Here is a 56,197-nt window from a genome sequence, read left to right as displayed (position 1 = left end):
GAAGTCTCTTGCGCGTCTCGACAAGTTGCGCTCGCTTTGATGCCAAGGCTCTGAGAAGGCGCAATTTCCCATGTGGCAGTTCGCGCCCCGCGTCTGGTCGAAATGCCATGAAGCGCGCAATGAGTTCCGCGTCGATCCGATCCGTCTTGGCGCGTGTGCCACGGCTGGCAGCGAAGGCTTTAATCTGAGCTGGCGGCAATTGCCGAGTCGATATGCCGGCTGCATCCAGCGCGGTCCACAGACGCCATTCCTGCCCTCCAGTCGCCTCAAAACAAACAAGCGCGTGCGTTGATTGTGCCAGATCAACAAGCTGCGCGTGACCCTCATCGCTGTTTGGGAGCCGCAACCTACGAGTCTCCGGCAGACAATGAACGTCAAGCCAATCGCGGCTGACGTCTATGCCGATGATCTGCTCGTGTGATACTTTGTTCATACCCTCTTCCTTCTGCTCCGCGGTCCAGACCGGCCGCATTCAACTGTTCGAGACGATGAAGAGAGACGGTGCTGGCTCGCTAGAAAACGTGGTCTTGCCACAAGGCTCAGACGCCATACACCGCCCCGTCAGCAACCTCGGCAAAGGTGGCTGACGGGGGTTAAGTTAGCAAACTCGAGATACAGAAGGGTCAGGATGCATAACCAATAGATAACGGTCGCGGCCAGAGCGATGGCTGAGAGGAAGACCTTGGGGCAGCGATCATATCGTGTCGCCACGCGCCGCCAGTCCTTGAGCCTGCCGAACATGATCTCGATGCGGTTGCGTCGTTTGTATCGGCGCTTGTCGTATTTGACCGGCGTCTTGCGCTGCTTTCTGCCGGGGATGCAGGGTTTTATCCCTTTGTCTTTCAACGCGTTCCTGAACCAATCGGCGTCATAGCCACGATCCCCGAGCAACCAGTCGACCTTTGGCAAGCTGCTGAGCAGCGCCCGCGCGCCGATGTAATCGCTGACTTGGCCGGCGGTGACGAACAGGTTGAGCGGCCGCCCTTGGCTATCGCAGATGGCGTGCAGCTTGGTGTTCATGCCCCCTTTGGTTCGACCGATCAGACGACCACGCCCCCCTTTTTGACGCCCATGCTGGTCGCTGTTCGGTGCGCCTTCAGATACGTCGCGTCGATCATGACGGTCTTCTGTTCGCCGTGCTTGGCAGCCAGACCGGCCATGATCTGCGCGAAGATGCCCTTGTCGCTCCACCGCTTCCAGCGGTTGTAGAGCGTCTTGTGCGGGCCGTATTCAACAGGCGCGTCACGCCAACGCAACCCATTGCGATTGATGAAGATAATCCCACTCAACACCCGTCTGTCATCGACCCGTGGCTTGCCGTGGGACTTCGGGAAGAAAGGGGGTAAGTTTGGCCATCTGCTCGTCGGCCAGCCAGTAAAGGTTGCTCATGTCACTGCTCCATTTTCCGAGCCGTGAATCACGCAGCGCGTTGAAAATCAATGCATCCTGACCCTAAGGCTGACGCCATCATTCTACCCGCTTCAGCCACAGCCTGGGCCGGAGGAACCGGATCTGCAATACCCAAAGAAGCTACAGGCACCCCCATACCGTGCGTGAAATCTTTTTTTGGAGTCATAGGTCTTTTTCCCACCACTTATCCTCCGTAGAATTTATGAATTTTTAGGGAGAAGATCAGCCTCAGATACCGCCCTTACGGCGTTATGAAACTTCCATTCGCTTAAGGAATACAATCTGCAAAAGCGCGACTTTCAAGAACCTTCCGTACAGGTATCAAGAATGCATCCGTTCTTAGCAAGCAATATAAAACAATATCAGACCTGACCATATCAAGATCACTAAACTTTTCTCCCACTATTTTTTTAATGGAGGAAGCAACTTGAATATCATTACAGAGCTCTTCAGAACACATCGCTTGCACTGACAAACGCTGCATTTCAGACAATAAATGAGAGTACAGTGCGGCTCGTTCTAGGTCACCTGAAGACGCCATTTTTATTGCTATAAAGCGGCCAGCCAGAACCGACGCTGTATACATTTCCGAAGCATTGCCCTGAATAGTTGCCAGCATCGCTCCCGCCAATGCACCCAAGGCGGATTTTTCAGCCGATTGCAACACTAGCAGCACCAGATAACGTCTTAGATTTTCGTTACGATTCGATATTTGAAAGTGCGCAATCTCGTGGCACCCGTCGGGCGTTACGGTATCCTCGCCCTCCAAAAAGTTCAAATATCCCTCACAAGCATCAATAGTAAAAATGGCCGAGCTGGAATTTACTACTTCCGCTCTAACCTTCTCAATGGCGCTAAATGCACCAAGGAAAACAATTACAACCAGTGCACCAAAAAAGTACTTAGATACTTTCATCATTACTTCCCAGCCCTCTTGGAAAATTTCAACCTAATGCGGTACACGAAATTCTCAGAGGTTATAATCTTAACGCTTACATAGATTAATAGTGCGGCCATCGCCAACGTCGAATCATCTTCCGTTATAAATACCGCCCGCTACCCTAAACACCGCTGCCACCACAAAGCTCAATTCACTAGCATTGGTAAATCCTTCACTGCTTTCCGCAGAATTCTAGAAAGAATTATGCAGGTTGATTGAGAACAATCAACTCTTTTTTTGGTTGCGAAAATGAGCTGAGTCATGTTGATGGCGTGGATGCACCCACCAGTTGGCATCGCATTGTGCGAATGTGATGAGTGTTGAAGCCATCACAGCAGGAGGAAGCATCCATGTCCGAGGTTACAATCATCGGGATTGATCTGGCAAAGCGGGTATTTCAGTTGCATGGCGCAAATGACGACGGGTCTGTCTTGTTCCGCAAGAAGCTTTCTCGTGGTCAGCTCCTGGGTTTCATTTCCCAATTTCCGCAGTGCGTTGTTGCCATGGAAGCGTGCGCCACAGCGCATGGTTGGGGCCGGGGGATTGAGAACCTGGGGCATGATGTGCGCTTGATCCCTCCCATTTACGTGAAGCCTTATGTCAAGCGCCAGAAGAACGATGCTGCTGACGCCGAAGCGATCGTTGAGGCGGCGTTGCGCCCGACAATGCGTTTTGTCGCAGTGAAGACAGAAGGTCAGCAAAGCCGCGCTATGCTGTTCCGGACAAGACAAATGTTTGTTGGTCAGCGAACTCAGTTGATCAACGCGCTACGCGGGCATCTCGCCGAACATGGCTTGGTCGCGCCCAGAGGGGTGGTTCATTTGAGAAATGATCGCCGCCTCAGTCGAGGCCGATGATACATCCTTGCCCGCCGAAGTTCGAGATCTGGCTAAACTGTATCTGAAACAGATCACCGGGCTGGCAGATCGGATTGCAGAGCTTGACCGTAAAATGGTCCGGGCGGCAAGGGAAGCAGCTTTGACATGCCGGGCACAAACCATGCCAGGTGTAGGACCGATCACAGCGCTGGCGATCGAAACATTTGCGCCCGACCTCTCCGGTTTTCGACGAGGCCGAGACTTTGCAGCTTGGCTGGGTCTTGTACCACGCCAGCACTCGACCGGCGGAAGACCGCGGTTAGGAAAGACCTCGAAGATGGGACAGCGTGACATTCGGAGGCTCCTGATCTCTGGCGCTATGGCCGTTCTTCAGGCAGTCGAACGGTTTAACCGTCCGCACAATGAATGGCTTGCGCGTTTGCGCGCCCGAAAGCCTCGCATGGTTGTGGCTATTGCAATCAGCTTCGACGCGTTGGCCGCCCCCTGTGGCGCGATCTGCCCGAACTCGCTCAAATGCCCTCGCAGTGCATTGATGGCCTGGGTCCGCTGCCGGATCAAAAGCTCGCGCACGCGAAACACCATAGCCGCGCCCTGCGTCTCTTCGCTCTTCACAGGCACGAACCGCATCGTCGGACGCAGCGCGGCCTCGCAGATCGCTTCGGCATCGGCGGAATCATTTTTCTGGCGTTTGACGAATGGTTTCACGTAGGCGGGTGGAATGAGCCGCACCTCATGACCCAGCTTGCCGATCTCGCGACCCCAGAAATGAGCGCCGCCACAGGCTTCCATCGCGACAACACAAGGCTGCAACTCGCTGAAGAAGGTCAGCACCTGAACTCTACGCAGTTTCCTGCGCAGAATAGGCTGCCCCGCTGCATCTGCCCCGTGGGCCTGAAACACATTCTTCGCCAGATCGAGCCCGACCGTGATAATCTCTGACATGACCGCTCTCCTTTGTGGATCGTTGCAGACCCACCTTGGCACAATGATGCCGTCGGGGGGCGGTCACATCATCAGAGCCAGGAAACCTACATCTTATTATGAAAGATAAAACCGATGAAATTCAGCAGCAGCTGCGCCGCCAGGATTTGCGTGCTTTCGGCTGGATCGTAGGCCGGAGCGACTTCGACCAAATCAATGCCGACAACGTCTCCGCGTTTAGAAAGTCCCTGTAAAATCTCCAAGACATCATAGTATTGGAAACCACCATGGCTGGGAGTGCCGGTGCCCGGTGCAATAGAAGGGCAGAAGGCGTCGATGTCGATGGTGACGTAGTAGCGGACACCCTCTGGGATACGGTCCAGAACGCCTTGGGTGCCCAGCTTGCGCACCTGTCGGACTGACAGAATGTCCGAACCGCGCGCGCGCGCATCGTCATAGCCCTCTTTTGCGGTCGAAGATACATTGCGGATGCCCAGCTGGGTCATGCCCGAGACATAGTCTTTTTCGATCGCGCGACGCATTGGGTTGCCATGGCCGACGGTGACGCCGTGGCGTTCATCGACAAAGTCCAGGTGCGCGTCGATCTGGATCACGTGGATCGGGCCGTGTTTTTCGCAATCCTCGGCATAGGCGTTGATGCAGGGGATGTTAACCGAATGGTCGCCGCCGATTGTGACTGGGATCGCGCCCGCGTCGAGGATTTTCTTGACGCCGTATTCGATGTTGGCGTGGCTTTCCTCGGTCTTGGTGTGGATGATGTCGGCATCGCCCAGATCGACGATGCGCACGTCACTGCCCAGATAGGTGGCGTCATCCTCGTGGTCATAGGCACCTGCGTGTCCAAAACTGAACAGGGTCGATGCCTCTCGCACCGAGCGCGGACCAAAGCGTGCGCCCGAGCGGAATTGGCAGCCGAAATCGAAAGGCGCACCAAGGATCGCCACATCCGCGTCGATCTCGTCCCAGTTTTGGACATAGGGTTTCTTGCCAAATGTCGAGATGCCGACAAAAGGTAAATTCAGACGACCAGATTCATAACCATGTTCAGACATGATTTCTCCGTTTCTTAGTGCATTAACGATAGGCCAGTTCCGGAAGGAACAGGGCGATTTGAGGGAAGGCGATCAGCAGGCCGCTCACGATCAGCAGGATAATCAGGAATGGGGGTACACCGCGCACCACTTCGACGAAAGGCCGCCGGAAGACTGCAATAGCGGTGAACAGGTTGCAGCCGAAGGGTGGCGTCGCTGCGCCGATTGCAACCTGAAGCGTGATCAGTACCCCGACCAGAACAGGGTCCAGACCGCTAGCTTTGATCATGGGAGCGAAGATCGGAACCAGGATCAGGATCACTACAATCGAGTCCACAAACATGCAGCCGACGAAGAACGCTATGTTGATCGCTAGCAGCACCATCAGCGGACTGGCGCTTTCCAGACCCAGCGCGGCGATGATGGTTTGCGGCACCTGAGCGAAACTGAGTGTCCAGCTAAACGCAGCCCCTGCCGCAATCAAAATGAATACGACCGAGGTGATGGCTCCGGTGGACAGCGCGATGTCGAACAGGTCTTTCACCTTGATTGAGCGGAAAATCACTACTTCGAGGATGACCGCATAAAGCACACAGATTGCTGCAGCTTCGGTGGGCGAGAAGACACCACCATAGATGCCGCCGACGATGATGGCGGGGAAGCCCATCGGCCAAAGCGATCTGCGCAGTGCGGCGAACCGCTGCCCCCAACCTTCACGCGGCAATACAGGGATATCATGGCGATAGGCGTAGTGCATGCAATAGGCCGAGAACAGGACCACGATCAGCAGCCCCGGCAGGATGCCGGCGATGAACAATTGTGAGATCGAGGTGCCCGAAACAACGCCATAGATGATCATGCCGATGGAGGGTGGGATCAGATAGGCGAGGTCGGCCGCATTCACGATCAAGCCGATCGAGAAACTGTCGCTGTAGCCTGATTTCAGCATCCGGGGCCGCATCGCTCCACCGATGGCCACCACGGTCGCCTGGGTCGAGCCACAGACCGCGCCAAACAGCGCACAGGCCGAGGTGACAGAAATCGCCAGACCGCCCTTGATATGGCCCATGAAACTCATCACAAGATCGATCAATCGGTTGGCGGAATGGCCGCGTGTGATGATATCGGCCGCCAGAATGAACATCGGCACCGCGATCAGCGCTGCGGGTTTGACCCCTCCGATCATTTGTTGGATCAGGATTTGCATGTTCATGGTGGGGAAATAGACAAGGAACCCCAGCACCGCCGCCGAGATCAGCGGCATTTTCATCGGAAACCCTGCCAGCAGCAGGACGATCATGACGGCCAGCATCAACTCGGTCATTTGTCTGCCTCCGTGGAGTCTTCGAATTTCTTGATCGCGGCTGCGGTTTCCGGGTCTTCGTAGCTGTCAACTTCCAGGTACGAGACATAGACCTCTTCTTCCGCGAAATTCAGGTTGCGGATCGCGGTCAGCAGATACTGGAACGCCGCCAGCGCCAGGCCGATGACGACCCAGACATAGGTCAGATACAGCGGAAGTTGCAGCGCCGGGGTGATCCGCCCGCGTGAGGCGACTTTCTGTACATATTCCAGCGCGTACCAGGCTAGAACGGCCATGACGACAGCGGTGGTGGCGGCAATCACAACCATCAGGCCCTTGCGCATCTTGATTGGCAGGGCGTCATAGATCGCCGACATGCGAATGTGGATGCCTTTGCGGGTGGCATAGCCCAGCCCCATGAAGGTGACGATCACGATCAGGAACTCGTTCAGTTCCTCCGAGAAATAGATGGACTGGTTGAACACGTAGCGGCCAAAGACATTGGCGATGGTGTTCACGGCCATCAGGATGATTCCCCAGCCCAGGATCCAGACTTCGATCCGTCCGATGACAGCGTCGATCTTTCCCAAAAAGCCGAAGGGAGTTGCAGTGCCGCTTTGCATGATATCCTCCCCTTTTTTTGAAGCCTCACGCGCAAGGCGCGTGAGGTAGTTTTGAGTGAGTGGATTGAGTAGGTATCAGTTGCCGGTCAGTTCGGCCTGCAGTGCATCCAGCAGTTCTTGACCGCGGGGACCGACGGCTTCGACGTAAGCCGCCGAAGTACCGGTGCTGCGCCCGCGGAAGACATCACGTTCTTCTTCGGTCAGAACGACCAGCCCGATATCAGGCTTGGCTTTCTTGATGATGTCCAGACGTTGCTGGTTGAAATCGGTGACAACGCCGTCGATGAAGCCGGTCATGTCGCCCATGGTGTCACGCACCAGTTGCTGACGGTCGGGACTGAGGGTCTCGAACCAGTCCGATCCGGCCACGACTGTGGTGACCAGCTCTTGCTCTCCGGCCCAGATCAGGTGGCTGGTGACTTCGTAGAACTTCATCTCTTCGATGGTCGGGATCGGATTGACCTGACCGTCGATAGCACCCAGTTGCAGCGCACCGAACACTTCGCCGAACGGTAGCGGAGTCGGGCTGGCGCCCATGTTGTTATAGGTTTCCACCAGAATAGGCGAAACCATCACACGCATTTTGAAGTTGTCGAAATCTTCGGGTGTGCGGATCTCACGGTTGGTGGTCCAGACCTGCGGACCCTCGGAATACATGGTCAAAACTTCCAGACCACGCTTGCGGAAATCGTCGTTCATCGGGCCATAGATGGTTTCCGAGCTGCTGAGGATTTTAGAGATCGCTGCCGGATCGGACGGCAGTAGATAGGGCAGCAGGAAGACTTGGCTTTCCGGCAACACGGTACCCAGGTTGCCGATTGAAACATTGGTGAACTGGATGACGCCATCGGCGGCCTGTTCGACCGTTTCGGTCGGTGTGCCAAGCGTGCCCATCGGATAGACGGTGACGGTCACTTCTCCATTGGTGGCCGCCTCAATGCGCGATTTGAACTCCTGCGCATAGGCGTCCATGATCGAGCCCGGAATTTCTTCGATCGCGAATTTCCAGTCTTCTGCCAGCGCACTGAGCGGTGCGAGGCTGAGCAGGGTTGCCGCTGCCGTCGTTCGCATTTTCCGTAGAGTAAAGGTCATGCTGGGTTCCTCCCTTGATCCCTTTTGGTGTTCAGGTTGGGTCCAGCACAGCACAGAAAATTACACAAAAAAATATCATGTTGCTTATGCTCACATGAAAAAAATTGATGTAATGATGAGCCTGAGAATCGCGGAAGTTGACGTCATTGAAACTGTTCAGAAATACTCTTCTCGAAACCTTTGTGACGGTCGTTGAATGCGATGGATTCACCGATGCACAATATGCATTGGGGATCACCCAATCGGCGATCAGCATCCGAATCCGTGATCTGGAAGATTCTCTTGGTTATCGGGTTTGCGAGCGGGGAAGGGGCGGGTTCCGACTGACCGAACGTGGCGAGATCGCCTATCACAAGGCACGTGAGATCTTACGCAGTGTCCGAGATTTCGATGCTGAGTTGCTGGAGTTGCGCGACGCTGTGACGGGCGATTTGCGGATTGGCATCGTCGATGCGGTTAACACGTTGACGGATTTGCATCTGACCAGATCGCTGAAACGATTTCTGAACCGTCCCAACGAAGTCAGGCTGGAAATAGTTGTCGCTTCACCGATCGAATTGACGCAAAGGTTGATCTCGGGCGATTTGCACGTAGCCATCGCTCCTTTTCGTAATCAGGTGCCGGAACTGCGCTACACCAAGCTGTGTGACGAAGAGCACCAATTGTATTGTGGGCGCGACCATCCGCTGTTTGCTGTGCCGGATACGAAAATTGGTCCGGAAGATATTGCAATGTATGAAATTTGCCAGCGATCTTACGACGTGTTCGTATCTCCCGAATTGAAACCAACCGATATGCGGGCGGTCGTTGCGAATATGGAGGCGATGGCAGTATTGATCGAAACCGGGCACTATCTGGGGGCTCTGCCGGTGCATTTCGCAACAAGTATGGAATATCACGACAAGCTTAGAGCCGTCGCACCCGACCGGCTGAACTGGACGTCGACATTCTATCTTGCGACCCGGTCTACTAGCGTACACAGGCGCTCAGTTGAACTTTTTGTCGAGGATGTGGCCACTTACTGCGGAGAAGGCAATCAGTATCACTAAACTGAAACTTATCTGGACTCTTCTGACGTCGTAATTTGATGTCTTCCTTGCTGTGGTAAGAGTACATTAGCAGAAAACGCAGCAATTGTACCAATGGGCTCACTGCCGACCTCGGAGGCAGAGCAGCATCCGCAGTGCCACAGTGGCGCACCACCTTCAGGAGCGGCCCTTTGCGAACTCTCAGCCCATTGCTCTAATGCTGCTCTGCAGCTTTTAATAGCGGATGTTCACGGCAGTAAAAGATCAGAGGACTTGCCATATGATTTCTTCCACCTCGGTGCTTGGTTCTTGCGAAACTAGCAACTGTATTTCTCAGGCGGTCTGAGCCGACCAGTTTCCAGTATAGAGCAACCCTTTGGAGAAGCTCGGATAAAACAATGCCCCCAACCCAATAGTTGGAGGCAATACAATAGCAAGAACAGGCTTTATGGGTATTATCCACGCCAGGTGCGAACGACGCCGCAATCCATGTGTACAAAATTGGAGCGGCTGTATTTTCCAACGCCGCCTGCCTGACACGCCGCGGCGGCACTAGCCATCTGGCTAACCGATCGTGAAGCTAGGCGCAAGTCGGCAGCCTGACCTTTCATGTGCAGAGAATTCTTGGCAACACCGCGGGAGCGGGAGCGGAGCATGGCATTGGTTTGAGGGCTACGATAACCTGAAAGCAACATATAGGGCTCGTTGACGTCCAGCAGATTGTGAGCAGCGGCCATGATGTCGATGGTTCGTAGATCCATCGGTTTTATCTGATCAGTTCGCCAGTCGCGCATAAAGTGATTTATCTCGGCAACAGCGTCTTTGACATAGTCACCATCCACCCAATAAATCATATCAAGGCGTTCGCCGGTGCGGCCGGAATACATGCGCACGCGCCGTATGTCGCCCCCACCACGAAGAAAGCCCGCTGCGTTGGAAAAAGTTGGTGCTGCTGATACTAATGTTGCTGCGAATGCACCTAGTAATGCGCGTCGCGACAAGCCCGTCGAGCTCAATTCTGTCATTTACTGCGTCGTCCCGTACTTATTCCTGCCCGCGCACGATGTTACGCGCGCTTTTGTCAGTTTTTGTTACCATCCCCAGGTGCCAGATGTATGCCACAGCCGGATTCGCGAGCCAAGAATTGATTGGTTTTGGGGCAAGTAAGGGGGAATTTTCGGCAAGATTTTGCGCAATTGACGCGTAACGCCTATTTTATTACTGAGATTTCGGACTAAGTGCAGGCCGGGCAGGGCGATGCAATCCAGCATCAACTGATATTTCATGACGTCGTTTTTCACATTTGTGAATGGACATTTGCCTTCAGTTTTTAAGAAACTCGATTGGCTAACCGCAGCAGAAACGTATTTCAATGACCAAGACGAGACACATGACCCATTCCATTCGGCAACGATCCGCCTATGTCATTGCAACCGTGATCGCCATATCTGGAGTGTCACTGCTAGGGGGAGTTCCTGCGCAGGCACAATCGTTTGCATTCAAGCAAGCAGTGGCCGAATCCGTCGGATCACAGGGTGGAGTTGGAGCGTTTTACCGCGAAAACGACTATCAACCGATCTGGACCGGCGAAGATGCCTCCTCCCAAGCTAGGCGCGTTGCGTTGATTCAGGCATTGAGCCGGGCAGAAACGCATGGGTTGCCAGTTGATCGATATCGGGTAGACGAGACTATCCGAAAAATGCGCGAGGCCAAATCGTCACGCGACATAGGATTGGTCGAAGCGGAATTGACGCGTACATTCGTTACTTACGCACGGGACGTTCAGTCCGGCCTTCTGAAACCATCTTCGATTGATCCCGGTATAGCCCGTTCAGTTCCGCGGCGACCGGCGACCGATTTTTTGAACGAAGTGCTGACTGCGAATCCGGAAACATATTTCACCACACTCGCGCCCCACTCGTTTCAGTATCTTACATTGCTGAAACACAAAATTTACCTCGAAGATCAGCTTTTGGCAGGCGGTTGGGGGGCAACCGTTCCCGTTCAGAAGGTGGAATTGGGTGATACAGGTACGACAGTCATCGCGTTGCGCAACCGTCTAGTCGCCATGGGATACATGAAGCCCAGCGCAAGCCCCAGCTATGACAACAGGCTTCGGTCAGCGGTGATGAAGTTCCAGGCTGCGCACGGGTTGGAACAGGATGGCGTTGCCGGGCCAGGCACTATTGCCGAGATAAACGTTTCCGTGGCGGATCGGTTGAAATCCGTGATAGTTGCGCTTGAACGCGAGCGATGGCTGCCGCGCGATCGGGGGGACCGGCACATTCTGGTGAACCAGACCGATTTTTCCGCCAAAATCGTGGATGATGGCCGAGTGACCTTTGAAACGCGGGCCGTTATAGGCAAAAACACTCATGATCGCCGCAGTCCCGAGTTTTCGGATCAGATGGAACATATGGTCATCAATCCAAGCTGGCATGTTCCCCGTTCCATCGCGACCAAAGAGTATCTACCACAACTGCGCGCTAATCCGAACGCAGCAGGGCACTTGGAAATCACCGATTCACGGGGGCGGCGGGTTGATCGAGAGGCCGTCGACTTCAGTCAGTTTTCCTCTGGGAGCTTTCCGTTTGCAATGCGCCAGCCACCCGGTAAAGGAAATGCACTGGGGTTGGTGAAGTTCATGTTCCCCAACAAGCACAACATCTATTTGCATGACACACCGCAGAAAAGCTTGTTTTCGCGGGAAATTCGGGCGTTTTCTCATGGGTGCATTCGGTTGGCGGACCCATTCGGATTCGCATATGCGCTGCTGTCTCTTCAGGAAAAAGACCCCAGGGACTATTTCCATAGGGTTCTTAGAACCGGCCGCGAGACCACTGTTCCACTGGACAAACCGGTTCCGGTCCACCTGATCTATCGTACGGCCTATGTTGGCACGAAGGGCGAGGTCCAATATCGCCGCGATGTTTATGATCGCGATAAAAAGGTCTGGGACGCATTAAGCAATGCGGGGGTGGTCCTGCCAGCGGTTCAGGGGTAAGGACGGGGGCGCACAGACCTTTTACCGGAGCCGCAAATGCAATTCACTGTCAAACAGATCGCAACGGCCCTCGGTGTCGAGGCTGAGGGGAATACTGACCTCACGATTTTGCGCGCTGCTGAGCCGGCTGAAGCGGGACCGACCGATCTGGCCTTGGCGATGTCGCCGAAATACGCTGATGCCCTGGGGCAGGGTGGTGCGCGAGTGGCGATCCTGTGGCCCGGGGCCGATTGGAAATCCCTGGGGCTTGATGCAGCCATTTTTGCGCCGCGACCGCGCATGGCAATGGCCGGTGTGACGGCGATGATGGATCGGGGACAGGGCGTTCAGCCTGGAATTCACCTGTCTGCCGTCGTCGATCCAACCGCTGAAATCGGTCATGATGTTTCGATCGGACCATTAAGTGTTATCGGACCCCGTGCGCGCATTGGCGCTGGATCGGTGATTGGCCCGCACTGTACGATCGGAATGGATGCTACATTGGGCAAAGATGCGTTGTTGCGGGAAATGGTCAGCATCGGTGCCCGAGCCGTGATCGGCGACCGGTTCATTGCGCAACCTGGTGCACGGATCGGTGGCGACGGGTTCAGTTTTGTCACTCCTGAAGTGTCAGGCGTCGAAAATGTCCGTAAAACCATGGGCGATCAGGGAGACGCAAAGGCGCAGGGTTGGCTGCGCATTCATTCTCTGGGCGCAGTTGAGATCGGAGATGATGTTGAGGTGGGGGCCAATAGTACGATCGACAACGGAACCATTCGGAATACGCGAATAGGAAACGGTTCCAAGTTGGACAATCTTGTTCACGTCGGGCACAATACGCGGGTCGGAAACGACTGCCTGTTGTGCGGGCAAACTGGTGTTTCCGGTTCGGTCGAGATTGGTAACAACGTCGTTCTTGGCGGTCAGACCGGTGTTGTCGACAACATTTTTATTGGAGACCGGGTGATCTCGGGTGGGGGGACTAAAATTCTGTCGAACGTTCCCGCAGGCCGCGTGATTATGGGTTATCCTGGCATCAAAATGGAAACACATACCGAGATTTATAAAGCGCAGCGCAGATTGCCTCGCATGGCCCGTGACGTTGAGGCACTGAAAAAGGCGGTTTTCAAACAGCCTGAGAGCGATTAAATCACCCGCAAAGCGACAATCAGGGGATTGATATGAGCATCAGCAACCGCGTCATCGCGATCATTGCAGAGCAGGCCGTGCTGGAGCCATCGGATGTGTCGCCCGAGAGCACCCTTGAAGATTTGGGCATCGACAGCCTTGGATTGGTCGAAAGCATCTTTGCCATCGAGGAAGAGTTCGACATTTCGATCCCGTTTAATGCAAACGAACCGACGGCCGGAGATTTTGATATCTCGAATGTCGCTGCAATCATTTCGGGCATCGAAAAACTGATCGCGGAAAAGGTTTGACGACGGTTATGAAGCGCGTCGTCATTACCGGGGCTGGCACTATCAATTCGTTGGGGCACTCGGTCTCTGAAACTCTCGAAGCCATGCGCGAAGGGCGCTGCGGCATTGGGGAATTGGATTTTCGCGACGTAGATCGTCTGGCGATCAAGATCGGTGGTCAGGTGCGCGGATTTGATACCGAGGGCCGGTTCAACCGACAGCAAATGACGCTATATGACCGTTTCACTCAATTTACTCTGACCGCGGCGAAAGAGGCCATCGAACAATCTGGGATCGAATTCCATGGCGACACCGCCCATCGGTCCGGTGTTGTATTGGGAACTGCAGGTGGTGGTGTGTCCACTTGGGACGACAACTACCGCTCAGTCTATGAAGACGGCAAGAATCGCGTACATCCGTTTGTTGTGCCAAAGCTTATGAACAATGCCGCTGCCAGCCATGTGTCCATGGAATACAACATCAAGGGGCCGAGTTTCACCGTGTCGACAGCCTGCGCATCGTCCAATCATGCAATGGCGTTGGCGTTTCAGATGGTACGCAGCGGTGCAGCACCGGCCATGGTGACGGGTGGATCTGAATCAATGCTGTGCTTTGGGGGGGTAAAGGCCTGGGAGGGCTTGCGCGTCATGTCCAAGGATGCCTGCCGTCCGTTCAGTGCGAACCGGAACGGAATGGTGCAAGGCGAAGGGGCCGGCATCTTTGTTTTCGAAGACTACGACCGCGCAAAAGCACGAGGGGCCGACGTTCTGGCAGAGGTAATTGGTTTTGCAATGTCGTCAGACGCCGCAGATATCGTCATGCCCAGCAAGCACGGGGCAGCGCGCGCTATGGCTGGGGCGCTGGCAGATGCCCGTATTAACGCAAGCGACGTTGGATATATCAACGCGCACGGTACCGGAACCGCCGCAAACGACAAAACCGAATGTGCCGCAGTGGCAGACGTTTTTGGTCGTCAGGCGGACAGTTTGATGATTTCGTCAACCAAATCCATGCATGGACACCTGATCGGGGGTACGGGGGCGGTGGAGCTTTTGGCCTGCATCATGGCGCTGCGCGACGGGATCATAGCGCCAACAATCGGGTACGAGGAACCTGATCCGGAATGCGCTTTGGATGTGGTTCCAAACGTGGCGCGCGAAGCAAAGGTCGACGTGGCCCTTTCCAACGCGTTTGCCTTTGGCGGGATGAACGCGGTACTGGCGCTACGCAAAGTCTGAAAAATGGCCACCGAAAACTTTGTTCGGTGACCATTCCAGAAACATATCCGATCTTAGTTCGGAACAACTTCGACGGCGTCAAAGCCCGCCGTGAAGCCGTTAAGCGACAAGTCCAGCGAAATAACTTGATCGGGTGCTGGGGCAGGGACCAATGAAATCGTAGCCTTGGATCCCTTTTTCATTGCGTCGATATCCGCTTGGGTCAAGCCAATCCTGGCGATGCACCCCACCGGGCTGCAAAAGGAGTATTCGTACCGCTTGCCCGGCGCCCCATCAATCGAGATAGTCACTTGGGCGGTCAAAAGGGTTTCAAGTGGAACCACCACGGTAGCGCCCGCAACGGCAACCTGGCCTTCGGGCAGGCGGAACAGGGACACCTCTGCCATCGGGCTGCCTTGGGGTCCATTTAGGATTTGCAGAAGCGAACAGGGGTCTTTTTCGGCTTGGGTCTTGATGCAGGCCATGTCCCAGTCGCCGAACTTTTCAGTCGGATATCGCTGACCCAACTGCGGCTCGGTATTAACCGGCTGGCCAAGATCAAGCGACTCATTTCCCGTTTGTTCACTAGTACTCTCTGAATCGGAGCTGGTGTCTTGCGCAGTGGCGATACCCGCCCACATGGCGATTGCGATAGCCGCCAGTGGCGTTAGCGTTTTGATCATGAATGCCTCACTCAATTTAGTTACGGTTTTGGCCATCCCTATCACGCCCATTGCGCGGTGTCAGTGGGAATTGGAGGATCTGAACGTATACTGGTCAGGAAACCGCCGGGAGCATGATCTGAATGCATTCGGGCCAAAAAAAGGGAGCCGATATTTGGGCTCCCTTTTCCAATTTGTCTCCCCGCCGGACTGGCCGACTTAGTTATGTCGCAGACGTTACGAGAGCGGGGGCCACGGGTCAACAGGTAACCCAACATTTTTTTGGACGCAAATAAGCGCGTGAAATCAGGGGAATACTTGTCATGTTCAAGAAAAGAGCCGTGCCCGAGGGCACGACCAGTCAACAGGGAGGAAAACCGCCGCCACATCCGACGTGGACCGGCGACGAAAAAACTATCGCAGTCAAAGGTTAACTTTGTATGCTGACGCTGTATTGGCACAGGATTGAGGCATAAGTCGAATGAGTGAAACGATTTTTCTGGGCGGAGCAGGAAAAAACTATGAGCTGCCGCAAGAATTGTCATTGAAATACGCCAATCGTCACGGCCTGATCGCCGGGGCGACAGGAACCGGAAAAACAGTGACGTTACAGATCCTTGCCGAGGGTTTTTCTGCAGCTGGCGTGCCTGTCTTTCTGACAGATGTGAAGGGTGATCTTTCGGGACTGGCAAAGGCAGGGTCACAGGATCACCAATTACATCACGCATTCACGGAACGGGCCGAGCGCATCGGTTACGGCGGCTTCGCCTATGAGGCTTGCCCCGTTACGTTCTGGGATCTTTTCGGCGAACAGGGACATCCAGTCCGAACCACTGTGACTGAAATGGGCCCTCTCCTGCTATCCAGATTAATGGAGCTGACCGAAGCGCAGGAAGGTATCCTGAACATCGCGTTTCGCTTGGCCGACGAAGAGGGCATGCCGTTGCTCGATCTGAAAGACCTGCAAGCTTTGCTTGTGTGGATCGGCGAAAACCGGTCGGAGCTTTCCTTGCGATACGGCAACATCTCTCCAGCTTCTGTTGGCGCCATTCAGCGTCGGATTCTGGTTCTCGACAATCAGGGCGGTACAAGGCTGTTTGGAGAGCCGGCACTTCAACTCGCCGACTTGATGAGAACCAATTCAACCGGAAAAGGTGTGGTCAACGTCCTCGCCTCGGACAAGCTGATGGCGGCGCCCCGGCTTTATACGACGTTCTTGTTATGGCTTTTGAGTGAACTGTTTGAAGAGTTGCCCGAGGTGGGTGACCCGGAAAAACCGAAACTTGTTTTTTTCTTCGACGAAGCACATCTGCTGTTTGACGATGCGCCAAAAGTTCTTGTGGACAAGGTCGAACAGGTCGCACGCCTGATCCGGTCCAAGGGCGTCGGTGTGTACTTCGTCAGCCAGAATCCGGCCGACATTCCCGAAGATATCCTTGGTCAGCTTGGAAACCGCGTCCAACACGCATTACGGGCATTTACGGCCAAAGACCGAAAAAACCTTCGCATGGCTGCAGAAACCTATCGAGAAAACCCCACCTTCGAAACGGAAACAGCCATTCGAGAAGTTGGTGTCGGCGAGGCGGTTACATCGATGCTTCAGAAAAGGGGCGTGCCGGGAATGGTCGAACGCACGCTGATCCGACCTCCTGGGTCTCAACTGGGGCCTATCAACGGCAAGGAGCGAGCCGAGATTATGGCGACCTCTGATATGGCGGGAAAATACGACACTTTGATCGACCGAAATTCTGCCTATGAAATGTTAGCCAAACGCTCGAAAATCGCCGCTAAAGAAGCTGAACAGGCAGAAACTGAAGCCGAGACAGAAAATGCCACCGCCCGTGAGTTTTCCGCAGCGCGACGTTATTCCGGAAAACGAGTCAGCCGGTCGTCGGCTCGGATTCAAACACCTCGGAGAAAGGACACCTTTACCTCGGCCCTGACCGAAGCGGTGATTAAAGAGATGAAAGGCACGACGGGCCGCCGGATAGTTCGTGGAATTTTGGGAAGTCTGTTCAAAGGGCGGTGATCGAAGGAAAAAGGCGGTGGTCGGGTCACACCGCCTTTTCATAATCAGCATATTGCGACTAACCTTTGAGACGGCGGTTGCCCTCGGCAATGCAATAGTTGTCGGCCTCTTGGATAGACATGCCAGCGGGTGCATCGATCGCACGGTCCCAGAGTACTTGGTTATGTTTGTAGAGTTGGCAGGTAACAACACCCTTGGATGTGGTGACCTTGACCGGGTCGGATTCGTGCGCACGCGGATCGATGGAACAGGCGGTCAAGATCAGTGAAATCGCTGAGATTGCGATTGTCGAGCGGACAGGTTTCATTTCGTTCCTTATCATTTGGACTTCAGATCCTCTCCGATAGGATCCAGGGTGGGTCTTTTGTGAGGCAATTTTGCGAACGGCTCGTGAAATCATGCCAAAGCCGTTCCCTAAAATTAGTGTTCCGGGATCAGCCCCCTTGGGCTGAACCTGAGAACCAGTAGCAGGATAACCCCCATTGTCAGCAGCCGCATATGTGCCGCGCTGTCGATAAGGTGTTCTCTCAGACCACTGCCTTCAGGCAGACCGGACGTGATAACCTGCATGACCCATAGGCCAATCGGTTCGACCTGCACCCAAAGGAACCAGATCAGCATGGCGCCAAGAACCGCGCCAAAATTGTTGCCCGATCCACCCACGATCACCATCACCCAGATCAGGAAAGTAAAGCGAAGCGGCTGATAGGTGCCAGGTGTCAACTGCCCGTCAAGCGTTGTCATCATCGCGCCGGCAATACCGCAGATTGCCGAACCCAGAACAAAAATTTGCAAGTGGCGACGGGTGACGGCCTTGCCCATCGCTTCGGCGGCGACCTCGTTATCGCGAATGGCGCGCATCATCCGGCCCCACGGGCTTTTGAGGGCCATTTGGGCCATCCACAGAAGAACCAGCAAAACGCCAAGAAACAAGATGGAATAGCCCAGTTTGACGTAGAGCGTCGATGCGGTCACCGGATCAAGCCCAAACCCCACCGCTTGTTCAACAAATCCCGGATCATTTTGAAGATCGATCTCATACGGGACCGGGCGCGGAAGACCGATCACATTCTTTACGCCGCGAGCGAGCCAGTCTTCGTTTTTGAGGACGGCGATGATGATTTCCGCAATACCAAGCGTGGCAATCGCCAGATAGTCGGACCGCAAGCCCAGCGCGGTCTTGCCAATCAGCCAGGCTGCGCCTGCCGCTAGCAGCCCGCCCGCTGGCCAAGCCAGCAATACTGGAAGGCTGAGGCCGCCGATATTGCCCGCCGCAGCCGGATTTATTGCTTCGACTGCGGCGACGTTAGGATCAAATACGGCCCGGTAGGCAATGAAGCCTATCACAAGAATAGCGACAACGGTCAGGGAACGTGCCTTGCCCTTTGGCATTTTTCTAGTGATGAATACGCCCGCGGCAACGGTTAGCGCGCCCAGAATCAACGCAAGAACAATCCCGGCTCCGCCTGCGCTCCATGCGCCCGGTGTCGGGTCAGTTGAAATCAGGACAACCGCAAGTCCGCCGAGTGCGACAAATCCCATGATACCAACATTGAAGAGGCCGGCAAAACCCCATTGCAGGTTCACTCCGATCGCCATGATAGCGGAGATCAGACCCATGTTCAGGATCAGCACCGCTGAGTTCCAGCTTTGCATCACGCCGGTCAATAGAATCAACCCTGCAACCAGAAAGAAAAAAAGAGTGTTTTTTACGGGTTCGCTCATACCGCTTTCCCCTTGAACAGCCCGGTAGGTTTGAACAACAGCACGATCAGCAGGATCACGAAACTGACTGCGAATTTGTAGTCGGTCGACAAAAGCTGAACGAGTCCCGAAGGCTCAAGCCCTTCTGGGGTGAGATAGGACAGCACTTTCTTCCATGCATAAGTGATCGTCACCTCGGAAAATGCGATGATAAATCCGCCCGCGATCGCGCCCAGAGGGTTGCCCAAGCCTCCGACAATAGCCGAGGCGAAGATTGGCAAAAGCAGTTGGAAGTACACGAAAGGCTTGAAACTTTTGTCGAGGCCATAAAGAACACCGGCGGTCGTGGCCAAAGCAGCAACGATCAGCCACGTATACATGACCACACGCTCGGGGTTGATCCCGGACAACAAGGCCAGATCCTCGTTGTCTGAATAGGCGCGCATGGACTTGCCGGTACGTGTCTTGTTCAAAAACCAGAACAGCAGAACGACCGCAATCACGGCGACCACTACCGTGATGCCCTGAGTTGTCCTGATGGCCAGACCTTCGTTGAGGCCGGTCAATTGCTTGAAGTCCCGAGCTGAAATCAGAAACCTTTCGCCGTCCAGGAAATTCTGGTCGTTTGGTCCGATGATGAACCGGACGAGACCGTTCATGATGAACATGACGCCCATCGACACGATCACGAGGATCACTGGCTTGGCCTTTTGTTCACGGTAGAACTGATAGACCAGTTTGTCCGTGATCAGCAAAAGCACCATGCATCCGAGAATGGCAACGGGTAGGGCCAGCAGAGCGGTGGGCAACGGTCCTAAGGCGACGCCGATGCTTTGCAACCACCACGTCACGAGCACGGCAATCATCGTGCCGAACGCCATTGTGTCTCCATGGGCGAAGTTGGAAAACCGCAGGATTCCGTAGATCAGAGTGACCCCAAGCGCCCCAAGCGCCAACTGGCTGCCGTAGGCTACCGCAGGCACGATGACAAAGTTTGAAAGCGCAACGAGCGCGTTGAGTAGATCCATTGGTCCTTCTCACAGTCTGGGTGCGGTTTTATGGCACGGCAATTAGGGGACGTACAACAGCTTGTCCCCTCTTTTTCAACGTAATTCTCATGCACTCAGACTGGAGTGGGTAGGAATTATCCGAAAGGATCCTCACACTGGCCCTGATCCTGATTTGCATGGGGACCATTTACCGTCAGATCAAAGGTCAGGCTGTCAAAATTGACGACAAAAGTGACGACGTCCTTGCCCATGATATGTAGAAATGTCAGCGAATTGAGGCCCGAGTGAATTGTAGCTTCGCCCTGGATTTCCTCGGTAATGATGAAACCCTGCTTTGACTCTCCGGACCTAGCGAGCGTCACTGCGCCACCGGTTCGATCCGAAACGCAATTGACAACGAAATCCGCTCCACCAAGAGAGTCGCTTAGGGCAAATCCATAGTTTGGAAACAGAATCGAAGCAGCTAACAGGGGTAGGTATTTCATAACTCGCCTTTCATCGCTTGAAGATGTCGCCAAAACCCGAACTGACCCTGGCTGCATCTGAAACCTGATTTTCGCCTTGGCACTGGCAACCAATCTAAAGTGACGTAGGAAGGAAATGTGACCGAAAAGTGGTAAACGTGACGTGGTCACGAACGCTTTATTCGATGTGAAAAAACAGGGTAACTGATTAAAATCTAATGTTTTCCTGTCGCTCCTCGCAACAGGAAAACAATCCGTGGGCAACTAGGATAAAGGGAACACTCGGAATCTTTCAGGGTGCGTTCTTCGAGAGCAAAATCTTAGGAGGCAACCGCCTCGCACTGTCCGCGGTCGCTGGAGATTGTTGGGCGCCGCATGGAGAGATTATATGTCAAATCCGCATGTTTGACGAACAGGGTCACGACAGTATTCTCGTCAGCATACATGAATGTAACGTTGCCGAGTCCCGGAAAAACCTTTGCGGGACCATTTATGTTCTGGCTTTTCATTTCGCCATCGTTTCCGGATGCGGGTTTAACCAACATCATTTCCGATCCGTCGATTTCAGATATGCATAGAAAATGCTGATCCTGGGCTGCCCCCATAGTTGCACAAAATACAAAGGCGGCAGAAAGCGTCGCTGTGGTTTTCATTCGTTTCTCTTTTTTGTGAGCTGAACAACTCTGAATGACCGTTACTAAAGTCTCGAGAATTGGACGTATCGAGGTCTTTCCGAGCTTAACCTGCCGACCGACTTGACCCCGGCGGCATACTCTCGCGTAGAAAAGGATTACGGCAGAATTAATCCGCTTTTTGGGCCAAAGAGAGACTTGAATGGCGATACATCAAACAAAGCGAACGCTTACCCGCCGAGGAAGGATTTCCTTACTTCGGGGTCCGCCAAAAGCTCCTGGCCGGTTCCGGTATAAGCATTCCGGCCTTGCACCAGCACATAACCTTTATCGGCGATTTCCAATGCTTGTCGCGCATTCTGCTCGACCATCAGAATGGGCAATCCGGTTCGGCTGACCTCGATAATTCGGTCGAACAACTCATCCATCACGATCGGAGAGACACCCGCGGTGGGCTCATCCAGCATCAACACCTTGGGTTTGGTCATCAGGGCACGACCGACTGCCACCTGCTGACGCTGGCCTCCCGAGAGTTCTCCGGCCGCCTGATGGCGCTTTTCTTTCAGGATCGGAAACAGGTCGTAAACCTGCTCCATCGTGTCCGTGAAATCATCAGTGCGGATGAAAGCGCCCATTTCCAGATTCTCTTCCACCGTCATCGACGTGAAGATGTTCGAGGTTTGCGGAACAAATCCCATACCCTTGACCACTCGGTCCTGCGGGGTGAGTTGGGTAATGTCCTCGCCATCCAGCCGAACTGTACCAGAACGTACGTCAAGCATTCCAAACACCGCTTTCATGGCGGTTGACTTGCCAGCTCCGTTCGGGCCGACAATGACCGCGATCTCTCCCTTGTCGACCGCGATGGTGCAATCATGCAGGATATCAGGACCCTTTCCATAACCGCCCGTCATCATGTCGCCTATGAGAAACGGGCCGCCACCGACCTTGGAAGTCGGTCCGCTGTGCCGGTGAGCCGGGGTCATGGATCCAACACCTTTCGAGTTGGTAATCGATGCATCTTTGTTTCCACGATCCTCATGATAGGGATTGTCACTCATGCACCGGCCTCCAGTTTGTCCTTGTTCTTCAAACCGGTGCCGAGGTAGGCCTCGATTACGTGTTCATTGGCCTTGATCTCTTCCAGCGTACCCTCGGCCAAAACTTTTCCTTCGGCCATGCAAATCACCGGATCGCAAAGCCGCCCGATGAAATCCATGTCGTGTTCGATCACCACAAATGTATAGTTGCGTTCCTTATTCAGGCGCACGATCGCGTCGCCAATGGTATTCAGAAGTGTCCGGTTCACACCGGCGCCTACTTCGTCGAGAAATACGATCTTGGCGTCAACCATCATGGTGCGGCCAAGCTCCAGCAGCTTTTTCTGTCCACCCGAAACCTGCCCGGCCTTGTGGTCCGCCAGGTGCTCGATGGTCAGAAACTCCAGCACCTCGTCAGCCTTTGCGCGCAAGGCGCGCTCCTCGTCCGCGATCCGCTTGCGTCCAAACCAGGTGTTCCAAAGGGTTTCACCCGATTGGCCTCCAGGAACCATCATCAGGTTTTCTCGGCAGCTCATCGAAGAGAACTCATGTGCGATCTGAAAGGTGCGCAGTAATCCCTTGTGGAACAACTCATGCGGGGGCAGACCGGTAATATCCTCGCCATCCATCGTGACCTTGCCGCTTGTTGGCGGCAACACACCGGCAATAACATTGAAAAGAGTGGTCTTTCCCGCCCCGTTCGGGCCAATCAGCCCGGTTATAGAGCCTTTTTCGATTTCCAGCGATGCTCCGTCCACCGCGTGGAAACCACCGAAGTGCTTGTGCACGTCCTCGACGACGATCATGTTTTCCCCTAGCCGCAGTATCTTGCGGCCCTGTTGTTTGTTGCCCCATCCCCGTAAGAGGTGCGGTCTTTTGTCATTGAAACAGCCCGGGTACAAGGCCCGGGCTGTTCACTGTTCAAATGATCCGCAAGATCAGCGGTACTTGGCGGTAGTGATCTTACCGCCGTCAAGGACGATCTGGCGATAGTTGCCTGCACTTTCGCCGGGTCCAATCAGTTCAACTGCTGTTGCACCGACATAATCGACGTCGCCACCATCCTTGATGATCTGAAGCGCTTTCGCCAGTTCACCAGGATAGATTTTTTCACCCGGTGCATTTGCAACATTCAGAACGTGCTCTTTGTACACCGACGAATCCTTGGAACCCGCCGCTTGCATCGCCAGCATGATCAGCGCAGCGGAATCATAAGCTTCAGGAGTGAAGGGCGAGGTCGCATCGAACGCGCCTGCTACCAGTTCCTCATATTTGGCAACACCGGGGCTGTCGGTGCCCGGATGTTGACCGGTCGATCCGTCGATCTCGTCGCCGAAGTTTTCTTCCAGCTTGGCGCCGATCATCCCGTCGGGAAAATGGAATGTATCGAATGCACCCGAGTCGATGGCTGCACGCACGATGCCCGAGCCACCCTGGTCAACATAACCGGCCACGACCAAGCGATCGCCACCTGCAGCGGCGAGTGCGCCGACTTCGGCGGCATAGTCCGCCTTACCGTCTTCATGCGCTGCCGAGATGGTAACCGTTCCGCCAGCCGCTTCGAACGCTTGCTGGAAGCTGTCGGCCAGACCTTTGCCATAGTCGTTGTTGGTGTAGGTCAACGCAACATTGTTTATGCCTTCTTCCAACAGGATATCTGTCATGACCTGGCCTTGGCGCGCATCGGACGGTGCGGTGCGGAAAAACAGACCGTTGTCTTCCGCGTCCGACAATGCCGGCGAGGTCGCCGAGGGAGAGATCATGACGATACCATTCGGAACCGCGACGTTTGACAGAATCGCACCAGTCACACCGGAGCAGTCCGCACCCATGATGCCGTCGACTTTGTCTGAAGTGACCAGACGTTCTGCCGCGGCTGTCGCGGCGCCTGCGTCGACGCAAGTCGAGTCGGCACGTACGGAGGTTACGGTTGCTCCGTCCAGCAGAAGGCCACTGTCGGTAACTTCCTTCATTGCCAGTTCAGCGCCATCGGCCATTGAGGGCGTCAATGATTCGATAGGCCCTGTAAAGCCTAGGATGACACCGATCTTAACGTCTTCGGCCATTGCCGCGCCGGCCATAAGTGCAGTTGCTGCGGTAGCAGTTAGCAGCTTTTTCATAAGGTTACTCCCTTGTTGGAACGTGATCGTTCTGGAAGAGACCCTAGGCAAGCTGTGGTGAAAAGAAAAGTCCTAACGAAATTGTGCTTTTGCTGGGCGTAACCTATTTGATTTCATAAGGTTTGATGGAATTTCGCACCCATTTCCCTGAGATCGGAGGTCGATATGCTGCGGCTTTCAATGTTGATTCTCTTATTCGTGTGGCCGTTCTCGGAGGCCAATGCCGACTCGCTGAATACAAGCGTCGGAGCCGTAGTTACGACCAAAGCGATTTCCGGGCTGGATACGCCTTGGGCTATTGGCCTTTTGCCCGATGGCGGAGTGCTCGTGACCGAGCGTGACGGCAGTCTTGTTTATGCGAAAGATCAAAAGATGATGCCGATAAAGGGCGTGCCCAAGGTATTTGCATCAGGGCAAGGTGGTTTGCTGGATGTCACCATTCCACGGGACTTCGCCGAAACGCACGAGATACTCCTGACTTATTCCAAGCCCCAGAAAGATGGAGCAGGGACCGCGCTGGCGGTTGCAAGACTTAGTGAGGACGGCCAGTCACTGACCGATGTGCGCACGATTTTCGAAGCAGCGCCCGGAGCCAGTGGCGGGCGGCATTTTGGCAGCCGTGTCGTTGAGGCAGCAGACGGAACACTGTTTGTCACGTTGGGCGAACGAGGTGACCGCCCCTCGGCCCAGGACCGCTCGAACCACAATGGGTCGATCATCCGAATAAATAGAGACGGGTCAGTTCCGAATGACAATCCGTTTATCGGAAATCCCGGCATACGCTCCGAGATCTGGACTTATGGGCATCGCAACCCGCAGGGTGCCGGGCTAGATTTGCAGGGCAACCTGTGGACGTCCGAGCATGGCGCCAAGGGCGGTGATGAGGTGAATCTAATCAGGAAAGGCGCGAACTATGGCTGGCCGGTGATTTCCTATGGCACGCATTATTCCGGTGCTAAAATTGGTGAAGGCAGCGCAAAGGCAGGGCTGGAGCAGCCCGCGTTCTATTGGGACCCATCCATCGCCCCGTCAGGCTTGATGGTCTATTCCGGAAAGCTCTGGCCCGAGTGGAAGGGTAGTATTTTCGTTGGTTCGCTGAAGTTCGACTATATCTCACGACTGGCTGGAAACCCGCTGCGAGAAGTCGAGCAGATCAAAGGCCCTCAGACCAATCGGGTTCGCGATATCGTCGAGTCATCGGATGGGTCGATCTGGTTCATCTCAGTTGGACAGGGGGCAGTTTATCGAATGTCGTCCGACTGATCCTCAGATCGACAATCGCGACGCGTGGGTTCCCCGCTCGCGATACGGCGTCGTGTTGTAGTGCGCCCGGTAGCATTTGGAGAAATGCGACGGGCTGGCAAATCCGCAGGCCAGCGCCACGTTAATCACGCTCATATCGGTCTGCATCAGCAGGTTGCGCGCCTTTTGCAGGCGCAACTCCATGTAATACCGTTTGGGCGAACGGTTCAGGTAACGGCGAAACAAGCGTTCCAGCTGGCGTGTCGACATGCCGACATCCCGCGCCAAAACCGAGGGTGAAATCGGCTCCTCGATGTTCTTTTCCATCATCTGGATAACCTGGCTCAGTTTCGGGTGGCGCACACCGATCCGGGTTGGGGTGGACAGGCGTTGCGTGTCCTGATCGGTGCGGATCGAGGAATAGATCATCTGATCCGCCACGGCGTTGGCCAGTTCCTCTCCGAAATCATCGGCAATCAGTTTCAACATCAGGTCGATAGACGACGTACCGCCAGCGGTCGTCATCCGGTTGCCGTCGACCAGAAACACGGATTTCGTCAGCTCGACATTCTCGAACTCTTCGGTAAAACTGTCCGCGTTTTCCCAGTGGATCGTGGCGCGTTTGCCGTCCAAAAGACCCGCTTTTGCAAGAACGTGGGCACCGGTACACAGGCCCCCGATGCGTATCCCCTTGCGCGCTTCGCGCCGAAGCCAGTTCAGCATCTTTTTGGTTGCCGCTTTCTGGATTTCCACGCCGCCGCAGACCAAAACCACGTCTTCCCGATTCAGATCGCCCAGATCATCGTCCAGATTGAAGGATGTGCCCGCCGAACACAATGCAACCTCACCGCCTTCACCTACCAATTGCCAGACATATAGTGCCTTGTCCGCCATCCGATTTGCAATGCGCAGGCTGTCCAGCGCCGACGCAAACGACAGCATCGAAAACTTGTCCAGCAACACAAAGATATAGCGGCGCGGTTTGGCCGGCGTGTTTTCCACTTCGACAACTTGGCGTTGCTCTTGCATTGCGGACTGTCCTTGATTCCGATGTTTCGCACGTATGACGAGTTCTTGCGAATATGGCAGCCAACATGCTCAGAGCTTGTTTGCGTCGTCAAGAGGCGCAAAAGAGATATGGTCACTTGTTTCGGCTTTTTGTATAGAGGCCCCCTGAAATACCTCAGCGGAGAACCAAGCTATGACCGAGTGGCAAAAATCGAACTGGCGCAGCAAGCCGCGGGTTCAGATGCCCGACTATACCGACCCGGCCGCACTGGCCAAGGTTGAGGCGCAGCTTTCCAAATATCCGCCGCTGGTTTTCGCCGGCGAGGCGCGGCGTCTGAAACAACATCTCGGTGCTGCGGGACGTGGCGAAGCCTTTTTGCTTCAGGGCGGCGATTGCGCCGAAAGCTTTGAGCAATTCAGTGCCGATGCTATCCGTGACACTTTCAAGGTCATGCTGCAAATGGCGATGGTGCTGACTTATGGCGCCAAGGTCCCGGTTATCAAGGTGGGGCGGATGGCCGGACAGTTCGCCAAACCACGCAGTGCGCCGACCGAAGTTGTCGATGGTGTTGAACTGCCCAGCTATCGTGGTGATATCATCAACGAATTGGCCTTCACACCCGAAGCACGCATTCCGAACCCGGAAAAGATGCTGCAGGCCTTTACTCAGGCAGCGGCCACGCTGAACCTACTACGTGCATTTTCGACGGGCGGGTTTGCTGACATGAGCCGCGTGCATTCCTGGACTTTGGGATTCACCGACGATCAGGATGTTCAGAAGTACTCCGAGATTGCGGATCGCATTCAGGACACGATCGACTTCATGGAGGCCGCCGGAATAACCGCCGACACCACCCATGAATTCTCGACCGTGGAGTTCTATACCAGCCACGAAAGCCTGTTGTTGGAATATGAAGAGGCACTGACACGTCTCGACTCGACATCTGGTAACTGGTTGGCGGGTTCCGGCCACATGATTTGGATCGGCGACCGCACTCGCCAACCCGACGGCGCGCATGTGGAATTCTGCCGCGGCGTATTGAACCCAATCGGGTTGAAATGCGGCCCGACCACGACTGCCGAGGATCTCAAAGTGCTGATGTCAAAGCTGAACTCCGACAACGAAGAGGGTCGACTAACACTGATCGCACGCTTCGGCGCCGGTAAGGCGGGTGAACATCTTCCGCGATTGATCAAAGCTGTGAAAGAAGAAGGCGCCAAGGTGACATGGGTCTGCGACCCGATGCACGGCAACACGATCAAGTCGGCGACCGGCTACAAGACTCGCCCGTTCGAAGCGGTTCTGCGCGAAGTACGGGATTTCTTTGGTGTTCATCAATCCGAAGGCACCATTCCCGGTGGCGTACATTTTGAGATGACCGGTCTCGATGTCACCGAATGCATTGGCGGTGTTCGGGCTGTCACCGAAGAGGACCTCTCGGATCGCTATCACACAGCCTGCGACCCGCGCCTGAATGCCAGCCAGTCACTGGAATTGGCCTTCCTTGTGGCGGAGGAACTGACAAATCTGCGCCGCGACCGGAACAAGCGCGCTGCCAGTTAAAATACTATAGTCAATGGAAACGGCGGGCTTCCTGCCTGCCGTTTTCTTTTGAGCTCAAATCGGCCGGTTTTGCCCATGGGCCGCTCAGTCCATTGTGATGACGACCTTCCCCAACACTTTACGATTCTGCATCAGTTCCAATGCCTTCCCGGCCTGATCCAAAGGTATTCGAGCGCTGATTTTTGGTTTGATCTTCCCTTCAGAATAGAGGTGCAACAGATCACACATGTTTTGTGCATGCCTTTGTGGTTCGCGAAACACTGATGCGCCCCAGAATACGCCAATGATTGAAACTCCTTTGAGCAGCGGCAGATTCAATGGAATGCTGGGAATACCCGCAGGAAAACCAATTACCAGATAGCGCCCTTTCCATGCCATCGCGCGCAAGGCCGGCTCGGCATAGCCGCCGCCTACTGCGTCGTAAACAACGTCAACGCCCTCACCGTCTGCCAGACGCTTGATTTCCGTCGAAAGTGCCTTTTGCGCCTCCTTGTCCAATTCCAGTGGATAGATCAGCGTTTCGTCTGCGCCAATCTGGCGGCAGAACGCCGCCTTCTCCTCAGATGAGACGGCAGCGATGACACGTGCACCCACCGCCTTGCCAAGTTCGATGGCTGCCGCTCCGACACCGCCCGCTGCTCCCAGGATGAGCAGCGTCTCATCCACACCAAGCGCAGCACGGTCCTTGAGTGCGTGATGAGAGGTTCCATAAGTGAAAACGAAACAGGCGGCATCTTCGTAAGGCATTTCATCCGGAATCTTGATCGCAGCCTCCGCTTTTATGACCAGGTGCGTGGCAAACCCCCCAAAGCCTGTAAGGGCCAGAATGCGGTCGCCGACAGAGAACCCTTCAACGGCGTCGCCGACTGCAATCACTTCGCCCGCGATTTCGCCACCTGGTGCAAAGGGGCGAGGCGGCTTGAGCTGATAGAGGTCTCGGATCATGAGAGTGTCCGGAAAATTCACACCGGCAGCACGAACGCGCACCAGCAACTGGCTCTTGCCGGGGTCCGGATCCGGAAATTCCTTGAGTTCCAGTGTTTCCGGCCCGCCCGGAACGGTACTCAGCATTGCCTTCATGGTCTTTCGTGCCCTCCACCGTATCGAACCTAAAAAATGACGTTAAGTCTTGGAGGCGCCCGAATGATTGTCAACCAAGTGTCGAAATGCAATTCTTAGGCGCAATCTCAGTAGAACCAAGTGATGCCTAACACTTGCGCGCCAAAGTTTGCTGAATTCTGTGAAATCGAGGAAACTGTGACGCCCGTAAGCCTGTTTTCACTTCACGGAAAGACGGCATTCATCACTGGTGGCGCGATGGGAATTGGCCGTATGGCTACAGAAGCGCTTGTGCGGGCAGGGGCCAGCGTATTGAATGCATCCAGAAAGGGTGAGGCCTGCAAGGCCACGGAACAGGCACTCGACGCATTGGTTGCGTCCGGGCAGGCAGACGGTTTTGCAAGCGACGTGGGAGCCAGAGATGGCATTGCAATGCTTTGTGAAGAAGTGAAGGAAAGAGTTCAATCCATTGATATTCTAGTGAATAATGCAGGCACAACATGGGGCGCTCATTTGGGGCAGTTTCTGTATGACCTTTGGGAAAAGCACATCTCCGTCAATGCGGCTGGGATGTTCGAGTTGACCCAAAGGCTTTTGCCTATGCTCAAGAAATCGGCATTTGTAGATGATCCCGCCCGGATCATCGATGTTGGCTTGGTGTTGGGAGAGGTGCCGATGGGCAAGGGAGCTTACGTAACCGGCGCTGTCATACCCGTTCCAGGCCGTATCAACGTAAAGTCCGCTCCAGGAATCTTCGAAAAATCATTGATAACAAGTGGGTTGCAAAATGCAGTTGAAGTTTAAGGTCGAAAAATGAAGGATTTGATTTGGAAACGCAAGGAGGGTCATCTGCCAGTACAATTGAGGGGGCTCCGGATACCCATGATCGGCGCGCCGTTGTTCATAATTTCCGTTCCCGAACTTGTGGTTGCCCAGTGCAAGGCTGGCATAATCGGATCATTCCCGGCACTTAACGCACGTGAGGCTGAGGGAGAAGCTCCTTTGCTGGACGTTTGGTTGAAGCAAATCATCGAAGAACTGGATCGCCACAACCAAGCCAACCCCGACAGACCGGCCGCGCCTTTCGCGGTCAATCAAATCGTGCATCGTTCCAACAAAAGGCTGGAGCGGGATCTGGAGATTTGCGCCCGCTGGAAAGTCCCGGTCTGGATCACCTCGCTGGGTGCGCGTGTAGATGTCAACGAGGCCGCCCATGGTTGTGGTGGCGTGGTTCTGCACGATGTCATCAATAACACCTTTGCCAGAAAGGCGATCGACAAAGGTGCCGATGGATTGATAGCCGTTGCCGCCGGGGCTGGTGGGCACGCCGGGCAACAGTCTCCTATGGCGCTAATCCGAGAAATTCGCGCATGGTTTGACGGGCCTGTGGCCTTGTCTGGCGCGATCGCCTGTGGAGAGTCGTTGTTGGCAGCCCGTGCGATGGGCGCCGATTTCGGATATGTTGGCTCACCCTTCATCGCAACGCACGAAGCCAATGCAGGGATGGATTACAAAGAAATGATCGTCGATAGCAGTGCCGAAGACATCGTTTATTCGTCACTGTTTACCGGGGTTCACGGGAACTATCTGAAAGCGTCGATCCAGCGCGCCGGACTGGACCCCGACAATCTGCCCTCGGCTGACGCAACGGCGATGAATTTCAGTCAGGGTTCCTCCAAGCCTAAAGCCTGGAAGGAAATCTGGGGGTCGGGGCAGGGGATCGGCAACGTCTCGGAGGTTGTTTCGACCGCCGAACTCGTCGACCGGATTAGTGTTGAATATCGGAGTGCCGGAGCAAAACTAGCAACCGAGTTTGTGGAGTGAAGGATAATAGGGCGTGATGAGTGAACAGCCACTTGCACTCGACCTCAACGCAGTGGACGCCTATCTGAGCGTTCATCTGTCAGGATATCAGGGTCCTCTGCTGTGCGAAAAATTTGAAGTTGGACAGTCAAACCCGACGTATTTGCTGAAGACGCCTGAGCAAAACTATGTACTGCGTCGCAAACCCCCCGGGATTTTGTTGAAATCCGCCCATGCCGTCGACCGTGAGTATCGCGTGCAAAAATCATTGGCGGGGTCGAAGGTGCCGGTCGCGCAGATGTATTTGTTGTGCGAGGACGAAAGCGTCATCGGTTCAATGTTTTATGTGATGGAATATCTTGAAGGTCGGAACTTTTTTGAACCGACAATGGCAGGTGAAACGAAAGAGACGCGCAGCGCGGTCATTGACGAAATGAACCGGGTGCTTGCTGAATTGCATATGGTCAATGTTGATGCCGTGGGTCTTGGCAATTTTGGCCCTTCTGGCGATTATTTTGAAAGACAGATCGGTCGCTGGAGCACTCAATACAGGGCTTCGGAAACCGAAACGATTCCCGAAATGGATAGGTTGATTGAAGCGCTACAACGAAATTTACCCACCAACGATGGGCAACGGACACTTGTGCATGGCGATTACCGGATCGACAACATGATCTTTGAAAAAGAAGGAACAAACTGTCTGGGTGTTCTGGATTGGGAACTGTCAACCATAGGGCACCCTTACGCCGATCTTGCCGCTGTCATCATGCAATGGCAAATGCCGCCGGGGCAAGAGGGGCGGGGTTTGGCCGGGGTTGATCGCGCAGCACTAGGATTGCCGTCGGATGACGAGTTTGTGGCTCGATATTGTCAGCGACGGGGGTTGAGAGGAATTGAAAATTTTGGGTTTTACCTTGCTTTTAACTTCTTCCGAATGGCAGGGATACTTCAAGGGGTCTATCGGCGCGCGTTGGAAGGAAATGCCTCCAATCCTGAACGGGCGAGGCAACTCGGCCAATATGTTCCAATGTTTGCCCAGCATGGTCTGACTGCGCTTGGCCGTTCAGATTGACCTGGTGTCGCAATGAAGGATCCGCGCGCAAAAATCTGAGGTTTCGTCGATTTGTTCGGATGCTATCTGGAAATGCGCAAGGAGAAAGACGAGATGAGCGATTTTCTGGAACTCAGAGAGCACGATGGCGGTATTGTAGAGTTAGTTCTTAGGCGTGGGCCGGTAAACGCGCTAAGCGCAGAGTTTCTAATGGCGTTCTCAGAGCAGATAAAGGAAATGGAGCAGAACGACGAAGTTCGAGCTATCGTTTTGTCCAGCACATTCAGGGTGTTCTCGGCTGGACTTGATCTGAAGGAGGCGAAAAATTTCGACATTCAAGAGCAGAATGAAATTGTCGAAGGTCTGAACGTTGGGTTTCTCTCATTATTCGAATGTCGAAAACCCACAGTGAGTGCCGTGAACGGAGCAGCAATAGCTGGTGGAATGTTTTTTGTACTTGCCTCGGATTTTCGCGTTGCTGCTGCACGAGCGACGCTTGGCCTTGCAGAGGTGCGAGTTGGTGCGGATTTCCCCGCAGGTCCGCTTGAAATCGCGCGCGCGACACTCGATCCCAATACGCTCAGACGATTGATGCTGACGGGTCAGCCGATGAACTCCGAGACGGCCTTGCGCTTCGGTGTGATCGATGTCGTCGACGACGATGTCCTGAACCGGGCCATAGGCGAAGCCAAAAAACTGGCAGCTATTCCGCCGAAAACCTATGCCTCGGTGAAACGACAGATCCGTCAAGGCACAATTGATCTGATCCGCAGCCGAATGGCCAACGGCGCGAATGCACCAGAAGGTGGCTGGTTCAATGAAGAAACCAGAGCGGCGATGAATCGAATGATCGGTTAGTTGTCCCATCAAATATTGGATTCCGGATCGCTAACAACATTCAACGATTGGGGTTGGAGAGGAGAACCGCGATGAACGGCGCTACAAAACAAGGGGTGGATCCCGGGCGGTTAAATCGAATCGGCGAATGGATGCAACGCTATGTCAATGAACGCAAATATCCCGGCAGTTCGGTTCTGATCCATCGGCACGGAGAGGAGGTATTTTTCAACGCCTGCGGCTTGCGAGATCTTGAACAGAGCCTGCCATTCAAACGTGACACAGTTGTTCGCCTTTATTCGATGACCAAGCCTATCACCTCGGTCGCCATAATGATGCTGGCTGAACAGGGTCTTTTTCACTTGGGCGCGCCAATCTCGGAGTTTTTGCCTGAATTCAGCAATTTGCATGCGTTGGTTGCCGGCGCCGAGCGGATTGACCAAGTCGAACCAACCACCACGCCAACCCTGCATCACTTGCTGACACACACCAGCGGCCTGAGTTACCCATTCAATCCAGGCGTTTTACCAAAGGCCATGGATAAGCAGGATATAATGTTCAAGCCCACACAAGGCGTTTTGGCTGATATGGTTCAACAAGTCGCTGAACTGCCCTTGGCCTTTCAGCCGGGCACAAGGTGGGAATACTCGGTTTCGATCGATGTTCTGGGGCGCGTGATCGAAGTTGTTTCGGGAAAAAGTCTGGATTGCTTCTTCAAACAGCAAATCTTTGACCTTCTGGGCATGACTGAGACTGCGTTTTCGGTTCCTGCCGGAGCGGAAAACCGATTTGCCTCGCTCTATACTCCACTGTCTGGTGATGCCATGGCGCTTAATGACGCGAAATCCGGTGGAGAAACATTGAGGTTAGTTGACGAGGACGGAGGATCGCCATTCGAACATGCCACCATGTTCTCCGGCGGTGGTGGCCTCGTGGGTACGATTGATGACTATCATCGCTTTGTAGATATGCTGCGACGAAAAGGTGAAAGTAACGGCAATCGTTTGCTTGGCTCCAGCACGGTAGATTTCATGATGCGCAACCATCTGGCCGGCGACATTGCCTCGATGGGGCCAAGCAGCTTTGCGGAACAGCCCATGAAGGGGCTGGGATTTGGCATCGGAGGCGGTGTTGTTCTTGATGCCGCGCGGTCAGGCACGATCGGGTCGGTGGGTGATTACAGTTGGGGTGGAATGGCATCGACATTTTTCTGGTTGGATCGGGTTCACGACCTGAGCGTGGTCTTTTTCACTCAGCTCTCACCTTCCAGTTCCTATCCGTCCCGCGCCGAACTCAAAGCGCTTGTCCATGGGGCATTGCTCGGCTGAGAGGCAAAGAACAAGACGTAGCATGCTGTGATACATTGTTTAAATTCAAGGTGTAAGGAAATGACGGACGCGGAAAAGATCCTGCTCGATCTTTTGAATTTGGAAAGGTTGGAAGTCGATCTCTTTCGCGGACCGGGATCGGGCGGTGAAACACCGACTCGGATCTACGGCGGGCAGGTAGTCGCACAGGCATTGTCGGCAGCTTACAGAACGGTGGATGACCGGCTGTGCCATTCTCTGCATGCATACTTTATACGGCCTGGAGATCCCAGTATTCCTGTCGTTTATCAGGTGGATCGCGCTCGAGATGGTGGTTCGTTCACGACCCGTCGCGTGGTCGCAATTCAGCACGGAAAACAAATTCTCAATATGTCGACGTCATTCCATGTCAAAGACAGCGGCTGGACTCACCAACACCCTATGCCCAATGCCGGAAAACCAAACGACCATCCTTCGCGGGATGAGTTGCGGCAGAAGTATCTCGGCAAGGTAACCGAAAAATACCGCTCGGAATTCCTAAGGGAGCGCCCAATCGAGGTTCGAGAAGTCGATCCGCTGGACCTTTTTGATCCCGAACCCAGCGACGACCGCAACCACCTTTGGTTTCGAATGCGGGCAGCAGCAGGTGAGGACGCGAAAACCCAACATCTTCTGTTGACCTACGCGTCGGATATGGCGCTTTTGAGTTCTGGTCTTCGACCTCATGGACTGAGTTGGTTCAAACGGCAGGTGAACGGCGCAAGTCTGGACCATGCGATGTGGTTTCACGCTCCAGTTCAGATCGAAAACTGGCATCAGTATTCAATGGACGCGCCGTGGACGGGGCAGGGGCGAAGCTTCAATCGCGGTTCCATTTATACAGAAGACGGAATTCTGGTCGCCTCCGTCGCACAGGAAGGTTTGATGAGACGCCCAAAGGTTTAGCTCTGGCCACTGGATATTTGATTTAGATTTTTCATCCCTCTGATCCAACGGCCATAGTCTTCGACCTTCATGCGCATGTAATCGCCAACCTGAGGATGCGGCAGAACCAAGGACCGTTGTTTTGTATTGCTTCAACGCAAGTGTTCACCACCGCTTCGGACTCAATGATGCGGTCTTCCTTGCTAGACTGTTCTGCCAGTACTTCTCCAATCCGTGATGCAGCACCCGATAGGACGAAAATTTCGTTCTTTAGATCCTACACTTCCTCGGCGATCTGGTTGAGTCGAGGTCCAACTGTTCCGTTCGTCCACGCAACATACGGAGTTTGCTAGGGCATGTCGCTTACAGGATTATAAATTACATAATACCAATTACACGTTTTCTACATGTACCCGGGAGCGCGCTACCCTGAAGTGAGAATCCTATAAAAAACAATTCGTTATCTAATAGAAGATCATGGCATGGGGGCCGTTTACACGCAACTATCACTGCAAGAACGTCGCAAAATCGAGAACTGGTGGCACGCAAAGGTGCCCGTTCGGGAGATGGCGCGCGTGAAGCGCCACAAATCGACGATTTTTCGCGAGATCAAACGTAATTTCTGGGCCGATGATGCGTTCCCCAAGAAGTACGCGGGATATTTTGGTCATGCGGCTCGTTTACAAACTCAGAAACGTCGATCCGTGCGTGCAGCGCAAGCTGATCCGACGCCCCGATCTCAGTAAGCGAGTCATCGCCCGCCTCAAACAAGGATGGACACCTGAGCAGATCGGCAATCGGATGATCCACGAAGGTGCAAAAATGCGCGTGTGTCAGGAAACGATCTGTCGGCACATCTATTCCAACGAAGGTTTGGCGCAGGAGCTCTGGTGGTTCCTGCCCCAGTATCGCAAGTCTCGTCGCCCACGCCGTGCCAGAAAGCGCTAGGCTCCAAGGTTCGATCGTGATGTGAGCATCCTGTTTCGACCGGACGACGCCGCGCACCGCCGTCAGTTCGGTCACTGGGAGGCTGGCCTTGTACTGTTTAAACAGCGCTTTGGGCAATCAAATGTAACCTCGCTTGTCGAGCGGGTCAGCCGATTCACGGTGCTTCTGAAGAATCCGAACAAACGCACGAAGTCTGTCATGGGAAAAATCATAAAAGCAATACGCGACCTCTCTCACGTGGCGCGCAAGTCCGTCACCTTTGATCGAGGAACGGAGTTCGTCAGCTGGCCCCATTTCCACGCTGAGATCGGAACACAAACGTGGTTCTGCGATCCGTCTTCCCCCCTGGCAGAAAAGCACCGTCGAGAACACCAATCGCCGGGCGCGAAGATGGTTGCCCCGCAAGCGCGACATCACGGCGGTCTCAGATCATGAATTGAAAATGCTCTGCGACCGCCTCAATGCAACCCCCAGGAAATGCCGTGTATGGAAGACACCAACAGAGGTGTTCAGAGAAAAGAGGATGAAAGAGATGGGCGAATGCCCCTACCCCGAACGCCAATAGCAGTCGCGGTTCACATATCGCCCACAACTATCTTTCAATAGAACGCCTGCAACCCGGTTTGCGCGCGCCCGAGAATCAACGCATGTACATCATGAGTACCTTCGTAGGTGTTCACGGTTTCAAGATTGACCATGTGGCGAATGACCTGAAATTCCAGCGAGATTCCGTTGCCACCGTGCATGTCCCTCGCCATGCGCGCAATCTCCAGGGCCTTGCCGCAATTATTGCGCTTGATTATCGAAATCATTTCGGGCGCCGCATTCGCTTCGTCCATCAGCCGCCCGACCCGAAGGCTGGCCTGAATGCCCAATGCAATCTCGGTCTGCATATCCGCCAGCTTTCGCTGGAACAACTGTGTCTGTGCCAACGGACGATTGAACTGATGACGATCAAGGCCGTATTGCCGGGCCGAATGCCAGCAGTGCTCGGCTGCCCCCATTACACCCCAACTAATTCCATAGCGCGCCCGATTTAGGCAACCGAAGGGACCTTTGAGGCCCTGAACATATGGAAGCAGAGCATCTTCACCTACTTCGGCACCATCAAGCACGATTTCCCCCGTGATAGATGCACGCAGGCTGAGTTTGTTCTGGATTTTCGGGGCGCTCAGTCCCTTTATGCCCTTGTCCAGAACGAATCCGCGGATCTTGCCATCATGTGCATCGGACTTAGCCCAGACCACAAAAACATCCGCGATCGGAGCATTGGAAATCCACATTTTGCTGCCGGTCAAACGGTAGCCGCCTTCGATTTTCTCGGCCCTAGTTTTCATACTGGCAGGATCACTTCCAGCGTCAGGCTCGGTCAAGCCGAAGCACCCGATCCACTCGCCGCTGGCCAATTTGGGTAAGTACTTCCTGCGCTGTTCTTCGCTGCCATAGGCGTAAATTGGATACATCACCAGCGAGCTTTGCACCGACATCATGGATCGGTAACCGGAATCGACCCGTTCAACCTCGCGCGCCACAAGGCCATAAGCGACATAGCCGGCGCCTATGCCGCCGTATTCTTCGGGAATCGTGGTGCCCAACAGGCCCATTTCGCCCATTTCCCGAAAGATTTCCGGATCGGTTAGCTCGTTCTGGAAGGCATCTGTCACACGTGGCTGTAGTTTTTCCTGCGCATAGAACCGTGCGCTGTCGGCAATCATCCGTTCTTCTTCAGTCAGTTGATCGGATAAGCGAAAAGGATCCTCCCATGCAAAGGTTCCAAGATCGGGCGCGTCCTTGGCTCGTAGGGTCGGTTTCGTCGTCGGAGCATTCATGGCACTTCTCCAAATTTCTGATTGCGCGAACCCTACTCTGCGATTTTCGCAAAAAACAGCGATACTTTTACATGTTTATATGACAAAAACGCATACATGGACATGCCACGTAGACTATTTCCATCAATCACCGCGCTTCGCGCATTGGAAGCCTTGGACCGCCTCGGATCTGCTTCCGCTGTTGCCGAAGAATTGACTTTGACTCAAAGTGCCATCAGCAGACAGTTGCAATCTCTCGAGACACAACTGGGTGTGGAACTGATCCGGAGAGACAAGAAACGGCTAACGTTGACGTCCACGGCACAAACCTATGTTCAGGAAATTCGCGAAGCCCTGAACCAGATCGCGCAAGCCTCGTTGCGCCTGCATGTCGCGCCAGTTGGAGGAACTCTGAACCTTGCCATACTTCCGACCTTTGGAATGCGGTGGCTCATGCCGCGTCTTCCTGACTTCGCGAGGCGTCACCCCGAAATTACAATCAACATGTCAACCCGGCTTCGCCCTTTCAACTTCGCCACCGAAGCCTTTGATGCCGCATTGCATTTTGGTGAACCTGACTGGCTCGGAACAGAGCGGCTGCTATTGAAGACTGAACGCGTTCTGCCCGTTTGTGCGCCCGGTCTCATGCCAAATGGTGCACCGAAAGTCGCCGAAGGTTTGTTGCGTTATCCGCTTTTGCACATTCAAACGAGGCCACGCGCTTGGCAGGATTGGTTCACTCAGATGGGAGTTGATCGCAAAGCTCCGCTAAACGGCACTATCCACGACCAGTTTGCAACGATTATACAGGCGGCAATTCACGGCTTGGGCGTGGCGCTGCTTCCCAGCTACCTGGTGGAACAGGATCTTGCCACGGGTCGTCTGGTTGCAGCCTATCCCGATGCGGTGGAGACCGTCGGAGCCTATTACCTTGTCTGGCCGATATCGAAGTCGACTGATCCGTCACTGCGCGAGTTTCGGCACTGGTTGGCAGGGCAAGTCGAACCTGAAGAAACCTTGCCGCGCTAACCCAGCGCGTACCCTGTCCCACGAACGGTTCGCAACGGGTCCGTTCCTCCATGTTGCATCAACGCCTTGCGCAAACGCCCGATATGAACGTCAACGGTTCTGGTGTCGACAAAGATGTCGCGCCCCCAAACCCGATCCAACAATTGTTCGCGACTCCAGACCCGACCCGGCTTTTCCATGAATGTGCTGAGCAGTCGAAACTCTGTTGGCCCAAGTTTCAGGGCCTTGTCCCCTCGACTGACCTTGTGGGTTTCCGCATCCAGTACGATGTCGTCATATTCCAATTTAACACCAACAGTCGAAGGTCGCACCCTCCTGAGTTGACTGCGGACCCGCGCCATCAATTCGACAACAGAATAAGGTTTGACAACATAATCATCCGCGCCAGTTTCCAATCCGCGCACCTTGTCCACCTCTTCCGAGCGCGCCGACAGCATGATGATCGGTATCGATCGCGTTTCGGGCCGCGTTTTCAAACGGCGGCACACTTCGATGCCGCTCAGGTTGGGCATCATCCAGTCGAGAACGATAATGTCCGGGCTGTCTTCGTCGACCAGCAACAGGGCCTCTTCCCCATTGGCTGCGCGGGAAACGCGAAAGCCCTCGGCCTCAAGATTATAGGCCAGAACCTCGCGCTGCGCAGGCTCATCCTCTACAACCAGAACCGTCGGTTGATCGGTGGGCATGTCAGCCTCCCTCAGATCGTCTGCGAGGTTGTGTCGGCCTTGGGCCGGGCCTCGGTCGGGCGACTGCCGGTTACCAAGTAAACCACTTGCTCGGCGATTGCGGTCACATGATCGCCCATTCGTTCGATGTTTTTGGCGATGAAATGCAGATGCATGCATGCAGAAATACTGCGGGGATCTTCGGCCATGAAGGTAAGCAATTCACGAAACAGGCCATTGTACATCTGGTCAACATCATGGTCGCGCTCTATCACATCGTTTGCCAGTTCCGGATCGCGCTGGATATAGGCATCCAGGGCATCGCGCAGCATGTGTTCAACCTCACGCGCCATCCGGCGCAGTGCCGAAGCGCTGCCGTTCACCTCCGCCGCGTCCACAAGAACGGTTGTTCGCTTGGCGATGTTCTTGGCGTAGTCACCAATTCGTTCGAGATTTGCCGAGACCTTCAGGACGGACAACACCAACCTCAGATCCCCGGCTGTCGGAGAGCGCAGCGCAATCAAGCGGGCCGTTTCTTCGTTGATCAGTTCTTCGAGCTCGTCGATTGCCTTGTCATCCTTGCGCACTTGTTGCGCCAATTCTTCATCACGCGCTTCCAGAGATCTGGCTGCGCCCATGATTGCGGCCTCCACCAAGCCACCCATCTTCATGATATGCGCTTGAACGGCTTCGAGATCGCGGTCGTAAACTGAAGTAATATGCTGTTCCGTCATGTTTTTTTCTCGTCTTCAGCCGATCCGGCCAGTGATGTAGCTTTCGGTTCGGGGATCAATCGGGTTGGTGAAAATCTGACCGGTCTCACCAAATTCCACAAGATTACCCAGGTGGAAGAAAGCGGTTTTCTGGCTGACCCGGGCTGCCTGTTGCATAGAATGGGTCACGATCACCACCGAATATCGTTGACGCAGTTCGTCGATCAGTTCTTCGACTTGTGCTGTTGCTATCGGATCCAAAGCCGAGCACGGCTCGTCCATCAACAAAACCTCGGGTTCTGTTGCAACCGCGCGCGCAATGCACAAACGTTGCTGCTGCCCCCCTGACAGGCCGGTTCCGGGGGCATCAAGACGATCTTTGACCTCATCCCAGATTGCCCCGCGACGCAGGGATCTTTCCACGATTTCATCCAGTTCCGCCTTGTTCTTTGCAAGGCCATGGATGCGGGGACCGTAAGCTACATTGTCATAGATCGACTTGGGAAAAGGGTTGGGTTTCTGGAACACCATCCCGATCTTGGCGCGCAATTGAACCGGATCGACCCGCTTGTCATAAATATCCTCGCCATCCAGCAGGATATCACCTTCGACGCGGCAGATGTCGATTGTGTCGTTCATTCGATTGAGGCAGCGCAGAAAGGTGGACTTGCCGCAGCCCGACGGACCGATGAAGGCCGTCACCGTCTTGTCCTCGATCTCGACACTCACATCCTTGATGGCATGGGCTTCGCCATAGTAGACCTGAACGTTTTTTGCCGTGATCTTGGGTTCCTGCGTTTCCACTTCTCTCTCCACGCGAGACAAATCTTTCATATCGTGCCCCTTTTACCAGCGGCGTTCAAAGCGGCGGCGAAGGATCACGGCCACGGTGTTCATGGTGACGAGGAAGACAAGCAAGATGATGATGCCTCCCCAAGCGCGTTCGTAAAAGGCCGGATCGGCCCGTTTTGCCCATTCGTAAATCTGTGCCGGCATAGCGGAGTTCGGTGACAATAGCCCGCTTGCGATGCTGTCCGGCGCATTCGAGGCGATGAATCCCACCATGCCAATCAAAAGCAGCGGCGCTGTTTCACCAAGGGCCTGCGCCAAACCGATTATTGTTCCCGTCAGAATGCCTGGAGCGGCCAGAGGCAGCACGTGATGAAACACGGATTGCATCTTCGATGCCCCTACCCCAAGCGCCGCATCACGAATGCTGGGCGGTACCGATTTTAGCGATGCACGAGTCGAAATGATGATCGTTGGCAGGGTCATCAGCGTCAAGACCAGCCCTCCCACCAGAGGTGCGGACATCGGCAAGTGCATATAGTTGATGAAGACTGCAAGGCCCAGGATACCAAAAACGATCGACGGTACAGCGGCCAGGTTTGAAATGTTCACTTCGATGACATCGGTCAGCCAGTTTTTCGGCGCAAATTCCTCAAGATAGATCGAAGCTGCCACTCCTATTGGCAATGCCAGCACCAATACCACCAGCATCATGAACAGCGATCCGATCATCGAAACCCCCATACCTGCCGCTTCCGGCCTCTGGTCAGAGGCGTCGGCACCAAAGATGAAATCGGGATTGAAGGTTTTTTTCAGGACGCCCGCGTTGCGTAGTTGGTCCACGAAATCCAGCTGCTCGGCAGAAATGGACTTGTCATTTTCGATGGAAGCCCGCGTGACTCGGCCTTTCAAATAGCCGTCTACTCGCGAATTGGCGAGAAAACGAAACTCGATTGTTTTTCCGATCTTGTCGGGATGTGCCAGAACATACTCACGCAATTGCGCGACTGCGCTTTTCGACAGAATGCCTGTCTGATCTTTCGTTTTCAGTTCAGTATTGAGCCCAAGCTTTTTCACTTCGGTCTCAAAGGCGTTGTTGATGAGGGGCGCATAGCCAAAGGTGGTCACTTTCTTGATGTCTTCAAGATTCCGGTCGCCTTTCTTGTCGAGTTTGCTTTCCAGCAACTCGACCGGCAGGGTTACAAAGGTTTGCGTATATGCACCCATGCCCTTGCTCACAATGTTATAGACCAGTAGCACAAGCATCAGCAGGCCAATGGCAATTGCGACGGCACCATACGCCTTGAACCGGGTCTCGGCGCGATTTCTGCGGATGGTGCGGGCATCTTTCTTTAGCAGTGAAGCGTTTTGCCTGCGGGACGAGACGCCGTTTCGGCTGATATCGGTCATTCGTACTGCTCCCGGTATTTGCGCACGATGTAAAGCGCCAGAACGTTCAGGCCGAGTGTAAGGACGAACAGCGTCAGGCCGAGCGCGAACGCGACCAGCGTCTCTGGGCTGGCAAAGTCGGTATCCCCGGTCAGCTGGCTGACAATCCGGGTGGTGATAGTAGTCATTGATTCCAAAGGATTAAGCGAAAACTTGGCAATAGCCCCAGCACCCATGACGACGATCATAGTTTCACCGATAGCGCGCGAGGCGGCCAGCAGAACCGCGCCCACAATGCCGGGGAGCGCGGCGGGAAGGACGACCTGGCGAATGGTTTCGGATCTAGTCGCGCCCAGGCCCAGCGAGCCGTCGCGTATCGATTGTGGAACGGCGTTGATGATATCATCGGACAGGGACGAGACGAACGGGATCAGCATGATACCCATCACCAATCCTGCGGTCAGTACCGACGTTGCACCGGCCATCCATTCGACCCCCAGCAATCCGCCCTTGGAAAAAACGTTTGCCAGCATCGGGCCAACGGTCAGCAATGCAAAGAGGCCGTAGACGATTGTCGGGATGCCGGCGAGAATTTCGATCATTGGCTTGGCAAAGCTGCGGGTGGCCTTGCCGGCGTATTCGGACAGGTAGATTGCGGCGAATAGTCCAATTGGTACTGCCACCAGAAGCGCGATGGCCGAAATGTACAACGTGCCCCACAGCAGCGGCAGAATGGACAATTCGGAATCGCCGCGGAAATTCGGCGCCCAGGTGCTGCCCAGGAAAAAGTCCTTCCAATCATGCAGGCGGAAGAAATTCGTGGTCTCGAAGAGCATCGACAGAACGATGCCAACTGTGGTCAGAATGGCCAGCGAGGCGGCCAGGATCAGTAACGCCAGAATGCCACGTTCTACGGTATTGCGCGCCCGGAAGTCTTTGTGAGTTCTCGCGTAGGAGACTGCCAGACCGCCAAGGGCAAGCGCTGCGACGAGGATTGCCATTGCACTTCCGCCAAGGGTGTTCATCCGACGATAGCTTTGTGCGGCGCGCAGAACCTCGGGGCGAACATCCGATCCCAGCGCGACGCCGAGATCACCCAATTGCGCACGGATATCTGTTTCCTCTGCATCCAGTGCGCGGGCCTCAAGTCGGGTCAGGACACCCTGTTGCACGGCGATGTCCAATCCATCGGCCACACGCCGGACATCGGACATAAGCAGGTCACGGGTCGATTCCTGCGGAATCGCCTCGTCGGGGATCATGCCCGAGACCCGGCTCTCGACGATCATGGGCTGTGCCAGCAGCCAGATGACGAGAACGCCGAGCGCGGGCACAAGAGATGTCAGCGCCACGTTAAGTCCGTAGTAGACGGGCAAGGAATGGAGGGCGCGCGTGTTGCCGCCAGCCGAATTCAGTGCGCGACGGCGCCCGGCGACATACCCGATGGCGGCCAGAACAAACAGCGATATCACCAGCCAGAGTGTCGGCATCAGAACCAATATCCGTATTCAGAAGCAGCAAGACCGGGGCAGCGCTCCTGCCCCGGTCAGTTTCGGATGATCGCGGGCAGATTACGAATTGCCGTCCATCGTGGCTTCGTCTGCGACAGCGTTCTGGGTGTCGCCCAGTTCAGGGTCGGCGACCAGACCGTATTCGGCCAATGGGCCATCGGGGCCTGCGACCTCGTCAGCGACGAAGAACTCGACATATTCCTTGAGGCCGGGGATCACACCGATATGCGCTTTCTTCACGTAGAAGAACAGTGGGCGGGACACCGGGTATTCGCCGGTTGCGATCGATTCGGTCGAGGGAACGATGCCCGACATGGTGGCAACCTGCAGCTTGTCGGTGTTGTTCTCATAGAAAGCCAGACCAAAGACGCCGATGCCGCTTTGGTTTGATTCGATGCGGGCCAGCGTTTCGGTGTAATCGCCGTCGATATCGACAGATTTGCCATCGGTGCGCAGAGCGATACAGGCTTTTTCAGCCGCTTTTTTGTCATCGCCATTGGCCGCCATGAAAGCTTCGAATGCGCCGGTTTCCTCGCAGCCAGCAAGGATCACCTTGTCTTCGAACACCTCGCGGGTGCCGTGCTTGGTTCCGGGGATGAAGGCCTGAATATCAACAACCGGGAAATCCGGGTTCACATCGGCCCAAGTGGTGTTGGGGTTGTCGACCAGAGCGCCGTCGACCAGAATCTTGTCGGACAGGGCCAAAAACCAGTCGCTTGGGGTGAACTCATAAGAGTTGCCGTTGATATCGCTGGCAAAAACGATGCCGTCATAGCCGATGCGGACCTCGATAATGTCGGTTACGCCGTTTTCGGCACAGACCTTGATTTCCTTGTCCTTGATCTTGCGTGAGGCATTGGCGATGTCGATAGTGTTTTCGCCCACACCCTCGCAGAACCGCTTGAGGCCAGCGGACGACCCACCGGATTCAACAACCGGCGTCGGGAAATCGAAGTTTTCGCCAAAAGCTTCGGCAACGATCGAGGCATAAGGCAGTACGGTCGACGAGCCGGCAACCTGAACCTGATCACGAGCGGCGGCAGCAGTTGCGGATACAGCGGCAATTGCGAGGGCCGAAGCCGACAGTTTCACAAAGGACATTTCAGTCTCCTTGGTAGAGATACGTTTGCGATCACCCCATGATGATCCTGGGCGCACTCCTAGGGACGGCGCGTAAGCCTTTTGTGACGGGTTTGTAACAGTTGCATGACAACTGGCCGGGTTTGGCAAAAATATTCCGCATTGCTGTTATGCGCATGTTTCATGATTGACACATCAATGCCAAATCTGCTGGAATTACCGCGGCAGGGACACCGTGAAGGTTGATCCTTTGCCAACCTCGCTTTCGACCCGCAACCGCCCGCGATGGCGATTGACGATGTGCTTGACGATGGCAAGCCCCAGCCCGGTGCCGCCAAGTTGACGCGAGCGGTGGCTGTCAGCGCGATAGAACCGTTCGGTCAGCCGGGGCAGATGAATCGCATCTATCCCCGGCCCCTTGTCGATGATCTGAACCCGCGCTGCGGGGCCGCGAAGGGCCGGATCGCGTTCGGGTGTCATCAGGATCGCGGTCACTTGTCCACCGCTGCCGCCATATTTGATCGCGTTTTCGATCAGGTTGGTGAAGACCTGTCGGAGCTGATCGGGATCACCCTTGATCATTACCGGGTCGTCGGGCGATTCCAGTTTCAGGGAAACATTCGCGGTGTCAGCCAAGGGACGAAGGGAGTTCATCGTGGTCAGCAACACCGTCGAAAGGTCGAGTTCCTGCTTTGGGCGCACCCGTTCTTCGCTTTCGACGCGGTTCAGAGACAGCAGATCTCCGACCAGCCGGTTCATCCTGTCGGCCTCATCCGCCATGATTTGCAGAAAGCGCTCGCGAGCTGCCGGATCGTCTTTGGCAGGGCCGCGCAGGGTTTCGATGAAGCCCATGAGCGCTGTCAATGGGGTGCGTAATTCGTGGCTGACATTGGCGACGAAATCCCGTCGCATTTGCCCGGCCTGTTCAAGATGGGTGATGTCCTTGAAACAGACAAGCGCCGCCCCTGCCTCGGTCTCGCCGAGGTCAGATATGAATCGGCATTCGACCTCGAAAGTGGTGTCCTGTGCGCCGTCGTTGGCCAGGTGCCGAGTGATTGTGGGCTCTGTGGTCTTAAGCGTTTTCTCCAGAGCTTCGATGACCTGCGGCTGGCGCAGGATGGTTGCAAAATGTCGACCTGAGATCTGTTGCCCCAAGAGTTTCCGAGCATCGGAGTTTGCGACAATGATCCGTTCGGACCTGTCCACCAGAACCGCAGGCATGGGAATTGCAGTGATGAATTCTGACAGGAGATCAGGTGGCATGGGTGGATTCGCGACTATTGGGTTGCCCGGCGACTGTTAAACCCGGATTGCGGCGTCTCGCTGGCGGAGTGTCATGAGACGGGGACAAGGGTTTCGCGAAACTTGCGCATGTTTTTCTGATACATCCGCGCGCTCAAGGCAAGCCGGGCGGCGGTCGTGTCATCGAGTTGGCGCACGACCTTTCCGGGAGTGCCCATGACCAATGAGTTGTCTGGGATTTCCTTGTTTTCAGTGATCAGTGCCCCAGCCCCGATCAGGCAGTTCCTGCCTATTTTTGCGCCGTTCAGGACGATGGCGCCCATGCCGATCAGGGTGTTGTCCCCGATCGTGCAGCCATGCAGCATCACCTTGTGGCCGATGGTGCAGTCGCGGCCGATGGTCAAGGGATAGCCCGCGTCGATATGCATGATGCAGTCTTCCTGCACGTTGCTGCCAGCGCCCACACGGATCTCTTCGTGATCGGCGCGGATGGTGCAGCCGAACCAGACCGATGCGCCTTGTTCAAGCACGACCTGGCCGATCAGGTTGGCATCCGGCGCGACCCAGGTGTCTGGGTGGATCCGTGGCTTGTGTTCGCCGAGAGCATAGATCGTCATGACGTTTCCTCGAATTCGGATTGCAGGGCGCGCACGTGGTCCGTCAGGTGCGGCTGTTGGATGCGGCGCAGGCGGGTCGCGGTGATGATGGTCTTGAGCGCCTCTTCGGTCGCGTCCAGATCATCGTTGATCAGCACGTGGTCGTAACTGCCCCAGTGACTGATCTCGTCCCAGCTTTTCTGCATCCGGCGCGCGATGGTTTCGGCATCGTCCTGACCACGCGATTCCAGTCTGCGGCGCAACTCGTGGATCGAGGGTGGCAGAAGGAAGATCGACAGCGTGTGCTGACCCAGATCGGAGTTCCGGATCTGTTGCGCCCCCTGCCAGTCGATGTCGAACAGAACGTCCTGCCCGTTTTCGATGGCGGTTTGTACCGGGCCCTTGGGTGAGCCGTAGAAGTTGCCGAAGACGTGGGCATGTTCCAGCATTTCGCCCTTGTTCACGGCGGATTTGAACGCCTCTTCGGTGATGAAGTGATAGTCCTGTCCGTCGATCTCTGTGGGGCGTGGTTCGCGGGTGGTGGCCGAGACCGAGAACCGGATGGATGCGTCCCACGCCCGCAGCCGTTTGGCCAGCGTGGACTTGCCCGCGCCCGAGGGTGAGGACAGAATGATCAGAAGGCCCCGGCGATTTGCCATGATGTCGTATTCCCGTATTTATTCCACGTTCTGCACTTGTTCGCGCATCTGATCGATCACGGCCTTGAGCTCAAGCCCCAGGGTGGTCAAATCCGCGTTCTGCGACTTTGAACACAACGTATTGGCCTCGCGGTTGAACTCCTGCATCAGGAAATCCATTTTGCGCCCAATCGGCCCGCCCTGCCCCAACAGATCGCGCGCGGCAGCAACATGGGCGGTAAGACGATCGATTTCCTCGGTCACATCGGCCTTGACCGCAATCAGGGCGAGTTCCTGCGCAACCCGGTCGGGGTCTGCGCCGTCGGTATTGTTCAGCACGCGCGCGAGATTGGCCTTTAGAGTGTCTGCCATCTGGTCCCGCCGGGAAAGCGCCAGTTCGGCAGCCTGTCTGGTCAGAGCCTCGACCAGATCGAGTTGCGATTGCAGCACGCGCACCAACGCATCCCCTTCGGTCCCGCGCATATCCAGAAAGGACCGGACCAGTTGCCCGAAATCCCGTTTCAGCTGTTCAACCAGAGGCCCGGCGTCATCCTCGTCAGCGCCTGCTTCCATCATACCGCGCAAGGCCAGGAGATCTGATGCGCGGGATGGAGCAAGGGATATTCCCTTGGTTTTTGCCTCGTGCTCGACCGTCGCCAGAGCGTCGAGTGCTGATTGTAGCAAATCGCGGTTCAGCGTCAGGTCGCCACTTTCTTCGCTGCGGGCGACTCGCAGGGACAGGGTGATATTGCCGCGCGCGGCCGCCTTGGCCAGGTCGGCGCGAAGGGCCGCTTCGAGACCGGTCAGCCAATCGGGAACACGCAAGCGCAGGTCCAGCCCCTTGCCGTTCACGCTGCGCAATTCCCAGCTCCAGCTATATGCGCCAAATTCGCCCTTGCCCGAGGCGAAACCGGTCATGGATCTTATCATACCTGCCCTTTCCTGATGCCGGTGGTGGATGCACCTAATGCCATAGGGCGGCAGAGGGCAAGTGTTGGCCTGAAAAGGTCACGTTAACCGGCGTTAACCAAACGTTAAAGATTTGCTCCAAAATTGACTCAACCCGTGTCAGGATAAGACTTGAGTAAACTGCGTATCACTGAGCGCTGAGTAGTTGGGTGATCTGTCATTTGGCAGGGGGTTAAGTGGTGAAAGAGTTGAGTAAAAACGTCCCCGGATCGGTATCGGGGAAGGTGGTGCCCATGGATCGGTTTGTCAGCGGTCGCAGTTTATCTCCCATCCGGCAGGCCGAAGCCTATTGGACCGCGCTGTTGGATGGCACAGGCGTTCCGAAGCGGTCGGATATTGATCCGCGCGGGTTGAACAACATCCTGCAGTTCACTTTCATCCTGGAACGTGTCGCGCCTGGTGTCGCACGGTTTCGTCTGGCTGGCAGCCATTTGACAGAGTTGGCCGGTATGGAAGTGCGCGGGATGCCGGTTTCAGCGTATTTCACACCTTGCGCTCGGGATGAACTGGCCAATGCCCTGGTGCAGGTCTTCGACGCACCAGCCATTGCAGAGTTTAAATTGGCGGCGCCGACACGGCTGGGGATGGCGAAAGTCGAGGCCAGGATGATCCTGATGCCTTTGAAAAGCGATTTGGGCGATGTCAGCCGTGTATTGGGAGTATTGGTGGCCGACACATTCAGAGCCAAAACCCCGGTGAGATTTGACATTGAATCATGTCGGGTCAAACCCGTCTCGCAGCTTGCCGCGAGGCCGGTGAGTTGCACGGAATCGGTTGCGGGACTGACCGCGGATCAAGGAGCGTTCAAATCTCGCACCTTTCAACTGCGGCTGGTGTCATCAAATGACAATTAGACAAAGAGGATTCACCTGAGGATAAGCTCGTCGTGACGCACGGACGATCTGCGGCCCTGCGGTTATCACACGGTGGACGTTGTCGTGCGTAAAGATCGAGGCCAAGTTAAAAGCTGCGACCTTCAACCCTTGGGTGATTGGAATGCATGCCGTGTCTGTATTCACTGGTTAACAGTTCGGCCCGCGTCCGCTTCGTTCAAAGAGGCCATCTTGGGAAAGGAAACCCTTCGATTTGGATGACGTGATCGCGTGACTTTCCTTGTCACGATACCAACAATACGAATCAGCATTGAACCAATGCGACCTGGAATATGCTGCAGCATTGAGAGTTTTTGAGTGGTTTTGGATTGATGGCAAGCGGTTATCTGAGTTGCTCGGCCTCAGAAAACACACTGAAACTGATCAGTTAGAGGCGCCTGTTCCAAATTTCGCCATATGATGCACTGCTGAAGTTGCGCCGAACGGGTTTCAGCATCTTTTCGCCATGAAATTGTGCCAGACTTCTACCACGCTGATCGGGCAACCAATTGCCGTTGGGGCTGCGGTACCAAGGCATCGCTGTGGACAGTCGTCTGCGAACCCCGTAAAAAGTACGCCAATGGGGAAATACATACATGAAAAAAATTCTGGTCCTGAATGGTCCGAACCTGAACCTGTTGGGTACTCGACAACCAGAGGTATACGGCCACACCACGTTGAAAATGATCGAAGAGGCCTGTGTCGCGCATGGATCCGTGATCGGCCTTGACATCACATGCATGCAGTCAAACCACGAAGGTGCGCTGATCGATGCCATTCACGACGCGCGCGGTGTTCGGGACGGGATCGTGTTGAATGCGGGAGCTTATACGCATACCTCTGTGGCCTTGATGGATGCGATTTCTTCGGCCGAAGTTCCTGTCGTCGAGGTTCACCTGTCAAATATCCATGCCCGCGAGCCCTTCAGGCACACATCCTATATCGCCCCTGTCGCGGTCGGGCAGATTTGCGGCTTTGGAGCGCAAGGATATCTGCTGGCGCTCGACGCACTGTCAAATCATTTTCAGCGAGATAACCGACAATGACGCCAGTCGAGTACCTCAATTTCGTCAGCTACGCAAAGTCGCTTGAAGAACTGTGGGATGCACATTGCCGTCAGATGGAAAAATTCGGCTTTGTTCGGCTTCTTTACGGATACACGCAATATCGCACACCTACCTCGTTGGGCGATCCCGAGGATTTCATCATCCTGACCAACCATTGCAAGGAGTACATAGACGGGTTCCTGCACTCGGGGCTGTATTTCCACGCACCCATGCTGAAATGGGCGTTGAGAAATGAAGGCGCCGGCAGTTGGAGGCATATTTCTGAGGCGTTGGCGAACAATACGATGACCGATAAGGAGCGGCAGGTGTATGAGTTCAACGCCTCGATGGGTGTGACCGCTGGTTACACGGTCAGTTTCAACTCGGTCTCCATGCGTACCAAAGGCGCGATTTCCCTGGCCGCGCGAAAGGGGCTGTCACAAGACGATGTCGAGGCAATCTGGGATGAGCATGGAAATGACATCCTGCTGATGAACAACATAGTGCATCTCAAGATCCTGACCCTGCCCTATAATCCGCCCAACCGTTCGCTGACCAAGCGGCAACGCGAGGCGCTGCAATGGGTGGGCGACGGAAAGACGACGCAGGACATCGCGTTGCTGATGGGGCTGACATCGGCAACGGTTGAAAAACATCTCAGGCTGGCGCGTCAGGCCCTGGCCGTCGAGACGACCGCACAGGCTGTTCTGAAGGCTGCTTTGCACAATCAGATGTTCGTCATGGAAGCTTGAACCTGCGCTTTTTGCGCCAGTTGACGCATGGTTACCTAAGGTAAGGAAATCATGACTACCAAACTTTCGGGTGGCGGTGCATAATTATCGCGTTCCGTGAGTGGTGGCTTTGGCCAAGGAACATTTGGACGGATCTTCGCAATATCGTCGCTCTCCGTCCGGTCTGGCAGTGGTCGTTTTATTGTTCGGCGCGCCAATGTCGGAATTTTGAGGGGCCCTTCCATCCCCATCGTGCAGGGCCCCTCATTTATTTCCGGTTTGAGCTTGTCGGGACTGCGATTGGCGGTCCTTTTTTTCGTTCGGAAACGAAAAAGGCCGGCTGCGAATTCTGCAACCGGCCCTTTTGGCGATCCTGGATGGGTTGAACTTAACCCTGTGCGGCCTTGGCGACTTCGGCTGCGAAGTCTTCTTTTTCGACCACGATGCCTTCGCCAACTTCCAGTCGAATGAAGCCGGTGATGGTGGCGCCGGATTCTTTTGCAGCGGCTTCAACGGTCAGGTCCGGGTTTACGACGAACTGCTGGTTCAGCAGGGTCGACTCGGCCACGAATTTTTTCATCCGACCTTCGATCATCTTTTCAATCACCTGCTCCGGCTTGCCGGATTCGCGGGCGATGTCCATCTGGACCTGCTTTTCCTTTTCGACAATCGCCGGGTCCATGTCTGCTTCGGACAGGGCGGCGGGGTTTACGGCGGCGATGTGCATTGCGACTTGCTTGCCGATGTTTTCGTCGCCACCCGACAGCGCAACCAGCACACCGATCTTGCCCATGCCTGCGGTTGCCGCGTTGTGAACATAGGACACCACGGTGTCGCCTTCGATCTTGGCCATGCGGCGGATCGACATGTTTTCACCGATTTTCGCGATCTTGTCGGTCAGGGTGTCAGCGACGGATTTTCCGCCCAGATCGGCCGCTTTCAGCGCTTCAACGTCGGCGACGTTGACAGCAGCAGCGGCGATGCCAGCCACCATGTCCTGGAACTCGGCGTTCTTGGCGACGAAGTCGGTTTCTGCGTTAACCTCAACGGCCACGCCCTTGCCGCCCTCGACAACAACGGCCACCAGGCCCTCGGCGGCGGTGCGGCCAGATTTTTTCGCTGCTTTTGCCAGACCTTTGGTGCGCAGCCAGTCAACGGCGGCTTCCATGTCACCTGCGGTTTCGGTCAGGGCTTTTTTTGCGTCCATCATGCCTGCGCCGGTTGCGTCGCGCAGTTCTTTTACGAGTGCAGCTGTGATTGCCATCTCTGGGCTCTCCTCAATTCAAACGGATTAGGGGCAGGTCTACCCTGCCCCGTATGTCATTCATATGACGGGCAGCTTACGCTTCTGCGGTGGCTTCGGCGTCTTCTGCGACGGCTTCTTCGACCGGCGCTTCTTCCAGCTCACCCAGGTCAACGCCTGCGGCGCCCAGTTGCGCGGACATGCCGTCAAGCGCGGCGCGCGCAGCCAGATCGCAGTACAAAGAGATGGCACGGGCCGCGTCGTCGTTGCCGGGAATGATGTAGTCGACACCATCGGGCGAACAGTTGGTATCGACCACGGCCACAACCGGGATACCCAGTTTGTTGGCTTCGGCAATTGCCAGTGCTTCTTTCTTGACGTCGATGACAAAAAGAAGGTCCGGAACGCCGCCCATTTCGCGAATGCCACCCAGCGAAGCCTGAAGCTTCTGCTGGTCACGCTCCATGCCCAGACGCTCTTTCTTGGTCAGGCCTTCGGCGCCGGATTCCATGGTTTCGTCGATCTGCTTGAGTCGGCTGATCGACTGGGAAACGGTTTTCCAGTTGGTCAGCGTCCCACCCAGCCAGCGGTGGTTCATGAAATACTGTGCCGATTTTTCGGCCGCTTCGGCGATCGGGCCTGCGGCCTGACGCTTGGTGCCGACGAACAGGATACGGCCGCCTTTTGCGACAGTTTCACGGATCACGTTCAGCGCCTGATCCAACATAGGAACGGTCTGGGTCAGGTCCATGATGTGGATGCCATTGCGCGCACCATAGATGAACGGCGACATGCGCGGATTCCAGCGTTGTGTCTGGTGGCCGAAGTGAACGCCAGCTTCCAGCAGCTGACGCATGGTGAACTCGGGAAGAGCCATGCTTTGTTTTCCTTTCCGGTTTCTTCCTCGGCGGGGGTTTCAGAGCGGGTGCTCCAACCGGCGGTCCTGTTGGGGATGTCTCCCCCAAAAGGGCCAAACCCCGCCTGCGGGTTTGAATGGCGCGCGTATACGGCAGGATTGAATGGGGTGCAAGGGCCAATCGCCCTTATTTTGATGACCGCGCGAGGGCGTGGGCATTGCGCACGGCATTTTCACAATGGGCCGCGAGCGCCTTGCGGTCGCCAAAATCACTGACCTTTGCCGGGGAGTGGTAGATCAGTTCGACCCAGCCTTGCCGCCGGGCCGCGAGGGTTTTGAGAAGATGCGGGCCAAACTCCATATCGCCCCACCAGCCGTAAAACCGGTCGGATTCACCATCGGGGGCGTGGAAAATGACCGAAACGGGCTGGATGTGAACGTCATCCCGCAGGTGATCGGAGAAGAACGCAGCGAACAGAGTTGTTTTGAATGGCAAAACCCTCAAACCATCGGTCGAAGTGCCTTCGGGAAAAAACAGGAGTTTATGACCCGCCTTGAGCCGGGATTCAAAAATCTCGGTCTGTTCCCTGGCCTTTTTAGGGTTCCGTTCGATGAACACCGTTCCGGTTGCACGCGCCAGCCAGCCAATGGCAGGCCATCTCGCAACCTCGGCTTTGGACACGAAATAGACCCGCTTGCGCGCATTCAGGGCGAATATGTCCAGCCAGGAAGTATGATTTGCAACCACAGCGCCGTGTTGGTGCATCAGTTCGCCGGACGTGCAGAACCCGATTCCCAGGATACGCAGCGCATTCCGGCACACGAATTGAGCGATGTGAGGCGTGATCGGGCGATTATGGCCATGAATCGGATGTTCGATCAGGCGAACCAGTAGAAGAACCAGAAGCCCGCCAAACACCAAAAACGCCAAGGGTATGCCACGTGCCAGAACACGTAACCATCCTCCCAAACTGATGCGGATCGGATCAGGTTCATCATCGCTGTTCCACAGAGGGTCGGTCACATGCGCGCTCCGCTGTAGATACGACGCTGGCGCTCGTTCATTCGGGCGGTATCGAGGATCAGGCAGACATCCGTGGTGTTGAAGGCATGATCGATATAGGCGCCGTCCCCAACAAATCCGCCCAGCCGCAGGTAGGCCTTGATCAGGGTCGGAACGCCCAGCATCGCCTCGCGGCGATTCAGTTCGGCTTTTGGTATGAGGTTCATATCAACGTAGTGCCTGGGCTGCGCCCTGACGCGAATATCGGCCGGAGCCAGGTGGTTGTGATGCAGCATCGATAGCGGCTGGGCCAGTGTCGTCACGTCGGTGCCGTGAAAGCTGGCGACGCCGAACAGAATGTCGATTTGATGGTCCGCCACATAGGCCGCCAACCCGTTCCACAGATGATACATCGCCATGCCGCCCCGATAGTCGGGATGCACGCAGGACCGCCCCAATTCCAGCAGTTTCCTGCCGCTTCGTTTGAGAACGGTCAGGTCATATTCGTCCTCGGAGTAGAACTGGCCCGCGGCCTGAGCCTTGTCATCGGGCAGCAGCCGATAGACACCAATCACATTGCCGGTTTCATCATCAATGGCCAGCATGTGATCGAAGAAAGGGTCAAACCTGTCGCGTTCCAGTCCTGTGTCGTGATCCACCATCTTGCCCCCACCGCCCAGTTCGCGCACGAAGACGTCATAACGCAGGCGCTGCGCCGCGTGCAGCTCTGCCTCGGTCTCGGCGATCTTGACGGTAAAACTTGGGCCGCGGTCCGACATATCCTATCCAATGGTTTGGCAATCATTTTGCCGTCGCGCTGATACAGTACATTCAAAAGAAATGGCAACCTGTCGATGCTTTTCCGTGTGGACGTTAACCAATCGTCAATCAGTTTTCCGGATCAAAGATGGGCAAAAGGGCGATGTTCGTTCCGTCGATCACCACTTTCCCCTGCTCGCGGAAGTTGACAGTGATCTTGCCACCTATGTTGGACTGAACCTGTCCAACACCCCAGTCGGGGAAATCGGGGTGGCGGACGAACATGCCCGGTGCAAGAATTGCATTAAGGTCTGTCATAACGGCTTGTTTCCGGGATATCTGACGGGTCTGCAGGAGGTACGCATGAGCGAAGGCAACGTCAACCTGGCCGCTTTGATCGGGTCGCGAATCTGTCATGACCTGATCAGTCCGATCGGCGCGATCACAAACGGATTGGAGTTGCTGAACATGTCCGGCGGGGTGCCGGGCCCCGAGATGGAGCTTATCTCGGGCAGCGTGGACAATGCCAGTGCCCGTATACGGTTCTTTCGCATCGCCTTCGGGGCCGGAGGAAATCAGCCGCTGGGACGTACTGAAATAACCGGGGTGCTAGCCGATCTGACGAGAACCGGGCGCGTAAAAATCCACTGGGCGCCAGGTGACGCCAAACCGCGCAGCGAGGTCAAACTGGCTTTTCTGGCAATCCAGTGCTGTGAATCTGCGATGCCATTTGGGGGCACTGTCGAGGTGACTTGTTCGGAAGGTCAATGGAACGTGGTTGGCACAGCCGACAAGATGAACGTGAATCAGGACTTGTGGCACGGGCTGAATACACGGGACTTCAAGGTGCAGGTCACCCCGGCTCTGGTTCAGTTCGCGTTACTGGCGCAAACGGCAAAAGATCTTGGTCGACGCGCGCGGGCCGAAACGACATCGACCCGCGCCTCAATCCGATTCTGACTGGTCTTTCTTTGACGGAGCGTCAGGCGCGGGTGGTTCCGTTTCCGCGCACCAGATATTTGAAACTT

Annotated in this window: 53 protein-coding genes and 4 pseudogenes; 21 read left to right on the top strand and 36 right to left on the bottom strand. The window is 55.2% G+C overall.

Annotation, left to right across the window (positions count from 1 at the left end; genetic code table 11):
• The 3 genes and pseudogenes from AC2FMY_RS19495 to AC2FMY_RS19485 form a co-directional block, all read right to left on the bottom strand.
• On the bottom strand, window positions 1-433 hold a 433-nt coding region (locus tag AC2FMY_RS19495; RefSeq protein WP_496807918.1), incomplete at its 3' end, for an IS110 family transposase.
• Between the two features lie 200 nt (window positions 434-633).
• Window positions 634-1,389, bottom strand: a pseudogene (locus AC2FMY_RS19490) (IS5 family transposase); the annotation flags it as partial.
• A 289-nt stretch (window positions 1,390-1,678) separates the two neighbouring features.
• Window positions 1,679-2,329 (bottom strand): hypothetical protein, encoded by a 651-nt coding sequence (locus AC2FMY_RS19485; protein ID WP_496807917.1) that lies wholly within the window; start codon window positions 2,327-2,329, stop codon window positions 1,679-1,681.
• A 371-nt stretch (window positions 2,330-2,700) separates the two neighbouring features.
• Here AC2FMY_RS19485 and AC2FMY_RS19480 point away from each other — a divergent pair.
• Window positions 2,701-3,652 (top strand): annotated as a pseudogene (locus tag AC2FMY_RS19480) (IS110 family RNA-guided transposase); the annotation flags it as partial.
• Here the strand turns inward: AC2FMY_RS19480 and AC2FMY_RS19475 are convergent.
• From AC2FMY_RS19475 to AC2FMY_RS19455, 5 genes and pseudogenes are all read right to left on the bottom strand, one after another.
• A pseudogene (locus tag AC2FMY_RS19475) lies at window positions 3,640-4,131 on the bottom strand (IS110 family RNA-guided transposase); the annotation flags it as partial. The pseudogenes AC2FMY_RS19480 and AC2FMY_RS19475 overlap by 13 nt on opposite strands.
• Window positions 4,132-4,217: 86 nt before the next feature.
• Window positions 4,218-5,183, bottom strand: coding sequence for an agmatinase (gene speB / locus AC2FMY_RS19470; RefSeq protein ID WP_496747470.1), 966 nt, complete (start codon window positions 5,181-5,183; stop codon window positions 4,218-4,220).
• Window positions 5,184-5,205: 22 nt separating this feature from the next.
• On the bottom strand, window positions 5,206-6,486 hold the full coding sequence (locus AC2FMY_RS19465; RefSeq protein WP_496747468.1) for a TRAP transporter large permease: 1,281 nt from the start codon (window positions 6,484-6,486) through the stop codon (window positions 5,206-5,208).
• Entirely contained in the window at window positions 6,483-7,088 is a 606-nt protein-coding gene (locus AC2FMY_RS19460; protein ID WP_480751451.1) for a TRAP transporter small permease, read from the bottom strand. The genes AC2FMY_RS19465 and AC2FMY_RS19460 overlap by 4 nt, the downstream gene beginning before the upstream one ends.
• A gap of 75 nt (window positions 7,089-7,163) precedes the next feature.
• A complete protein-coding gene (locus tag AC2FMY_RS19455) occupies window positions 7,164-8,180 on the bottom strand; it encodes a TRAP transporter substrate-binding protein (protein ID WP_496807916.1) in 1,017 nt (338 codons plus the stop codon).
• 146 nt (window positions 8,181-8,326) lie between these two features.
• Here AC2FMY_RS19455 and AC2FMY_RS19450 point away from each other — a divergent pair, with 146 nt between their 5' ends.
• Window positions 8,327-9,229, top strand: coding sequence for a LysR family transcriptional regulator (locus AC2FMY_RS19450; protein WP_480751449.1), 903 nt, complete (start codon window positions 8,327-8,329; stop codon window positions 9,227-9,229).
• Window positions 9,230-9,663: 434 nt separating this feature from the next.
• Here the strand turns inward: AC2FMY_RS19450 and mepK are convergent, their stop codons facing one another.
• The gene (mepK, locus tag AC2FMY_RS19445) at window positions 9,664-10,233 is read right to left on the bottom strand and encodes a peptidoglycan L,D-endopeptidase MepK (protein ID WP_480751447.1); all 570 of its coding nucleotides are present in this window, start codon (window positions 10,231-10,233) and stop codon (window positions 9,664-9,666) included.
• Window positions 10,234-10,598: 365 nt separating this feature from the next.
• Here mepK and AC2FMY_RS19440 point away from each other — a divergent pair, with 365 nt between their 5' ends.
• From AC2FMY_RS19440 to AC2FMY_RS19425, 4 genes are read left to right on the top strand one after another with little or no spacing between them, the layout of a single operon-like run.
• Window positions 10,599-12,212 (top strand): L,D-transpeptidase family protein, encoded by a 1,614-nt coding sequence (locus AC2FMY_RS19440; protein WP_496747463.1) that lies wholly within the window; start codon window positions 10,599-10,601, stop codon window positions 12,210-12,212.
• Window positions 12,213-12,248: 36 nt separating this feature from the next.
• A complete protein-coding gene (gene lpxD / locus AC2FMY_RS19435; protein ID WP_480751445.1) occupies window positions 12,249-13,340 on the top strand; it encodes a UDP-3-O-(3-hydroxymyristoyl)glucosamine N-acyltransferase in 1,092 nt (363 codons plus the stop codon).
• 32 nt (window positions 13,341-13,372) lie between these two features.
• Window positions 13,373-13,630 (top strand): acyl carrier protein, encoded by a 258-nt coding sequence (locus AC2FMY_RS19430; protein ID WP_480751443.1) that lies wholly within the window; start codon window positions 13,373-13,375, stop codon window positions 13,628-13,630.
• Between the two features lie 8 nt (window positions 13,631-13,638).
• A complete protein-coding gene (locus AC2FMY_RS19425; RefSeq protein ID WP_496807915.1) occupies window positions 13,639-14,847 on the top strand; it encodes a beta-ketoacyl-[acyl-carrier-protein] synthase family protein in 1,209 nt (402 codons plus the stop codon).
• A 53-nt stretch (window positions 14,848-14,900) separates the two neighbouring features.
• Here AC2FMY_RS19425 and AC2FMY_RS19420 read toward each other — a convergent pair whose 3' ends face one another.
• Window positions 14,901-15,509: an invasion associated locus B family protein gene (locus tag AC2FMY_RS19420; protein WP_496747459.1), complete on the bottom strand. Its 609-nt coding sequence runs from the start codon at window positions 15,507-15,509 to the stop codon at window positions 14,901-14,903.
• A gap of 460 nt (window positions 15,510-15,969) precedes the next feature.
• Here AC2FMY_RS19420 and AC2FMY_RS19415 point away from each other — a divergent pair, with 460 nt between their 5' ends.
• On the top strand, window positions 15,970-17,517 hold the full coding sequence (locus AC2FMY_RS19415; protein ID WP_496747457.1) for a helicase HerA-like domain-containing protein: 1,548 nt from the start codon (window positions 15,970-15,972) through the stop codon (window positions 17,515-17,517).
• A gap of 58 nt (window positions 17,518-17,575) precedes the next feature.
• Here AC2FMY_RS19415 and AC2FMY_RS19410 read toward each other — a convergent pair whose 3' ends face one another.
• From AC2FMY_RS19410 to AC2FMY_RS19375, 8 genes are all read right to left on the bottom strand, one after another.
• A complete protein-coding gene (locus AC2FMY_RS19410; RefSeq protein WP_480751439.1) occupies window positions 17,576-17,824 on the bottom strand; it encodes a hypothetical protein in 249 nt (82 codons plus the stop codon).
• Window positions 17,825-17,937: 113 nt separating this feature from the next.
• Window positions 17,938-19,242, bottom strand: coding sequence for a branched-chain amino acid ABC transporter permease (locus AC2FMY_RS19405; protein ID WP_496747454.1), 1,305 nt, complete (start codon window positions 19,240-19,242; stop codon window positions 17,938-17,940).
• Window positions 19,239-20,249 carry a branched-chain amino acid ABC transporter permease gene (locus AC2FMY_RS19400; protein ID WP_480751437.1) on the bottom strand — a complete coding sequence of 337 codons (1,011 nt, stop codon included), beginning with the start codon at window positions 20,247-20,249 and terminating at the stop codon, window positions 19,239-19,241. The genes AC2FMY_RS19405 and AC2FMY_RS19400 overlap by 4 nt, the downstream gene beginning before the upstream one ends.
• Window positions 20,250-20,365: 116 nt before the next feature.
• Window positions 20,366-20,716, bottom strand: coding sequence for a hypothetical protein (locus tag AC2FMY_RS19395; RefSeq protein ID WP_480751435.1), 351 nt, complete (start codon window positions 20,714-20,716; stop codon window positions 20,366-20,368).
• Between the two features lie 299 nt (window positions 20,717-21,015).
• Window positions 21,016-21,348, bottom strand: a complete 333-nt coding sequence (locus AC2FMY_RS19390) for a hypothetical protein (protein WP_496747451.1) — start codon at window positions 21,346-21,348, stop codon at window positions 21,016-21,018.
• Between the two features lie 209 nt (window positions 21,349-21,557).
• On the bottom strand, window positions 21,558-22,388 hold the full coding sequence (locus tag AC2FMY_RS19385) for an ABC transporter ATP-binding protein (RefSeq protein ID WP_480751431.1): 831 nt from the start codon (window positions 22,386-22,388) through the stop codon (window positions 21,558-21,560).
• Window positions 22,385-23,173: an ABC transporter ATP-binding protein gene (locus AC2FMY_RS19380; protein ID WP_480751429.1), complete on the bottom strand. Its 789-nt coding sequence runs from the start codon at window positions 23,171-23,173 to the stop codon at window positions 22,385-22,387. Before AC2FMY_RS19380 ends, AC2FMY_RS19385 begins: the two co-directional genes overlap by 4 nt.
• A gap of 132 nt (window positions 23,174-23,305) precedes the next feature.
• On the bottom strand, window positions 23,306-24,487 hold the full coding sequence (locus AC2FMY_RS19375) for an ABC transporter substrate-binding protein (protein ID WP_480751427.1): 1,182 nt from the start codon (window positions 24,485-24,487) through the stop codon (window positions 23,306-23,308).
• Between the two features lie 165 nt (window positions 24,488-24,652).
• Between AC2FMY_RS19375 and AC2FMY_RS19370 the strand changes: the two genes are divergently transcribed.
• A complete protein-coding gene (locus AC2FMY_RS19370; RefSeq protein WP_496747448.1) occupies window positions 24,653-25,750 on the top strand; it encodes a PQQ-dependent sugar dehydrogenase in 1,098 nt (365 codons plus the stop codon).
• 3 nt (window positions 25,751-25,753) lie between these two features.
• Here AC2FMY_RS19370 and AC2FMY_RS19365 read toward each other — a convergent pair whose 3' ends face one another.
• The gene (locus tag AC2FMY_RS19365) at window positions 25,754-26,758 is read right to left on the bottom strand and encodes a GlxA family transcriptional regulator (RefSeq protein ID WP_480751424.1); all 1,005 of its coding nucleotides are present in this window, start codon (window positions 26,756-26,758) and stop codon (window positions 25,754-25,756) included.
• A gap of 172 nt (window positions 26,759-26,930) precedes the next feature.
• On the opposite strand from AC2FMY_RS19365, the gene AC2FMY_RS19360 reads away from it, so the two are divergent.
• Entirely contained in the window at window positions 26,931-28,301 is a 1,371-nt protein-coding gene (locus tag AC2FMY_RS19360) for a class II 3-deoxy-7-phosphoheptulonate synthase (protein ID WP_480751422.1), read from the top strand.
• Between the two features lie 84 nt (window positions 28,302-28,385).
• Here AC2FMY_RS19360 and AC2FMY_RS19355 read toward each other — a convergent pair whose 3' ends face one another.
• Window positions 28,386-29,381: an NADPH:quinone oxidoreductase family protein gene (locus tag AC2FMY_RS19355; RefSeq protein ID WP_496747445.1), complete on the bottom strand. Its 996-nt coding sequence runs from the start codon at window positions 29,379-29,381 to the stop codon at window positions 28,386-28,388.
• 123 nt (window positions 29,382-29,504) lie between these two features.
• Here AC2FMY_RS19355 and AC2FMY_RS19350 point away from each other — a divergent pair, with 123 nt between their 5' ends.
• The 7 genes and pseudogenes from AC2FMY_RS19350 to AC2FMY_RS19320 all read left to right on the top strand — a co-directional run bounded on the left by AC2FMY_RS19350 (window position 29,505) and on the right by AC2FMY_RS19320 (window position 36,795).
• On the top strand, window positions 29,505-30,164 hold the full coding sequence (locus AC2FMY_RS19350; RefSeq protein WP_496747444.1) for an SDR family NAD(P)-dependent oxidoreductase: 660 nt from the start codon (window positions 29,505-29,507) through the stop codon (window positions 30,162-30,164).
• A 9-nt stretch (window positions 30,165-30,173) separates the two neighbouring features.
• Window positions 30,174-31,184 carry an NAD(P)H-dependent flavin oxidoreductase gene (locus AC2FMY_RS19345; protein WP_496807914.1) on the top strand — a complete coding sequence of 337 codons (1,011 nt, stop codon included), beginning with the start codon at window positions 30,174-30,176 and terminating at the stop codon, window positions 31,182-31,184.
• Between the two features lie 16 nt (window positions 31,185-31,200).
• On the top strand, window positions 31,201-32,235 hold the full coding sequence (locus tag AC2FMY_RS19340; RefSeq protein WP_496748410.1) for a phosphotransferase family protein: 1,035 nt from the start codon (window positions 31,201-31,203) through the stop codon (window positions 32,233-32,235).
• Between the two features lie 93 nt (window positions 32,236-32,328).
• Entirely contained in the window at window positions 32,329-33,072 is a 744-nt protein-coding gene (locus tag AC2FMY_RS19335) for an enoyl-CoA hydratase/isomerase family protein (RefSeq protein ID WP_496748409.1), read from the top strand.
• A 71-nt stretch (window positions 33,073-33,143) separates the two neighbouring features.
• Entirely contained in the window at window positions 33,144-34,379 is a 1,236-nt protein-coding gene (locus AC2FMY_RS19330; RefSeq protein ID WP_496748408.1) for a serine hydrolase domain-containing protein, read from the top strand.
• A gap of 60 nt (window positions 34,380-34,439) precedes the next feature.
• Window positions 34,440-35,303, top strand: coding sequence for an acyl-CoA thioesterase (locus AC2FMY_RS19325; protein ID WP_480751410.1), 864 nt, complete (start codon window positions 34,440-34,442; stop codon window positions 35,301-35,303).
• 461 nt (window positions 35,304-35,764) lie between these two features.
• A pseudogene (locus AC2FMY_RS19320) lies at window positions 35,765-36,795 on the top strand (IS30 family transposase).
• Window positions 36,796-36,829: 34 nt separating this feature from the next.
• Here AC2FMY_RS19320 and AC2FMY_RS19315 read toward each other — a convergent pair.
• A complete protein-coding gene (locus tag AC2FMY_RS19315; RefSeq protein WP_496748407.1) occupies window positions 36,830-38,059 on the bottom strand; it encodes an acyl-CoA dehydrogenase in 1,230 nt (409 codons plus the stop codon).
• A 96-nt stretch (window positions 38,060-38,155) separates the two neighbouring features.
• On the opposite strand from AC2FMY_RS19315, the gene AC2FMY_RS19310 reads away from it, so the two are divergent.
• Window positions 38,156-39,067 carry a LysR substrate-binding domain-containing protein gene (locus AC2FMY_RS19310; RefSeq protein WP_496748412.1) on the top strand — a complete coding sequence of 304 codons (912 nt, stop codon included), beginning with the start codon at window positions 38,156-38,158 and terminating at the stop codon, window positions 39,065-39,067.
• On the opposite strand, the gene phoB is transcribed toward AC2FMY_RS19310, so the two are convergent.
• From phoB to AC2FMY_RS19260, 10 genes are all read right to left on the bottom strand, one after another.
• On the bottom strand, window positions 39,064-39,753 hold the full coding sequence (gene phoB / locus AC2FMY_RS19305; protein WP_480751406.1) for a phosphate regulon transcriptional regulator PhoB: 690 nt from the start codon (window positions 39,751-39,753) through the stop codon (window positions 39,064-39,066). The genes AC2FMY_RS19310 and phoB overlap by 4 nt on opposite strands.
• An 11-nt stretch (window positions 39,754-39,764) precedes the next feature.
• On the bottom strand, window positions 39,765-40,466 hold the full coding sequence (gene phoU / locus AC2FMY_RS19300; RefSeq protein ID WP_496748406.1) for a phosphate signaling complex protein PhoU: 702 nt from the start codon (window positions 40,464-40,466) through the stop codon (window positions 39,765-39,767).
• Window positions 40,467-40,481: 15 nt separating this feature from the next.
• Window positions 40,482-41,279, bottom strand: a complete 798-nt coding sequence (gene pstB, locus AC2FMY_RS19295; protein ID WP_496748405.1) for a phosphate ABC transporter ATP-binding protein PstB — start codon at window positions 41,277-41,279, stop codon at window positions 40,482-40,484.
• Window positions 41,280-41,291: 12 nt separating this feature from the next.
• Entirely contained in the window at window positions 41,292-42,644 is a 1,353-nt protein-coding gene (gene pstA, locus AC2FMY_RS19290; RefSeq protein ID WP_496807913.1) for a phosphate ABC transporter permease PstA, read from the bottom strand.
• On the bottom strand, window positions 42,641-44,113 hold the full coding sequence (gene pstC, locus AC2FMY_RS19285; RefSeq protein WP_496748189.1) for a phosphate ABC transporter permease subunit PstC: 1,473 nt from the start codon (window positions 44,111-44,113) through the stop codon (window positions 42,641-42,643). The genes pstA and pstC overlap by 4 nt, the downstream gene beginning before the upstream one ends.
• An 81-nt stretch (window positions 44,114-44,194) precedes the next feature.
• Window positions 44,195-45,235 carry a substrate-binding domain-containing protein gene (locus AC2FMY_RS19280; RefSeq protein ID WP_496748187.1) on the bottom strand — a complete coding sequence of 347 codons (1,041 nt, stop codon included), beginning with the start codon at window positions 45,233-45,235 and terminating at the stop codon, window positions 44,195-44,197.
• Window positions 45,236-45,430: 195 nt separating this feature from the next.
• The gene (locus AC2FMY_RS19275) at window positions 45,431-46,477 is read right to left on the bottom strand and encodes a sensor histidine kinase (RefSeq protein ID WP_496748185.1); all 1,047 of its coding nucleotides are present in this window, start codon (window positions 46,475-46,477) and stop codon (window positions 45,431-45,433) included.
• A gap of 71 nt (window positions 46,478-46,548) precedes the next feature.
• Window positions 46,549-47,073, bottom strand: coding sequence for a gamma carbonic anhydrase family protein (locus AC2FMY_RS19270; protein ID WP_496807912.1), 525 nt, complete (start codon window positions 47,071-47,073; stop codon window positions 46,549-46,551).
• Window positions 47,070-47,711 (bottom strand): guanylate kinase, encoded by a 642-nt coding sequence (gmk, locus tag AC2FMY_RS19265; RefSeq protein WP_480751395.1) that lies wholly within the window; start codon window positions 47,709-47,711, stop codon window positions 47,070-47,072. Before gmk ends, AC2FMY_RS19270 begins: the two co-directional genes overlap by 4 nt.
• 18 nt (window positions 47,712-47,729) lie before the next feature.
• A complete protein-coding gene (locus AC2FMY_RS19260; protein WP_496748181.1) occupies window positions 47,730-48,620 on the bottom strand; it encodes a YicC/YloC family endoribonuclease in 891 nt (296 codons plus the stop codon).
• Between the two features lie 272 nt (window positions 48,621-48,892).
• On the opposite strand from AC2FMY_RS19260, the gene AC2FMY_RS19255 reads away from it, so the two are divergent.
• From AC2FMY_RS19255 to AC2FMY_RS19245, 3 genes are all read left to right on the top strand, one after another.
• Window positions 48,893-49,513, top strand: coding sequence for a PAS domain-containing protein (locus AC2FMY_RS19255; protein WP_480751392.1), 621 nt, complete (start codon window positions 48,893-48,895; stop codon window positions 49,511-49,513).
• A 614-nt stretch (window positions 49,514-50,127) separates the two neighbouring features.
• Entirely contained in the window at window positions 50,128-50,577 is a 450-nt protein-coding gene (gene aroQ, locus AC2FMY_RS19250; RefSeq protein ID WP_496748179.1) for a type II 3-dehydroquinate dehydratase, read from the top strand.
• Complete coding sequence (locus AC2FMY_RS19245; protein WP_496748178.1) at window positions 50,574-51,329, top strand: autoinducer binding domain-containing protein; 756 nt, start codon at window positions 50,574-50,576, stop codon at window positions 51,327-51,329. Before aroQ ends, AC2FMY_RS19245 begins: the two co-directional genes overlap by 4 nt.
• 367 nt (window positions 51,330-51,696) lie before the next feature.
• Here AC2FMY_RS19245 and tsf read toward each other — a convergent pair whose 3' ends face one another.
• From tsf to AC2FMY_RS19220, 5 genes are all read right to left on the bottom strand, one after another.
• Window positions 51,697-52,572 (bottom strand): translation elongation factor Ts, encoded by an 876-nt coding sequence (gene tsf / locus AC2FMY_RS19240; RefSeq protein ID WP_496748176.1) that lies wholly within the window; start codon window positions 52,570-52,572, stop codon window positions 51,697-51,699.
• Window positions 52,573-52,648: 76 nt separating this feature from the next.
• Window positions 52,649-53,428, bottom strand: a complete 780-nt coding sequence (rpsB, locus tag AC2FMY_RS19235; RefSeq protein WP_480751385.1) for a 30S ribosomal protein S2 — start codon at window positions 53,426-53,428, stop codon at window positions 52,649-52,651.
• 166 nt (window positions 53,429-53,594) lie between these two features.
• A complete protein-coding gene (olsA, locus tag AC2FMY_RS19230) occupies window positions 53,595-54,431 on the bottom strand; it encodes a lyso-ornithine lipid O-acyltransferase (protein ID WP_480751384.1) in 837 nt (278 codons plus the stop codon).
• The gene (gene olsB, locus AC2FMY_RS19225; RefSeq protein WP_480751382.1) at window positions 54,428-55,189 is read right to left on the bottom strand and encodes an L-ornithine N(alpha)-acyltransferase; all 762 of its coding nucleotides are present in this window, start codon (window positions 55,187-55,189) and stop codon (window positions 54,428-54,430) included. The genes olsA and olsB overlap by 4 nt, the downstream gene beginning before the upstream one ends.
• A 109-nt stretch (window positions 55,190-55,298) precedes the next feature.
• A complete protein-coding gene (locus AC2FMY_RS19220) occupies window positions 55,299-55,487 on the bottom strand; it encodes a DUF3553 domain-containing protein (RefSeq protein ID WP_480751381.1) in 189 nt (62 codons plus the stop codon).
• 45 nt (window positions 55,488-55,532) lie between these two features.
• Here AC2FMY_RS19220 and AC2FMY_RS19215 point away from each other — a divergent pair, with 45 nt between their 5' ends.
• The gene (locus tag AC2FMY_RS19215) at window positions 55,533-56,129 is read left to right on the top strand and encodes a histidine phosphotransferase family protein (RefSeq protein ID WP_480751380.1); all 597 of its coding nucleotides are present in this window, start codon (window positions 55,533-55,535) and stop codon (window positions 56,127-56,129) included.
• The last annotated feature ends 68 nt before the right edge of the window (window positions 56,130-56,197 follow it).

The sequence above is a fragment of the Ruegeria sp. YKSE079 genome (assembly GCF_059612845.1).
The sequence above is the reverse complement of the archived record's forward strand: the minus strand, read 5'-3'. Positions and strand labels throughout refer to the sequence as shown.

Excerpts from the sequence above, each read along its gene's own strand:
- AC2FMY_RS19485 (WP_496807917.1), bottom strand. The coding sequence starts at position 2,329 with ATGATGAAAGTATCTAAGTACTTTTTTGGTGCACTGGTTGTAATTGTT.
- speB (WP_496747470.1), bottom strand. The coding sequence starts at position 5,183 with ATGTCTGAACATGGTTATGAATCTGGTCGTCTGAATTTACCTTTTGTC.
- AC2FMY_RS19465 (WP_496747468.1), bottom strand. The coding sequence starts at position 6,486 with ATGACCGAGTTGATGCTGGCCGTCATGATCGTCCTGCTGCTGGCAGGG.
- AC2FMY_RS19460 (WP_480751451.1), bottom strand. The coding sequence starts at position 7,088 with ATGCAAAGCGGCACTGCAACTCCCTTCGGCTTTTTGGGAAAGATCGAC.
- AC2FMY_RS19455 (WP_496807916.1), bottom strand. The coding sequence starts at position 8,180 with ATGACCTTTACTCTACGGAAAATGCGAACGACGGCAGCGGCAACCCTG.
- mepK (WP_480751447.1), bottom strand. The coding sequence starts at position 10,233 with ATGACAGAATTGAGCTCGACGGGCTTGTCGCGACGCGCATTACTAGGT.
- AC2FMY_RS19440 (WP_496747463.1), top strand. The coding sequence starts at position 10,599 with ATGACCCATTCCATTCGGCAACGATCCGCCTATGTCATTGCAACCGTG.
- lpxD (WP_480751445.1), top strand. The coding sequence starts at position 12,249 with ATGCAATTCACTGTCAAACAGATCGCAACGGCCCTCGGTGTCGAGGCT.
- AC2FMY_RS19430 (WP_480751443.1), top strand. The coding sequence starts at position 13,373 with ATGAGCATCAGCAACCGCGTCATCGCGATCATTGCAGAGCAGGCCGTG.
- AC2FMY_RS19425 (WP_496807915.1), top strand. The coding sequence starts at position 13,639 with ATGAAGCGCGTCGTCATTACCGGGGCTGGCACTATCAATTCGTTGGGG.
- AC2FMY_RS19420 (WP_496747459.1), bottom strand. The coding sequence starts at position 15,509 with ATGATCAAAACGCTAACGCCACTGGCGGCTATCGCAATCGCCATGTGG.
- AC2FMY_RS19415 (WP_496747457.1), top strand. The coding sequence starts at position 15,970 with ATGAGTGAAACGATTTTTCTGGGCGGAGCAGGAAAAAACTATGAGCTG.
- AC2FMY_RS19410 (WP_480751439.1), bottom strand. The coding sequence starts at position 17,824 with ATGAAACCTGTCCGCTCGACAATCGCAATCTCAGCGATTTCACTGATC.
- AC2FMY_RS19405 (WP_496747454.1), bottom strand. The coding sequence starts at position 19,242 with ATGAGCGAACCCGTAAAAAACACTCTTTTTTTCTTTCTGGTTGCAGGG.
- AC2FMY_RS19400 (WP_480751437.1), bottom strand. The coding sequence starts at position 20,249 with ATGGATCTACTCAACGCGCTCGTTGCGCTTTCAAACTTTGTCATCGTG.
- AC2FMY_RS19395 (WP_480751435.1), bottom strand. The coding sequence starts at position 20,716 with ATGAAATACCTACCCCTGTTAGCTGCTTCGATTCTGTTTCCAAACTAT.
- AC2FMY_RS19390 (WP_496747451.1), bottom strand. The coding sequence starts at position 21,348 with ATGAAAACCACAGCGACGCTTTCTGCCGCCTTTGTATTTTGTGCAACT.
- AC2FMY_RS19385 (WP_480751431.1), bottom strand. The coding sequence starts at position 22,388 with ATGAGTGACAATCCCTATCATGAGGATCGTGGAAACAAAGATGCATCG.
- AC2FMY_RS19380 (WP_480751429.1), bottom strand. The coding sequence starts at position 23,173 with ATGATCGTCGTCGAGGACGTGCACAAGCACTTCGGTGGTTTCCACGCG.
- AC2FMY_RS19375 (WP_480751427.1), bottom strand. The coding sequence starts at position 24,487 with ATGAAAAAGCTGCTAACTGCTACCGCAGCAACTGCACTTATGGCCGGC.
- AC2FMY_RS19370 (WP_496747448.1), top strand. The coding sequence starts at position 24,653 with ATGCTGCGGCTTTCAATGTTGATTCTCTTATTCGTGTGGCCGTTCTCG.
- AC2FMY_RS19365 (WP_480751424.1), bottom strand. The coding sequence starts at position 26,758 with ATGCAAGAGCAACGCCAAGTTGTCGAAGTGGAAAACACGCCGGCCAAA.
- AC2FMY_RS19360 (WP_480751422.1), top strand. The coding sequence starts at position 26,931 with ATGACCGAGTGGCAAAAATCGAACTGGCGCAGCAAGCCGCGGGTTCAG.
- AC2FMY_RS19355 (WP_496747445.1), bottom strand. The coding sequence starts at position 29,381 with ATGAAGGCAATGCTGAGTACCGTTCCGGGCGGGCCGGAAACACTGGAA.
- AC2FMY_RS19350 (WP_496747444.1), top strand. The coding sequence starts at position 29,505 with ATGCCTAACACTTGCGCGCCAAAGTTTGCTGAATTCTGTGAAATCGAG.
- AC2FMY_RS19345 (WP_496807914.1), top strand. The coding sequence starts at position 30,174 with ATGAAGGATTTGATTTGGAAACGCAAGGAGGGTCATCTGCCAGTACAA.
- AC2FMY_RS19340 (WP_496748410.1), top strand. The coding sequence starts at position 31,201 with ATGAGTGAACAGCCACTTGCACTCGACCTCAACGCAGTGGACGCCTAT.
- AC2FMY_RS19335 (WP_496748409.1), top strand. The coding sequence starts at position 32,329 with ATGAGCGATTTTCTGGAACTCAGAGAGCACGATGGCGGTATTGTAGAG.
- AC2FMY_RS19330 (WP_496748408.1), top strand. The coding sequence starts at position 33,144 with ATGAACGGCGCTACAAAACAAGGGGTGGATCCCGGGCGGTTAAATCGA.
- AC2FMY_RS19325 (WP_480751410.1), top strand. The coding sequence starts at position 34,440 with ATGACGGACGCGGAAAAGATCCTGCTCGATCTTTTGAATTTGGAAAGG.
- AC2FMY_RS19315 (WP_496748407.1), bottom strand. The coding sequence starts at position 38,059 with ATGAATGCTCCGACGACGAAACCGACCCTACGAGCCAAGGACGCGCCC.
- AC2FMY_RS19310 (WP_496748412.1), top strand. The coding sequence starts at position 38,156 with ATGGACATGCCACGTAGACTATTTCCATCAATCACCGCGCTTCGCGCA.
- phoB (WP_480751406.1), bottom strand. The coding sequence starts at position 39,753 with ATGCCCACCGATCAACCGACGGTTCTGGTTGTAGAGGATGAGCCTGCG.
- phoU (WP_496748406.1), bottom strand. The coding sequence starts at position 40,466 with ATGACGGAACAGCATATTACTTCAGTTTACGACCGCGATCTCGAAGCC.
- pstB (WP_496748405.1), bottom strand. The coding sequence starts at position 41,279 with ATGAAAGATTTGTCTCGCGTGGAGAGAGAAGTGGAAACGCAGGAACCC.
- pstA (WP_496807913.1), bottom strand. The coding sequence starts at position 42,644 with ATGACCGATATCAGCCGAAACGGCGTCTCGTCCCGCAGGCAAAACGCT.
- pstC (WP_496748189.1), bottom strand. The coding sequence starts at position 44,113 with ATGCCGACACTCTGGCTGGTGATATCGCTGTTTGTTCTGGCCGCCATC.
- AC2FMY_RS19280 (WP_496748187.1), bottom strand. The coding sequence starts at position 45,235 with ATGTCCTTTGTGAAACTGTCGGCTTCGGCCCTCGCAATTGCCGCTGTA.
- AC2FMY_RS19275 (WP_496748185.1), bottom strand. The coding sequence starts at position 46,477 with ATGCCACCTGATCTCCTGTCAGAATTCATCACTGCAATTCCCATGCCT.
- AC2FMY_RS19270 (WP_496807912.1), bottom strand. The coding sequence starts at position 47,073 with ATGACGATCTATGCTCTCGGCGAACACAAGCCACGGATCCACCCAGAC.
- gmk (WP_480751395.1), bottom strand. The coding sequence starts at position 47,711 with ATGGCAAATCGCCGGGGCCTTCTGATCATTCTGTCCTCACCCTCGGGC.
- AC2FMY_RS19260 (WP_496748181.1), bottom strand. The coding sequence starts at position 48,620 with ATGATAAGATCCATGACCGGTTTCGCCTCGGGCAAGGGCGAATTTGGC.
- AC2FMY_RS19255 (WP_480751392.1), top strand. The coding sequence starts at position 48,893 with ATGGATCGGTTTGTCAGCGGTCGCAGTTTATCTCCCATCCGGCAGGCC.
- aroQ (WP_496748179.1), top strand. The coding sequence starts at position 50,128 with ATGAAAAAAATTCTGGTCCTGAATGGTCCGAACCTGAACCTGTTGGGT.
- AC2FMY_RS19245 (WP_496748178.1), top strand. The coding sequence starts at position 50,574 with ATGACGCCAGTCGAGTACCTCAATTTCGTCAGCTACGCAAAGTCGCTT.
- tsf (WP_496748176.1), bottom strand. The coding sequence starts at position 52,572 with ATGGCAATCACAGCTGCACTCGTAAAAGAACTGCGCGACGCAACCGGC.
- rpsB (WP_480751385.1), bottom strand. The coding sequence starts at position 53,428 with ATGGCTCTTCCCGAGTTCACCATGCGTCAGCTGCTGGAAGCTGGCGTT.
- olsB (WP_480751382.1), bottom strand. The coding sequence starts at position 55,189 with ATGTCGGACCGCGGCCCAAGTTTTACCGTCAAGATCGCCGAGACCGAG.
- AC2FMY_RS19220 (WP_480751381.1), bottom strand. The coding sequence starts at position 55,487 with ATGACAGACCTTAATGCAATTCTTGCACCGGGCATGTTCGTCCGCCAC.
- AC2FMY_RS19215 (WP_480751380.1), top strand. The coding sequence starts at position 55,533 with ATGAGCGAAGGCAACGTCAACCTGGCCGCTTTGATCGGGTCGCGAATC.